Source organism: Streptomyces sp. NPDC051364, assembly GCF_040682115.1.
GTDB lineage: Bacteria > Actinomycetota > Actinomycetes > Streptomycetales > Streptomycetaceae > Streptomyces.
Genome location: NZ_JBFBAH010000046.1, coordinates 1 through 42,675 on the forward strand (window position 1 = coordinate 1; position 42,675 = coordinate 42,675).

The following is a 42,675-nucleotide window of genomic DNA, read 5'->3' on the forward strand; positions in this document are numbered from 1 at the left end:
GGCGTGCAGCCGGACATCCCTTGCGCCGCTGCTGACTCCCTCGCCCACGCACACGCACTGGCCCTCGCCCGACTGGCAGGCTGACCCAATCCAGGCCATCGACAGCACTGCGCGCGGCACCTCCCCCTACCCACGTCAGCGGCTGACTTCGGCGGCGGAGGCCCCGGTCTCCGGCGGCCCCCGCGTGCTCATCCCGCACGACTAGGTTCACGTCATAGATGCCGAAATGGCTTGGTTCGCTGTCAAACGCCTGGATTGGTTGACCAGGGACACCGGTGTCCTTTGCCACTGAAGTCAGCCGTTTTGTCATTCAACCCAGTCGACGGGGGGGCGTGTAATGACCCGAAGGGCGGCCGCTGTCACGGAGACGGGCTTGGCGTCACCAAGACTCCTCCCGTCCACGGCCGTAGTCGGCCACCACGGTGCACAGACGCGTCTCAGGAATCGAGCACCGCAGCAACGGCCTCGATCTCGACGAGCTGGTCCTGGTAGCCGAGCACGGTGACGCCCATCAAGGTGCTGGGGACGTCATGGTCACCGAACGAGTCCCGTACCACCTCCCAGGCAGCCACCAGGTCCTCCCGCCGGGCCGACGCGACAAGGACCCTGGTGCTGATGATGTCCTCGAGGGATGCACCGGAGGCCGTGAGAGCAGCCCGCATGTTCTCGACAGCTTTCGCTGCCTGGCCCGCATAGTCCCCGACTGCTGCCGTGGAGCCGTCATCGTTCAGCGGACACGCCCCGGCGAGAAAGATCAGCCGCGACTCGGCGGGCGCAGTGGCTGCGTAGGCGTACTCGGCGACGTCGGAGAGGGAGGCGGAGCGGATCAAAGTAATGGCACGAGCCACGGTCATCGAGGCCTTTCTCATCGGGTGTGGAGCCCGGACATCCTGCCCATGCCCTGCTGGTTCCCGCCTCCCCTTTTCCTCGTCGGCCCGCCACGCGACGACCGCCGGATGAGACCGACCACGCGTCGACTGAGTTGGATGACATATCGACTGGATTCGCCGACAAAGGACAACCGGCCGAAGACGCCAGCACCCTCAATCTTCAAGGGATGGCAAAGCATCCGTGCACGGTGTCTGAATCGGCCTCGAATTCTTACTTGGTCCGAGTGAAGGGCTTCTTACCACCCGACCTGGAGGACCTGTGCACCACACTTCCCCGTCCCGGCCGAACTCGGTCCGGCCGACATGAGCCTCCCGGACCTCCCGGTCGACGAGCTCCTCAACCAGCTCCAGACCGTCCTGCGCGCGGCCGTGCCGTACCTCGTCGCCCTCGGCGTCCTGGGGGCGGCGGTGTGGGTGTGGTGGACGATCCGCCGCGCGGCGCTCGTCAGGGAAGCGCTCGCCGACCGGGTCCAGGTCGAGGCGATCCCCACGGCAACCTTCGACCCCGGGGAGGGCGAAGTCGGCCGCTGGGCCCGCCAGCTCGGGCGCGTGCACTACGCCGCCGCCGGTGTCCCAGCCCGCGGATCCGCTGTGCGCCTGAAGTACACCGCCGTGGACGGCAAGATGCGCTGCTACATCGAAGGGCCGGCGGCTGCGGCCGCGATCCTGGCCATGCCCGGCTTTGCCGAGGTCGAGGTCCGAACACACCACGGCCCGAGCGAATTCCGCCCAGTCCGATTCACCGGTCCGGGAGGTACGCCGTGACCGCCGTCGTCTCCCTCTCCAAGCCGACGCAGGTGTCCACCGCCGCCCAGGCGAGCGTGCGCCGGTACGTGCAGCGCGCTGAACTGGCCCTGGGCCTGCCCGACTACAAGGCCCTCGCCTCGCTCGGCCTGAGCCCGGATCCTCTTCAGCAGCTTGCCGCGGCCATGGCCTCGGTCCGCACCGAGGACGGGGAGAAGGCGGAGGCCGTCTTCGACCTGGTCCCGGTCTCCGAGCGCCGCCTGGCCCGCCGCCGGCGCCGCCTGATGGCCCGGGCTGCTCGCCGGGGACCGTCCGCGTACGGCGAGCGCCTCACCGGCGGCCTCGGCGGAGGCGGCTTCTGGGGGTCGATGACCTCGGCCTGGTCCGGCGGCGCCGGAGCCTCCAGCCGATCCGAGCGGATTCCGCGGCAGACCGACCTGCGCGACGGCGTCGGAAAGCTCGAACCGGCCGCCGGGGCGGTGTTCGCCGTGCAGATCCTGCTGAGGACCGAGGCCGCTCACCCGCAGCTGGCCCTGGCCCGGATGCATCAGCTGATCGCCGCGCTGTCGATGACCTCGGGGGAGAACTACCTCAAGGCTCACCGGCCCCGCCGCTGGTCCATCGGCAGGTTCGAGCGCCGGTTCGCGAGCGGCGAGTTCGCCCCGATCCGCCGTCAGTGGCTGACCGTGCCCGAGATCGCGGGCTGGCTCAAGCCGCCCACCGTCAAGTGCACCGCCTCCAGCGTGGTGCGCTCCGGCGGCCTGGTCCCGCCGGCCCCGGCCGACCTCCCCGTCTACACCGGACAGCGCGACCTCATCCCGCTCGGCGCCGTCGTCTACCCCGACGGCCGCGAACGGATCGCCGGCGCCCGCGTGCAGGACCTCCTCTTCGGCCTCCAGCTCGGCAAGTCCGGCCACGGCAAGACGGAGGAGGCCCTGGTCCAGTGCATCGCGATGGCCCACTCCGGCTACGGCTGCTGGTTCTTGGACCCGCACGGCGAGGGCTGGGCCAGGGCCAAGCCCTACCTCGCGCACCCGGAGATCGCCGACCGGCTCTGGGAGATCAACCTCGCCAAGGCCGACCCGGACCAGCCCGTCGTCTCCTGGAACCCCCTCTCCATGGAGGGCCGCACGCTCTCCGACGTCCAGGACATCGTCCGCTCCGTCACCGAAGGCATCGCCGCAGCGCAGGACTGGGGCGACAACGCCCCCCGCGCCCGGACGATCCTGGCCCGCGCCTCCCAGGCCCTGGCCCTGCTCAACCTCCAGGCCGTCCAGAACAACCGGCCCGAGGCACAGTGCACCCTCTTCCAGATTCGGACCTGGCTCACCGACGAAGACTGGCGCGAGCAGCTTCTGCCCAAGCTCCCGCCGCGGGTCCGCGCCTACTGGGATACGACGTTCCCCAAGCTCGGCCCGGACGCCGTGCCGACCGTCACGTACGCCATCGACCGCCTCGACACCTCACAGTCCCTTCAAGGGTTCTTCGGCAGCCCCCGCTCCGCGTACGACGTCCGGCACGCGATGGACACGTCGAAGGTGGTGTTCGTCTGCCCGTCCGGCAGCGAGAGCGACGCCCTGGTCAGCTGCCTGCTCATCCACGACCTCCACCGCGCCGGCCTCTCCCGCCAGGACACCCCGCGCGAGCAACGGAACACCTTCTGGGCCTGGGGCGACGAGCTCACCGCCCTCGACTCCTCCAGCAAGGGCTTCCTCGCCGCCATCGCCGAACAGCTCAGGAAGTACGAGGTGCGCTTCATCGGCATGACCCAGATGGCGCTCCGGCTCTCAGCCGTCACCCGTCAGGCTCTCCTGCAGAACCAGAGCTGGCTGTCGACCTGCGCGGCCGACTACGACGAGGCGGCCTTCGTCGCGAAGCGCTGGAACGGCCACGTGGCCCCGGAAACGATCACCGAGCTCCCGAAGTACCACTACGTGATGTCCGTGAACTTGAACGGGGCCCGGACCACGCCTTTCCGGGTCCGCGGCCTGCCCGTGGACGAGGTCTTCGCGAACTACAACAACCCAGCTGGCGTCCCCGCTCTCGACCAGGCGATCGACACCAACCTCAACCGCCGTCCGCTGCGCGACATCCTCGAGGACCTGGAGGTGCTCGACGGCACCGTCCTCGCCCACCACACCGGCCGGCGCCCCGGCGGCCCGAGCGCCGGCGACCCCACCAGCGTCATCGACTAGAAGAGAAGCCCCCCATGCCCTACCCGCAGTCCGCCCCCACCGGGCTGGGCCAGGTCGCCCAGCAGGCCGCCCAGGTCCTCTACCAGCACCGTCTGGTCTCAACGAGGCAGCTCCACCGGCTCGTCACCCCGCACCACACCCGCACCGAGTACCTGCGCCGCCAGCTCCACACCCTCCGCGGAGCAGGATTCGCCGAGGTCGTGGGCCGCCGCAGCACCGGCCAGACCGAGCTGCTGTGGTGGCTGACCGAGAAGGGCGCCCAGGCTGTCGAAGCCGTCGGTCTGCTCCAGCAGCGCCCATACCGGATGAGCCCGGAAGCTGCCCTCGGCCCGCTCCAGGAGCACACCCTCGCCGTCGTGGACACCGGCGCCGCCATCGTCGAGCACGCCCGCCGCCTCGGGCACGAGTGCGGCCCCCTGGACTGGTCGCCCGAGGTCGCCCACTACTACCGCGACGAAGCCCGTCCGGGGGAGGAGCTGTGCCTCGTCCCGGATGCCGTCCTCAACTACGTCCACGCCGAGGGCAAGCAACGCACCCTGCTGACCTTCTTCGTCGAAGTCGACCGCACCCAGATGACGATCGCCCGCCTGGCCCAGAAACTCCACGCCTACGCCGCCTACCACGAGTACGCGCCTCAGCCCCAGTCCGCCAAGGGCCCCCGCGGGCCCCGGCGCCAGGCCACGATGCCTGCCTGGCGCTACCGCTACCCCGTCTTCCCCCGGCTTCTGCTCGTGCTGACCGGGGCCTCCGAGGAGCGTCTCGCCCGCCGGATCGCCGATCTGCGCAGCCTCGCCGCCAGCGACCCGGCACTCGCCGCCACCGCTCTCCGGGCCGGAGTCACCACCCTCGACCAGCTCCGCACCTGCGGCCCCTTCGAGCCGGTCTTCACACCAGTCCTCGGAGCAGCTGAGCCGGTGGACGCCTGGATTCGCAGCTCCGTCGCCGCAGCAGCCTGAGACGCGTGAGAGGGGTGGGAGGCCTACACCTCCCACCCCTCTAGCGCCGCTGACGCGTCCCGTTGTCCGCGGCGTTCCCGAACCGGTGCGCGAGACAGTCACACGACGGGGTGAGTGGACTGGACCCGGCCTGCACGAAGGCGTAGAACTGCGACAACAGGGCCTCCTGGAAAACTCGTTGGCGTAGACACCTACCGAGCTACCAAGAGGCCCTGTTCTCATGCCCGGAACCCACCGTCATCACCCGAACGGGACTCCCGTTCGACCAACACCCCTCAAGATCGGAACGACAACAGCCACTCATGCTGCCCAGCGGAACCGGTGGAACCCTCCAGTTCGTTCAGTGTCGCTACGCGACATGATGCTGTGCGACATCTATCGGCATTCCAGGGTTCGCTCAATGGGCGCATTTACGCAGGTCAGAGAGCTGCGGGGGGTGCGCCCTCTATATGTCTCGGGAAGGACCCCACAGCCTGGAGTGCAACGGCTGTTCCATGGAGGACTCCTCCATCCGCATCAGCCACGCTGCCGTCCAAACTAGGCCTGTCGGCGAAGCGCAGGTGCCAGGTGCGCATTGGACCTGCGGCCCAATATCGGGGGACCAGCCCCCCGAACCCCCCGCCAGCGCCCAGGCCGCGCTGGACCGGCCACCCTGTGGGGGCCAGCCCTCACGCTCCGTGGCAAGGGCTGCGCCCCTGCACCCCGCACCGGGGGCTCCTCGCCCCCGGCCCCCGCCAGCGCCTTTCGGCTGCGCTGGACCAGCCACTGCCGCTTGCCCTGCGCGGGCTCCCTGACGGTCGCCCACGCACCGTTCCGGGCCCCAGGGGCCCTGCACTGGGCAGTTGCCTCTGGAGGAGGGGCTGATGTGTTGCTGGGTGAAGGTGTTGGTGGCTGTCCGTCTGTAAGGCTTCGCCGTCCTGTGGTTGCGCCGATGGGCTGACGAAGGAAGGGGTGCTCAATCGACGAGGCTGCGGCCGGAAACAACGGAGCAGCTCTGTCCGTGCTGGTCAAGGTCGACCGGGTGCGGGTAGTCGGTCAGGCCGGAGGTCAGCGCCGACGTAGACCACCGCAGGGGCGGGGGAGGGGAGATCGGGGGAGGAGGGCTTCTGCCTCCTCGCAGTGCGGGGGACGTTGCTCTATCCACGGTCGTAGATCAGGCGGGGGCCGTCCTCGCAGGTCGGGAGGACGGCCCGAATCGCGTGGGCGGTGTTCCTCTCCGTGCCCGCCGGTTGCGCTCGTTTTCAGCCATTTCGAATACCCATTGAGCCAATCCGCCTTCTGAATCTGAAGTGCAGATGAACCGACATTCTGGATTATCGAGAAGGGGTGGGGCGCAGCGTTCCGGTTGTTGACGTCTCGCCCATCGGACTGAATTCCGAGAAGGTCCCGGGAGGGTGCGGAAAAGCCCGTTTTGTGCCGGTCGTATGGCCGTGAACTGCACTAATGGCTTTCGATGTTGGCCGCCTCTGCGTAACGTATGGGAACAGTCCGGTCGCTTGTGACGGTTGTGGTTCACGCCGCGCGAAAACAGGCCGCAAAGGTCTGCACCGGGCGCGACGGCTTTCTGGTCTACGGGGAGGCAGCGGTACCCATGGCACGACTCGATCAGCGCGGCTGGAACGGCAGCCGGGCAGTCCCTGTATTTCTAGCGTTCTGCGTGGTTCTCACCGCGGCCTGTACCTCGTCGGGCGACTCGGACAGCGAGAAGGGCAAGCCCGCGACGCCGACGGTTTCGGCGGTACCGAGCAAGTCGGCGTCGCTCGATCCGGCCGAGGTAGTGAAGACGGAGGCACTGACCGCGTACAAGGCGTACTGGGCAGAACTGCCCAAGGCCTTCGCGATTCCGGCGATCGAAGGTACAGACCTTAAGCGATACGCGGCCTTCGAGGCACTTACCAAGGCGCAGCAGGGGACCGCGAACCTGAAGGCGAACGGCCGGGTCATGACGGGCCAGCCCGTCGTCTCCAATTCGACCGTAACCGCGGCGGAGCTGGAGAAGACGACCCCGAACGTCACCATCTCCAGTTGCCTGGACGTCTCCAACTGGAAGATCGTAGACAAGAAGTCTGGGGCGCCGGCCCCCGCGGCCACGAGCTCTGTGACCAAGTACGTGGTCACAGGGCACATGGAGCGCTGGGACGGTTCCTGGAAGGTGCTCAAGGAAGATCTGCACGCGGACCAGCCGTGCTAGCCCGTCGATTTGCCGCACTGGCTCTTCCACTTGCCCTTCCCTTCGTGTACCCCGCCACAGCTGCCGCCGACGAAAAGTGCGAGATCTACTACGTCTGCCCGATCGTTGAGACGCCCGGAGACCCGGGCGGAGTCCGTCCGCCCGGCGGGGGCGGTGGAGGCACTGGCGGCGGTGGAGGCGGGGTTACAGGCGGAGGGAACAGCCGCTACACCTGCACCTATACCCTGGCCGACCCACAGCCGTCGGACGACAGCGGCCTGTGGGGATCTGGCGGACGGCAGCCCGGTGTCTCGATGTATATCGAGGACTGTCTCGACAACGAGACCGGCGTGCACGACGTCAAGAACATCTTCACCACGGCGCCGCCCACGGGCGGCGGACCGGTCATCGACCCGGCGGTCGTTGCCCGGCAGGCCGTAGACAAGATGCTGCTGCGCCCGCCTGCGATCGGCATCACTCCGAAGCCCGGTGGCAAGGGTGTGGTCGGCATGCCCGTCTACATGTGGACCGAGACCGGTCCGGAGACGTACGGGCCGAACACGTCCTCTGCGTCGGTCGGTCCGGTGTCGGTGACGGCCACCGCCTGGGTGTCGAAGATCGTGTGGAACATGGGGGACGGCCACACCGTCACCTGCACGGCCGCCGGCACGCCCTACAAGCCGGAGTACGGCAAGAACCCGTCCCCGGACTGCGGTCACCGCTACGACAAACCGTCCTCCACCACCGGCTCCGGTACGTACCACGTCACCGCGACGTCCACCTGGTCGATCGACTGGCAGGTCACCGGTGGCGCCCAGGGCGGCCAGCTGACTGAGATCCGCACCAGCTCTGTGGACATCGCCGTCGCTGAGGTCCAGGTCCTCAACTAGTACGCGCACTGCTTGCACTTCCCCGAGAGGCAGTACCCGAATGGAATCCCCCGCCGCCCCGCCGATGCCGCGTCCAGCCGGCCCGCGCACCGACCTCCCCATCACCACCGGGGCCCCCGTGAAGCGGCAGCGCCGGTACGCTGCGGCTGCCCTGAGCACCGTGCTGGCCGTCGCGGCCGCCCTCGGCGCGGCCGCCGCGGTGTCCGCCGTCGGTGACCGTACGAAGGTGCTGGCCATCGCGAACGACGTCCCGGCCGGGCAGCCGCTGACTGACGCGGACATCGTCGTCGCGGAGGTCTCCGCCGACGCAGCCCTGACCCCGATGCCTGCCACCGACCGCTCGATGGTCGTGGGCAAGCGTCCTGCTGTCGACCTGCGCAAGGGCAGCCTGTTGGTTGCCGCCCAGCTCCAGCCCGGCACCGGCCTGGGAGACGACAAGCAGCAGGTCGGCGTCCAGGTCAAACACGGACAGGCCCCCGCCGGCTCCCTCGTCCCCGGCGACAAGGTCCTCGCCGTCACGGTCCCCGGCCAGGGTGAGCAGCCCACCGGCAAGGACGGCGCCGAGGCCCCGCCGACGTCGGTGAGGGCGGTCGTTGTCTCCGTCAGTCGGCCCGATGCGTCCGGCGCCGTTGTCGTCAACTTGGCCGTCGCGCCTTCGGACGGGCCGCTGCTGGCCACCCGTGCCTCGTCGGGCCGGGTCGCCCTGGTTCGCGACGTGCGGAGCGGGTCGTGACGGTCACCGCGCTGGTGAGCGCGAAGTCATGCGGTGTCACCACCAGCGCTCTCGCGATGGCCCTGTCCTCCACGCGCCCTTCGCTGCTGGCCGAGTGTGACCCGGCCGGAGGCACTCTGCGCGCGGGCTTCTTCCAGGCTCAGATCGCGGCCGGGACCGGCCTCTACCACCTTGCCATCGCCGAGCGCGCCGGTGAGGACGCGCTCGCGCAGGCCTTCGCGAGCCACCTCGTCGGTCTCGACGCCTCCGGCAACCGTCAGGTCCTGCCCGGCCTGACCGACCCCGCCCAGGCCCCTGCCCTGGCACGGACCTGGCCCGCTCTCGCCCAGGTGATGCGGGTGCTGTCGGACGAGGGTGGATACGACGTCATCATCGACGCCGGCCGCCTGGCCCTGGAGTCCGGCCACCTCCACCCCACCCTGACCCCCGCACCGCTCCTTCAGGGAGCCGACCTGGTCCTGCTCGTCGTACGCGCCACCGACCAGTCCCTCACCCTGGCCCGGCACATGACGGAACCGCTGCGCGCCGAGCTCACCGACCGCGGCACCGGCCCGGGCGCTCTGGGCGTCCTCCTCATCGAGGACGGCCCACGTCGCGCCCCCGAAGTCTCCGACGCTCTCGGCCTGCCGGTCATGGCCGCGCTGCCCTGGGAGCCGGACACCGCCGCCTACCTCGCCGGCACCGCTCCCGCCCCGCGGAAGCTGAAGAAGTCCGCGCTGCTGAACTCTGCACGCACCGCCCTCGGCCACCTTCAGGCGGCAGCTTCCCGCCGCTCGCTGCATCAGCAGTACCCGCCTGCCCTTCCGGCACCGGCCGCCCCGCAGCTCGCCGGGGTGCTCCAGCGTCTGGGCCACGGACGGGTGGACCCCCGTGTCTGATACCCAGCAACGCCCCGACGGCCCGACCGCGCACGGCCCCGCGGACATCGCGGGACTGCTCACCGGCCGCATCAGCACGGCCCGGATCCCCCAGCCCGCAGCCGCGCCTGCACCGGTGCCCGCTCTGCCGGCTCCCAGCCGCCCGGCGACGGCCCCCAGTCCGGGTGCGGTCCCGAAGCTGGCCGGGCTGCCGGGGCAGCTGCCGGTGGGCTGGGAGGTCATCGAGGCACTTCAGGCCGAGGTGTCCGCCGAGCTGTCCGCGCACGATCCCAGCCGCCTGCTCGAGGAAGACGACCGCCGGGCCCAGGCCCGCTCCATGGTGACGAAGGCCGTCGCGCGGTGGGCCTCGAAGTACGCGCACGGCAACACCGCTCTCTCGGCGGCCGAAGAACATGCCGTCGGGGCGGCGGTGTTCGACAACATGTTCCGTGGCGGCCGCCTCCAGGGCCTGCTCGACGAGCAGGGCGTCGAGGACGTCATGGTCGACGGGCTCCGCGCGCACATCGAGTACTACGACCGGCCCCGCCGCAGCATCGAGCGGGTCGCCGACTCGCACGAGGAACTGACCACCTGGGTCAACCGCATGGCTGGCTTGTCCGGCCACGGCGAGCGCGCCCTGACCCAGGCCACCCCGAACGTGGGCTTCCGCATGCCAGACGGGTCCCGCGTCACCGCAAGCCTGCTCACCACCCGCCCGTCGGTCGTCATCCGAAAGCACCGCATCCGCCAGCACGGCATCGACGAACTCGTCCGCTGGGGCTCGCTCAACCCGCTGCTGAGAGCCTTTCTCCTGGCCTGTGTCCAGGCGAAACTCAATATCCTCGTCGTCGGCGACATGGGCGCGGGCAAGACCAGCCTCTTGCGCGCCCTGGGACGGGAGATCCCGCCCGGGGAGCGCATCGCCACCGTGGAGTCCGACCGCGAGCTCTACCTCGACGAGCCCGGCCCGGAAGGCAAGCCGGGTCCGCTCACGTTCGCTTTCGAGGCCCGCCAGTCCAACGGCGAGGTCCGCGGCGGCAGTGCCTCGGGCGAGGTCACCATCGGCGACATTTTCCCCACCGCGCTGCGCTACAACGTCAACCGGGTGATCGTCGGCGAGGTCCGCTCCACCGAGGTGCTGCCCATGCTCCAGGCAATGTCCGCGGGTGGCTCCGGCTCGATGTGCACCCTGCACGTTCGGCGCCCGCACGCGATCATCTCCCGCCTCGTGCAGCTGTGCACCGAGGCCGGCATGCAGACGGAGGCCGCGAACCACCTGATCGCCTCCGCGATCGACGTGGTCGTCTACCTCACCTACCTCGACGAGACCGCGATCGGCGGCCGCAAGCACCGCTTCGTCTCCAACATTTACGAGGTCCACGACGTCGTCGGTGAGGGCGGACGCCCCACCACCAGCGAACTCTTCGCCCCCCACGGCGACGAACCGCGCGCGGTGTACCGCAACATGCCGTCGTTCATAGACGTCCTGGAGCGCACCGGCACCTTTGACCGCCGGTGGCTGACCCAGAACCCCGCGGGTGCCTGGGGCCCGGCCCTGCAGGTGGTGAAGCCACGATGACGGACCTGATGAACGGGAGGCAACTTGACCCGCGAAGTGGCCTACAGCGCCGCCGCCATCGCGGGGGTGGCCGTGGTCCTCGAGGGCCTGCTCCTTTGGTGGCTTCACAGCCGATGACCGAACCGACCCGGGAGGCCCGGTGAACTCCTCGCAGCTCGCCCTCGTAGCCGCGCTGTGCGCCCTCGCCATGGTCCTGACCAGTCTCGTCGCCGTACGCGAGTGGCGCGGCCGCGTCGTGGACCTCGCGAAGCCCGCCTCCCGGCGTGCCAGCCGGATCCGCGCGGCGAAGGCCAGTCTTCCTGAGGTCTGGCAGCGCCGCTGGCGCGCCCTGGTGACCACCGCCGGGATCACCGTGCTCGCGGTGTGGGCGTGGACCGGGTGGCCCGTCCACGGGGTCCTCGCAGGCGCCGCCGTCTTGGGTTTCCCTTTCCTCCTCAACCCCGGGATCGCGGCCGAGCAGCGCATCGAGCGCCTGGAGGCGATCGGGCAGTGGCTCAACGGCCTGGCCGGCATCCACACCGCCGGCATCAGCCTCGTGCAGACCATCCGCGCCAGCGCCCGCAACGCCCCCGCCCCCATCGCCGCCAACGTCCGCGCCCTGGACGAGCGGCTGCGCTCCGGTATGGATGCCAAGACCGCCTTCGCCCTCTTCGCCGACGAGCTCGGCGATGGGGTCGTGGACCACGTCGCGCTCCTGTTCCAGTCGCACGCGGCGAACATGGGCCCCGGCCTGTCGACCGCGCTGGAGGCGCTCGCGGTGACGATCCACCAGCAGGCCGCCGACGCCCGCGACATCGAGTCCGACCGCGCCAAGATCCGCAAATCCTCGAGGATCGTCTCGATCGTGATCTGCATCGTCTTCGTCGGCTGCATGCTCAACGAGGCCTGGTCCGCCTGGTACAAGTCCCCGGCCGGACAGCTGGCCCTCGCCATCCTCGGCGGTCTCTTCGCCTGGACGCTGTCCTGGCTGCGCCGGGCCGCCGCGACCAAGCCTGACCCCCGCCTGCTCAACCCCCTGCCGCAGGCCGAGCCGGCCGCCGTGACGGGAGCCGCCCGATGATCCCCATGGAAGCGGTCCTTCCCGCCGCGGCCGCTGGCGCCTTCACTGGCCTGGCCATCCGCGCCCTGTGGCCGGCCCGGCCCGACGTCGTCTCCGTCATGGACCGGCTCGATGCCGACCACATCGCGCGCCAGCCCAGGGTCACTGCCACCGGCACCGGGTCCCTGCCCGAGAAGGTCGGCAGCCGACTCCTCAGCGCCGTCGGCGAGCGGATCACCCTGCCCGTCCGGGATCTCAATCTCCTGCGGATCAGCCCCGCCGAGCACCTGGGCAAGCGCGCCCTGTTCGCGCTGTACGGGCTGGTCCTGCCGCAGCTGGCCAGTGCGCTTCTGTCGATGCTGGGGGTGAGCCTGCCGTTCGTGATGCCCGCCGCAGCCGGTCTCGGCCTGGGCGCCCTGTTCTGGCTGTGGCCCGGCCAGGAGGTCAGGAAGGAGGCCGCGGGCGCCCGTCTCGTCGTCCGGCACGCCGCCGCCAGCTACCTCGACCGCGTCGCCCTGGCCCGCATCGCCAACAGCGGCGCCGCCCAAGCCCTGACCGACACGGCGGACGTCGGTGACGGCTGGATCTTCGAACGGATGCGGCAGGCCTTCTACGAGGCCGACCTCGCCGGCGTCACCGTCTGGGACGCCCTCAGGCAGCTCGGCGAAGAACTCGACATCCCCGAACTCACCCGCCCCGCCGACACCCTCGCCCTCGCGGGCGACGGCGCCGCCGTCTACACCACCCTCCAGGCCCAGGCCCGCCAGTTGCGCGTCGCGATCCTCTCCGACGCCAAAGCCCAGGCCAACGAGGCGTCGACCTCCATGGTGCTGCCGGTGACCTTCGCCGTGCTCCTCATGTTGGTCTTCGTCGTCCTGCCGCCCGTTGTCTCGATGTTCAACGGCTGAACCCCAAGGGAGAGAACCATGCACATCCGCGCCCTGACCACTGTCCTCGCCGCTCGCTGGGAGCGCCTGAAGAAGGGCGGCGATGCCGGCCAGACCTCGGCCGAGCTCGCCGTCATCGCCGGAGTCGTCATCGCTATCGCGATTGCGGTCGTCGCCGCGATCAAGACGTTCACCGACGCCAAGATCCCGCTCATCAGCGGCTGAACCACCCACCAGGAGGAAGGAAGCGGCGTGAAAAACCAGGTCAGCAACCGGTGGCGGCGCCTACGCGCACGCCTGCGGAACGAGGGCGATCGAGGCTCGGGCAGCGTCGAGCTGGCCGTACTCGCCGTCATCGTGCTTTTCCTGGTCTTCGCCGCGATCCAAACCGGCATGTACTTCCACGCCCGCTCCGTCGCCCGCTCCGCAGCCACCCAGGGAGTGGAGGCCGGCCGCCAGCTCGGCGTCGGCCCGGGCGACGGCGTCGCCCAGGCCCAGGCACTCCTGGCGAAGTACGGCAGCGTCCGCGGCGCGAGCGTCTCCGCCGACGGCAGCGGCCCGGAACAGATCCGCATCACCGTCCGCGGCACCGTCGCCACCCTCGTCCCCGGATTCGAACTGGGCGTCGTCCAGAGCGCCGAGGCTCCCGTCGAGCGCTGGGTGGCGGCCCAGTGAGGCGGGCCCGGCGCATCGACTGGCGCGAGGACCGGGGGAGCTACTCGGTTGAGACCGTCATCCTCGCCCCGGCCATCATCGCCCTCATGCTGCTGATGATTGCGTTCGGCCGGATCACCGACGCCTCCGGCGCCGTGGACGGCGCCGCCCGGGCGGCCGCCCGGGCCGCCTCCCTCGAACGCGAAGCCGGCGCCGCGCAGGCCTCCGGGGAGGCGGCCGCGACCCGCAGCCTCACCGGCGAGGGAATCCACTGCGCCTCTTCCAGCGTCTCGGTCGACACCTCCGGGTACGGCCTCGACATCGGCCAGGAGGCCACCGTCCGCGTCACCGTCGCCTGCACCGCTCCACTCGGCGAGATCGGGCTGCCCGGGCTCCCCGGATCCCGCACGCTCCGGTCATCGTGGACCAGCCCGATCGATTCCTACCGAGGCCGCCAGTGATCACCGCCCTCACCCGCCACATCACCCGCCTGCGGGACCGAATCAGCAACGGTGGAGACCGCGGGTCACTGTCACCGTTCTACGCAATCAGCGCCCTCGGCATCATCATGATCATGGGGCTGCTGGTCGACGGCGGCGGAGCCCTCAACGCCACTAACAAGGCGACCGGCCTCGCGCAGGAGGCCGCTCGCGCGGCCGGCCAGCAACTCAACGTCCCCGCCGCCGTCCAGGGCACCGAGATCACGGTGGACCCGGACGCCGCCGTCGCCGCCGCCCAGGACTACCTCGCCGCCCAGAACGTCAGCGGCAACGTGACCATCACCGACGGCGGCCAGCGCCTCGAAGTCACCGTCCACGACACCTACAACACGTTGTTCGCCCAGTTCGTGGGTAGGTCGACGATCAGCGTGTCCGGCACGGCACACGCCCGACTGCACACCCAAGCCGGAGGCTGACACGTCCCATGAGCACCCCCCTACGCCTGCTCCGCGCCCTGCTCGGCCTCGCCGTCCTGGCCGCACTCATCGTCGGCATCCCCCTCGTCCTGCTGGCTGTCGGTCATCAGCCCACCGACCTCGCCGGCGGATGGGACCTGCTGACCGGACAGGACGACGGCCAGCTGTTCTTCACGGTGCTCACGACGATCGGCTGGATCGGCTGGGCGCTGTTCACGTTTTCCGCCCTCGTCGAGATCGTCGCGCTGTTCCGCGGCCGCAAGGCCCGGCGGATCAAGGGCCTCGGTGGGATGCAGGGCTTCGCCGGCCTCCTCATCGGCGGCCTCGTACTCCTCGCCCCCACCGCCGCCTCGGCCGCGACCACCGGTCCGGCCGTCGCCGCGACCGCCGTACAGACTGCGGGCACCAGCAGCACGGCGGCCGCCCCGGCAGCCGCGGCCGCAGCGGAGCAGGACACCTGGCCCACCCACACCGTCACTGGGGACTCCGAGCTCCCCTGGGACTTGGCGGAGCAGTACCTGGGCAGCGGCCCGAGATGGAAGGACATCGCCGCCCTCAACCCCTCCATCCCGCAACTCGCGGCTGGCGACCAGTTCCTCCCCAAGGGCGCCGTCATCCGGCTCCCCGCCGACGCCAACATCGCCAAGCCGGCCACCCTGGCTCCGGCACCCGCCCAGGCCGCGCCCGAGACGGCCCCGCCCACGCAGCAGCCTGCGCAGGCCGGCCCCACGGACGCAGAACCCGCCCCGGCCCAGGCCGAGCACACCGTCCAGCCCGGAGAGAACCTGTGGGGCATCGCCGACAAGCATGGCAACCCCGAGGACTGGCCGAAGATCTTCGAAGCCAACAAGGGAAAGCCGCTGCCCGGCGGCGGAACCTTCGACAACCCCGACCTGATCGTCCCCGGCCAGGAACTCACCCTCCCCACGGCAACCGCCCCGGCCCCCGCTGAAGCTACCCGTCCGGCTCCGGACACCACGACGCCGCCGGCCCCCGCGCCCGCACCCTCGAAGTCCGCCACCCCCGCGCCCACCGCGGCGACGCCCAGCACCACGCCCACGACCCCCGCTCCAGCGCCCGCGCAGGGCGGTCAGAAGGCGGACACGGCCCAGCAGGTGCAGGACGCCGACGAGGCCCTGGCGCCCGCTGCGGTCTGGATGGGAGCCGGCGCCCTGGCCGCCGCCCTCATCGGCACGCTTGCCACCCGCCGCATCCTTCAGCAGCGCCGCCGCCGACCCGGCCGCCGCATCCCCATGCCCACCGGCAGTGCCGCCGCCACCGAGCAGGGCCTGCGCTCGGTGCAGCACCCCTCGGGGTTCGACCTCCTCGACGCGGCCCTGCGCACCCTGGCCCTCAATCTGGCGGCCGCCGACCGCGACTTGCCGGTGGTCACCGCCGTGGTGCTCCACGAGAACAAGGTCGAACTCCACCTCGACCAGGACACCGCGCCGATGAAGCCCTTCTCGGGCACCGCCGGCCGCACCGACCTGTGGACCTGCGGCGCATCCAGTCCCGACCTCGCCGACCCCGATGCCCTCCAGGGCGCCGACGCCCCCTACCCGGCTCTGGTCTCCCTGGGCTGGGACGGCGCCGGCCGTCTGGTCCTGGTCGACCTGGAGTACGTCGGCGTCCTCCACCTGGACGGCGATGCTGACCACGCCCGCCACGTTCTCCAGGCCATCGCGGTCGAGCTCGCCAGCACCCCCCTGCCCGGCCACGTGGAGATCACCGCGCTGGCCGACACTGCTCCGGGGCTCGACGACGCAGCACCCGAACGCGTCGCCCGCACGCAGACCCTCTCCGACGCGGTCGACGAGCTGTTCAGCCACGCGGCCGACCAGCGCCGGGCCCTGGCCGGGCTCGGCGCACCCACCCTCCGTGCGGCCCGCCTCCAGGAAGACGCCGGCGGCTCGTGGACTCCCCACATCCTGCTCGCCGCCGATCTGCCGGACTCGACTGAGATGGCGGAGCTGTTCGACCTGTTGACGATCGAGCCGCGGGTCGCCGGTGCGGTCGTGACGGCGAGCGAGAACGCAACGGTGGCCCCGGCGGACGGCTGGACCCTCCACTGTCCGGGCCCGGACGAGACCGTCCTCCTGCCCGGCTCCGGCCTGGCCATCAAGCTCCAGGGCCTGTCCGACGCCCACTTTGCCGACGCGATCGAGCTGCTCACCCTGTCCGCCAGCACCACCGACGTACCCGCCCGCGACGAGTGGCTGGACGACCTCCTCGACCCCGACGAGGCACAGGAGGAGGAAGACCAGCGGGAGCTGGACCAGGAGGACTTCTCGGACGACCCGGAGGAGACCAGCGACGACGAGGGAACGCCCGACCCGGAACCGGCTGCTGCTGGTGCCGATGAGGACGGCATGCCCGACGAGTACGCCGACATCGAGCGGGGGGAGCTGGAGACCACGCAGACCGGGGACGACGCGCCAGCCCAGGAGACCGGCGAGGCACGCGTCCAGCCCGCAGCCCACACGGCTGAGGCACCTGCCGACCAGGCTGAGCACGGCACCAGCGGTCCCACCCTCGCTGACCTCTTCGATCCCCCCGCCGCGCCCGTGCCTGCGCCTGCCTCGCAGCCGGCCACGCCCGAACCGGCGGCCGCCGCCACCGTGCTGACGAAACAAGAACCGGACCCCGCCGAGGCAGTCCCCACGGCCGACAGCCCGCTCCCGGTTCCCGCCCCGTCCCGCGCAGCTGACGACGCCGACGCCGCTGAGGCGCCGTACGCCACCGCGCCGACGGTGCTCCTGCTCGGGCGCGTGGTCATCGAGGGCGCCGCAGGCCGGATCGACTCCAACCGCCAGAGCGCGGCCGTCGAGCTCGTCTCCTACCTCGCCCTCAACCCCGGCGCCGACCACCACGCCATCGACGACGCACTCTGGCCTGGCCGCCTGGTCAACAAGCAGATGCGCAACGCGGTCATCTCGCGCACCCGGTCCTGGCTCGGAAAGAACGCCGACGGCGACGCCTACTTCCCGCGAGTCCAGGACACCGGCGACAGCCGCTACCGCCTCGCCCAGGCCGTCACCTGCGACTGGCGCAACTTTCAGGACCTCGCCCGCATCGGCCTCGCCCGCCACGACGAAGACGGCGAACTCGCTCTGCGCCGGGCCCTAGCCCTCGTCCGCGGCCGGCCCTTCGCCGCGATCGACCCCCAGCGCTACGCCTGGGCCGAGCCGGTCGTCCAGGAGATGGTCTCTGCCATCGCCGACGTCGCCTACGAGCTGTCCACCCGCCGCCGCGAGGCCGCCGACTACGTCGGCGCGCTCTGGGCCGCGCACCAGGGCCTCCTCGCCGCGGAGGAGAACGAACTCCTCCACCGGCAGGTCTTCCTCGCCCACCACGGGGCCGGAGACGTGGACGCCCTCCGCGAAGCCGCGGCCCGGCTGGCCCGCATCAACGAGGGGCTGGGCGGGGGTGTGGACATGGAGGCGGAGACAGCCCAGCTGCTGAGCACGCTGCTGCCGAAGCCGGTCATCCTGCGCTGACAGCAGGCGACAGGTACGAAGAAAGGCCCGGATATTCCCCCCGCAAGCCAGGGGCGTCAACCTGCCCGGGTGTTGCCCCCTCGTTGTGCGCCCCATCGGTCAGGTTAGCCCGGCCAGTTCCTCGGTGGAGCCGGTGATTCCGGCGCCTGCGTGTAGGACGACTGGTTCTGGGCTCTGCCCCTCATGGCGATCCGCCGATTCCCGCGCCTGCGGGCGGGATCCCACCGTGTGGGTGATCAGCGCGCCCCATTCCCGCTGATTCCCGCGGTCCGTCTCCCTCAGATGGGATGGGGGAGACGGACCTTTGTGCTGTCGGATCAAACAGCGGTGCGGGCGTATCCAATGAGGGCGGAGAACGCGGTCGGCGAGAGGATGAGGGCCGGGCCGTCCTCCACCTTGGAGTCGCGGACGGCGATGCCTTCGTACTGCGTGGCGCGCAGGTCGGCAACCGTCACGCAGTTGCCTTCTCCGCCGCTGTAGGAGGACTTGAACCAGTCGGCTCCGGCGGGGTCGGCGGCGTTCAGGGCGTTGATCACTTGGGTGCCTTTCCTTCCAGGGTGGCGATCAGGGCGGTTGAGTCGTCAACCGGCAGCGCGGCCGCGACTACTTGTTCGAAGGCTTCGCTGAACAATTTGGTGTCCTCGCCACCTTCGACATATGAGGAGCCCTTGAGGTTTTCGGTCTCGACCATCGAGGGCATCGGGTGGGGGAAGTCCACCAGGCTGAACCCGCCGACCTGGCCCGGGTGGGCGGCCGCGGTCAGCGGCATCACCTGGATCGTGACGGTGGGCAGTTTGCCCGCATCGAGGAGCCGCCGGAGCTGCTCTTTCATCAGGCCGGGCCGCGTCGGGAACTCCTGGTGCAGGGCGGCCTCATGGATGATGGCGCGTAGCTTGAGGGGCTTGCCTGGGCGGCTGAGAACCGCCTGACGGGCCATGCGGACTTCGGTCAGCGCGATCACTTCCTCGGTCGTTCGGGTTATGGCCGTGGCTGCGATGATCTCGCGCGCGTAGGCGGCGGTCTGGAGGAGTCCGGGGATCAGCTGTGGGGAGTACGTGCGGATGCTCTGCGCGTCGTCTTCCAGGGAGATGAGATCGACGTACGAGGGCGCGGCCAGGTCCGTATAGGTCTGCCACCAGCCCTTCTTGCCGGCGTCCCGGGCCAGCTCCTCCAGCGGTCTGATCTGCTCGGGGTCGGTGATCCCGTAAGCGGCGAGGAGCAGCGGGACGTCTGCGATTTTGATGGCGCCCTTGGCGGTCTCGATCCTGGACAGCTTGCTGCGGTCCCAGCCCATGGCTGCCGCAGCATCTTCCAGGACATCGAATCCAGCCTCCAGCCGGTACGCGCGCAGGGCGCTACCGAGTCGGCGTCGTCGCACCGTCGGTACCAGCGGAACCGTTGGCATCGGAGGTGTCCCCTCTCTCCGGTTCGATGTGAGTCTGTTTCATCCGGGTGTTGGACAGGGCGTTCAGGGTGTGACGGCTCTGCGTCCGGGTGATGTTGACCCTCCTTCGGGCGCAGTGTGCCGGTGGGCGGGTGTGTTCGTCGATAGGAACGAAAGTTCTCCCGTGCATTTTCGTACCCCACGGTTGCACCCTTGGGCCCCACGGGTGCATTCTTTCGGTGCGAAGAAATACATGACTGCTCGTCAGTTCATGATCACATGCTGACGTAAGGTCACCGCCCCATGGCCGGGTGCCCAGAATTCCCGGCTCCGGCAGCGCCGTTTTTGTCCCCGTCGAGGGCGCCGCCCGCGCACCAACTGCCTTGCTCTTCACCCTCTTCATCTGCCGAGGCCGACATGACGACGAGCCCGAGCACCACCACCGGCACCACGCCGAGCACCACGCCGAGCACCTCGACCGAGCACCAGGCCACCACCGGAGACCACGCGTTCGCCCGCGACCACGGACCCGCCGAAACCTGGGACGCGTGGACGCTCGACCTGTACCTGGAATTCCACTCCGCCCCCAATACCCCCGCCGGGAGCGCCCGGTGATGCTCATCGAAACCCCCGAGGCACCCATGACCGCCACCTCGTCCACCGGGGAGCCCCGCTACAGCGACGGCTACACCGCCAACCACGCTGCCCCCGCCCGCGCCCGTAGGGACGCCGCCCTCTACCTCCGCACCTGGGGCCTGGACGCGCTCGTGGACGACGCCCAGCTCATCGTCTCCGAGCTCGTCACCAACGCCGTCCTCCAGGCCGCTGACCGAAGCCGGGACAAGGGCACAGGCCGGGTGGGCATGTCCGCGACCCGCACCGAGACCGGCGTGCGCCTAGTCGTCACCGACACCGACCGCACCCCGCCGCGTCTGCGTCCGATGAAGGGCGGTCGCGGGCAGTGGGAGGGCGGCCCTGGCCTGGGCTTGGTCGCCGACCTCGCCGCCCGCTGGGGCTGCGACCGGCTGTCGAGCGGTAAGCGGTTGTGGGCCGAGCTCGACATCGCAGAGGAGCCGACGGCCCGATGACCCCCAACCCCGTGCCCAGGTCGGAGCCGGTGACAGCGGACCTCCACGACCAGTGGGCCACCTCCCGCCTGGAAACCGTCCTGGAGGAGCTGTCCGATCTGATCGGCGCCTTCTTCACCGCCACCCCCCACAGCGCCCCGCGGGAGGGTCCGTGAGCGCCGCCTGGGGTGAGTTAGACGGCCCCACCCAGCTCTCCCCGGCGAGCGCGCCCGCGCCAGTACGGCACCGAGTGCACGCCCGCGGGGACGCGATCGGCGGGTTCCTGCTGGCCTCCATGAACCTGGCCGGGCTGGTCCTGACCGCTTGGTCGGCCGCGCTTGCGGCCGATGCCGCCACCGCCACCGCCACCGCCGCCCCGTCAGGTCGGCCCGTCCCGGCCGCCGTCTCGCAGGACATTCCCCTGGCCGAAGAGCAGCCCGCAGCAGTGCGGGCCGATGCCACGGCCGACCACGGATCGCACCACGATCCGCCGGCCCGGGTCTGCCGGTGCGCCGTACGGCCCTCGCAGACCGCCGCCCCCACCCCTCCCCGGGGCGGCTGATCCCGGTGCCGGTGCGGACGCTCCCTTCGTGGCCCGCACCGGCACCGGCACGCTCCACCCAATCCACCCGATGAGAGAGGAAACTGCGTGCATCAGTTAGAGGCGCTGACCAGCGGACGTGGAAAGACGACCCTGGTCACCGGTGCGGCCGGCTTCATCGGATCGAACCTGGTCGACACCCTCCTCGCGGCCGGATGGCGCGTGACCGGCATCGACCGGCGCTCCCCCCACAACGACCCCGTCGCGGCCGCCAACCTGCAACAGGCGCTCAGGTCCCCGGGCTTCCACTTCGAGCAGGCGGACGTCACCGACGCCCGGGTCCACGACCTCCTCAAGGTAGACGTCGTGTTCCACCTCGCCGCGGCCACAGGGGTCCGCCCCTCGTGGGGCGTCAACTTCGCTGGCTACATCCGCGACAACATCGCCGCCACGCACCACCTGGTCCAGGAGTGCGAGCGGGCCGATGTCCGGCGTCTCGTCCTCGCCTCCTCCTCCAGCGTCTACGGGACCGCGCCGCAGCCGTCTACCGAGGACGGCCCGCTCCGGCCGATCTCGCCCTACGGGGTCTCCAAGCTCGCCGCCGAGCAGCTCGCACTTGCCTACGCCGCCCGCTCCACCGCCGTGACGAGCGCCGTCGCGCTGCGGTTCTTCACCGTCTTCGGGCCGCGCCAGCGCCCCGACATGGCGATCTCCCGCATGCTGGACGCCGTACGCACCGGCGAGCCGATGAACCTGTACGGCGACGGGCAGCAGCGGAGGAACTTCACCTACGTCGCGGACGCGGTCCGGGCTCTCCTGCTCGCCGCCGGCACCACCGTGACTGGGCGGGCTGTCAACATCGCCGGGCCTGCGAGCGTGACGGTCAAGACCGTCCTGGACACCGTCGAGCGCGTCACCGGCCAGCCGGTGCCCGTCCTCTACACGGCCAGCCGCAGCGGCGACCCCGCCTCGACCGAGGCCGACACCCGCCGCGCTGCGACCGACCTCGGATACCAGCCGGGCGTCGACCTCCCCGAAGGCATCGCCAGCCAGTGGCAGTGGATGTGCGCTGCCGACTCCGCCACCCTGATCGGAGGACCCGCGTGATCCACCTGACCGCCGGCTCAGCGAACGAGCTGTTCACCGCCGCCTGTGCCGCCGTCCTGGACCAGGGCCGCATCGTCAAGCCCCGCGGCATGGCCACCACCGAGATCATCGGCGCGCACCTCACCCTGACCCAACCGCGCCGCCGCCTGGTGTCCCTTCCGCCGGCCCGGGTCCTGAACGCAGCGTTCGCCGCCGCCGAAGCCACCTGGATCCTCTCCGGCTCGGACGGCACCTGGATCTACACCTACAACCAGCGGATGGCCCAGTACGCCGACAACGGTGTCCTGCGCGGCGCGTACGGGCCGCGGATGCGCGCCTGGAGGCCCGGCCACGACCAGCTCGACCACGTCCGCCGCACCCTGCTGGAAGACCCCGATTCCCGCCGGGCCCTGATCCAGCTGTACGACCCGGACCGCGACATCCCGCACCACAACGACGTGCCGTGCACCCTCGGCTACCGCTTCTACCTGCGCGACGGCCGACTGGAAATGCACACCACCATGCGCAGCCAAGATCTCTGGCTGGGCTTTTGCTACGACATCTTCACCGCCACCGTCCTGCACGAGCTGATGAGCCACTGGATCGGCGCCGAACTCGGCCACTACCACCACCACGTGGACTCGCTCCACCTGTACGACACCAACCTCCCCGCCGCCCGGACCCTGCCCGACCAGCCCACACCCAGCCGGCTGATGGACTTGCTCACCGTCGCATGGGAAGAGTTCGACCCCCTCCTCGACAGCATCACCAGCGGAGACACCCCCGACGGCGCGTGGGGCGACTTCGCGCACGTCATGCGCAGCTACCGCGTCTGGAAGAACGGCGACCGCACCGATGCGCGCCGCATGGTCGCGGACCCTGACGGTGTCCTCAGCGAGGGCCTGGCCGGCTGGTACGCGCAGCTGAGCGGGAGGGCCGCGTGATGGGGCCGGTAGTGATGGGCCTGTGCTCCGGCACGCACGACTCCGCGGCCGCCCTCATCGCGGACGGCCGCCTGATCGGGCTGGTGGAGGAGGAACGCCTCAACGGCATCAAGCACACCAAGGCCTACCCCGAGCTGGCCATCGCCTGGCTTCTCGACGCGGCCGGCCTGACCGCAAGCGACGTGACCGACGTCGCCTACAACTTCGCACCCCGCGGCTACCTCAAGGGCGCCGCCCCGCTGCGGCACCTGCGCCCCGGCACGGCCGGCCGGGCCTGGCCCAGGGCGCGCAGCTTCGCGGTCGTCCACCGCCGCGCGGCCGGCCGCCTGCGGGACTTCGGCCGCCACTTCCCCGGGGCCCGGCTGCACGGCGTCAAGCACCACCGCGCCCACGCCCTCTACGCGTTCGCGGCGTGCCCGTTCGACGAGGCGGCCGTGCTGGTGGTGGACAGCCTCGGCGAGACCACCACCACGTCGATCTGCACGGGAGCCCGGGGGCATCAGGGGGTCGTGCTGGGTGGCCGATGGTCGCTGCCGGACCCGGCGTCCCTCGGCTACGCCTACGGCGCCGTCACCGAGCACCTCGGGTGGCGGCGCGGTGACGAGGAGGGCACCGTCATGGCGCTGGCCGCCCTCGGGGACCCGGGGCGCTTCCGCGCCCTTCTCGCCCAGGCGATCCCCCTCACGGGCGAGGCGTTCGCCCTCGACCCACAGCTGTTCCCCCTGCGGGTGATCTCCAGCCGCTACCCCCGCCTGTCGCCAGCGTTCATCGCCGCGACCTGCCCGCCCCGCCCCCCGGCCGCCCCGCCCACCCAGATTCACGCCGACCTGGCCGCCGCCCTCCAGGAGCGCACCGAGCAAGTGATGATCCACCTCGCGAGGCAGGCCCGCTACCGCACCAGCCAGAAGCACCTGTGCCTGGGCGGCGGCGTCGCCATGAACTGCGTCAGCATCGGCAAGATCACCGAGCACGCGGGCTTCGACGAGGTGTTCGTCCCCCCGGCCCCGGGCGACTCCGGGACTGCCGCAGGCGCCGCCCTCCACGCCCACCAGTACCGCGCCCCGCAGCCGGTGGCCGGTGTGCAGGGCGAGTGCTACCTCGGCCCGTCCTACGACGGCCTCGACCTCACCGAGCAGCCCCGACCGGGCATGACCGCCCACCGCCCGGCCGACCCCGCCCGCCACCTCGCCCACCAGCTCGCCGAAGGCGAGATCGTCGGCGTCTTCCGCGGCCGCCTCGAAGCCGGCCCCCGCGCGCTCGGCAACCGGTCCATCCTCGCCTCGCCACTGCGCCCGGACGTCGTGCACCGTCTGAACGCCAAGGTGAAGTTCCGCGAGCCGTTCCGGCCCTTCGCGCCCGTCGCCCCGGCCGACAAGGCCGCCGACTACTTCACCCTCGGCCAGCCCGCCCCGTACATGTCCTTCGCCAGCGGTGTCACCGACCTGGCCCGCGAGCAGATCCCCGCCATCGTCCACAACAACGGCCTCGCCCGCGTGCAGACCCTCGCCCCCCGGCAGAACCCGTTCCTCGACGCGGTCCTGCGGGCCTTCCACGAAATCACCGGCGTACCTGTGCTGATCAACACCAGCCTCAACATCAAGGGCAAGCCGATCTGCGGCACGTCCGCCCACGCCCTGGACTGCCTGGCCGAGTCCGGCATCGACGCCCTGCTCCTCGAAGACTGGTGGGTGACCCAGCGGTGAAGATCGGCTACAGCTTCTGGGGATTCCTCGGCGACGGCATCACCGACACCCCCGACGGCGGCCGCAGCCACCGCCGCACCCTCACCGACGGGCTGATCGCCGCCGGCCACACCGTGGTCTTCCTCCAACAGGACCGCGACCGCGACGAAGCCCACCAGCCCGTCACCGGACCGTACGCCTGGGACCAGGGTCTGCCGGACATCGACGCCCTCTTCCTGGAATGGCGCTGGCCGATTCCCGGCCGCAACGACACCCCGTGCACGGCCCCCGGGCACACGTGCGACCTGCACCGCCAGCAGCAGCTCCTCGATCACTACACCTACCACCAGGGGGTTCCCACGCTGCTGTGGGACAAGGACCAGCACCTTGCCCCGGCCGACCCCCTGCGCCGCATCAAGCACCTCACCGTCTGCGAGCCTGCCCTCCACCCCCGGCACGGTGCCACCAGCCTGCTCTTCCCCGTCGCCGACCACACCCTCCACACCGCCGACCCCGAGGCCCTCGCCGCTCGGCCCCGGCGCTGGCCCCTGGTCTACGTCGGCAACCAATACGGCCGCGACCCAGCCTTCACCACCTTCTTCGCCCCACCAGCCCGCCACCTCGACCACGTGGTGGCGGGCAAGTGGACCCACACCCGCCGGTGGCCGCACGTCAACTTCACCGGCCGCGTCCCCTTCGCCCAGGGCATCGAGCTGCACAGGCAGGCTCATGCCACCGTCATGCTCGCCCCCACCCGGTACGCCACCAGCGGCCAGTACACCCAGCGGATCTTCGAATCCGTCCTGGCCGGCTGCGCCCCCATCACCCCCGCCCACTACCGGGCCGCCAGCATCGTGATCCCAGGCGAGCTCCACGCCTACGACGGGGCGCACGTGGCCGACATCACCCGCACCCTGATCTCCATGCCAACCGGGGACCGGGCCCGGCTGCTGGAGCGATGTATCGGCAGATTGGACCCCTTCCGGCTGTCCCGACAGCTCCACACCATCGGTCAGGTATTCGATCAACACCAAGGGGCGGACAATGGAAAGCTCACCCACCGCACCACTCGGAATCGGTAGCCTCACTCCACATGCGACTCGCCCTCATCGGCTGTGGCGGCAGCGGCAAGACGTACCTGTCGAAGCAGCTGGCCCAGCACTTCCACGCGCCCCTCACGCACCTCGACGCCGTGTACTACGACGACGACTGGAACACCCTCGACAAGGACAAGTTCGCCGCGATCCAGGAGGAGCTGGTGCAGGCCCCCTCCTGGGTGATCGAGGGGAACTACGCCGGAACGCTCCCGATCCGGCTCCGCGCAGCCGACACGGTGATCTTCCTGGACATCCCGCCGACCGTCTGCCTGTGGGGCATCGCCCAGCGGCGCCTGCGCTACGGCGGCGGCCAGAACGACGCCACCGGCGTGTACGACCGGATCACCTGGAACTTCATCAAGTACGTGTGGGGCTACCGCAAGACCATGGCGCCCCGCGTCCGCGAGCTGATCAAGGAGCACGCCACCGGGGCCACCGTGCACACGGTCACCAGCCGGAGCCAAGCACGCGCCCTGCTCGCGCACCTGAAGGCCACGCAGCCCGCCTGACCCACACCGCGCACACCAGGGGAGCCGGCCGTGGCTGACACCTCCGCCTTCCTCGACCAGCAGCTCGTCAACGGCTCCCTGTACGAGAGCGAGCAGCGCCTCGCCAACCGCACCGGCGCCCTGATGTCTGCGAAGATCACCGGACGTCCCACGGCCGAGGTGATCGCCGTGTACGCGGCCGCGGCCCGCCCCGGCAACGGCAACGGCATCGTCCTCGATATCGGCTGCGGGCGCGGAGCGTCCACGCTGGCCCTGACCCAGGTCCTGCCCCAGGCCACGGTCTGCGCGATCGACGCCTCCGCCGCTCTGTTGGGCGCCACCCGGTCCCGGCTCCGCGCGCACGATCTTGCCGTGCACACTGTCCGCGCCGACTTCCACCACCTGCCGCTGCCCACCGGGCACGCCGCCCTCGCGGTCGCCGCGTTCTGCCTCTACCACTCACCCACCCCGCAGGCCGCCCTCGGGGAAATCGCCCGCTGCCTCGCGCCCGGCGCGACCGTCATCCTGGCGACCAAAGCCGCCGACAGCTACGCCTCCCTCGACCGCCTCGTGGCGAAGGCCGGCCTCGATCCGGACGCCACCTGCCGGCCCGGCCTGTACGGGGCGTTCCACAGCGGCAACCTGCGCTCCGTCACCGAGGGCATCTTCACCGTCACCGCAGTCGAGCACGAGGCGCACCGATTCCGCTTCCGCGACCTCGCGCACGCGGCCGCCTACCTGGCCACGTCCCCGAAGTACCAGATGCCCGACGACCTCGCCGGGAACGCCGACGCGATCACCGACCACCTGAGGCGCACGCTCGCCGAAGGCCCGGTCGAGACTGCCTCCGTCGTCAGCTACCTCACCGCCACCCGATCCCAAGGGCGCCCATGACGTTCACCAAGGACTACCCCGGCCCGGAGCCCGCGGCGCGGGCGGCCGCGCACCACGCCTGGCTCGAACGCACCGGGCTGCCCGTACCGCACCTGATCACCCTGCACGCCCGAGCCCTGGAGTTCGAACACGTCCCCGGCCGGCATGCCACCCCCGGGGACCTGCCGGCCATCGCGCGCCTTCTCGGCCGCGCCCACACCACCGCCCACCACCGCCACCTCTCCCGCGTCCACCTCGACCACGACCTCGTCCTACCCGACGTGGGGGTCCTGCCGTCCTTTACCGCCGCCCGCGCCGCGCGCGTCCGCCAGCTCCTGGAGACAGGGGCAGTCCCCGACCCCGCCTTCACCACCGACCAGGCGGTGGAGCTGATCCACTCAGCGGCCACCGAGCCCGCGGCGTTCTACAAGGACGCGAACCCGCGGAACTTCCTCGTCACCCCTGGCGAGATCACCATCGTCGACTTCGACGACCTCACCCTGGCCCCCTTCGGGTACGACCTGGCCAAGCTCCTCGTCACCACGGCCATGACCCACGGCCCCCTCCCGGCCGGCCTCACGACCGAGGCCCTGTCCGCCTACAACGACACCGCCGCGCACCCGTGCACCCCCGAGCGCCTCGCCGACTGGATGGAGATCCACCACATCCTCACCAGCCCCTACACAGGCCGCAACGGCTACGCCCACAGCTGGCACACCCTCCGCCCCGCAGAGAGGACACCGTGAATCCCCAAACCCTCACCGCCCAGTTGGCCGCGCCCGACCCGGACGGGGCGATCATCGCCCTGTACCGCACCCGCGCCTACCGGTTCAGCGACGACCCCCGCCACTACGCCCTCGCTGAAGCGGTCGAAGAGAAGTACGCGCGCGGACTCACCCCCACCCCGCAGACCATGACCTACCTCCGCGCGACCCTGGACCAGATCCGCAGTACCGGAGCGCTGATCCCCTTCAACCCTGAGGTCGCAGAAACCGAAGGCATCGACATCCGCCACGAGCTCGACGCCCGCCGCCCCTACGCCCCGCGCCCGCACCCCGAACACAACCCCAAGACGATCATCTTCATCCTCGGCGCACCGCGCTCGGGCACCAGCCACCTCTACAACTGCCTCGCCCACACAGGCCGGTACGCCTACTTCACCACCGCGTCCTGCTGGGCCTGGCCCACCCGCAACCTCGACCACCCCGACCGCCGGTCCTTCGAAGACCTCGACGACCAGGTCCTCACCGTCGACAACAAGAACACCCGGCTGATCCCCGGCCTCGTCATGCCCTACGAGTCCGAAGACCTCTATGCACGAGCCATCCCCACCTACCAGCACCTCGGCGGCCACACCTACGACCTCACCACGGCCCACACCACCGACGCGAACCTGCTGACCACCAACATCCAGGCTCACAGCCGACACTTCCGCCGCGACACCTTCCTGACCAAATCCCCCTTCAACTCACTGCGCATCCCGCAGTTGGAAGCCCTCACCGGCCGCACTGCGCTGTACCTGCACATCACACGTGACCGCACCAGCACCGCCGACTCCATACGCCGTAACCGCTTCCGGTTCCACCACCAGGGCACCCCTCTCACCGAAGAGGACGCCACCGACCTCTTCCACGACACCATCGAGCAGCACGCCCCGGCCGACAGGCTCCTCACCGTCCAACACGCCGACCTGCTCACCAGCCAGGAAGCGACCCTGAGCCGGACCACCGAATGGATCACAGCCACCACCTCGCCCGGGGGCAGGGCGCCGTGATCACGCCGACCCCCCGCGGTGAACCTGTCGGCAAGCTGTGTGAACGTCGACCCCCCCGGCGTCGTGTCTACCGCGCTCACCCGCGCCCTGACCATCCACGCACCCGGCCCGCTAGGTGCCCTACCACGCGACCGGCTGGCTCCCCGCGCCCGGCGACCTCGCCGACCTTGCCGCCACCATCGAACAGGCGCTCACCGACCCGGCCGAGCTCACCCGCCGCGGCGCGGCGGCCCGCCGGTTCGCCGTAGAGCACTACTCGTGGCATTCCTGGCCGACCGGCCCTGAACCCCCGGAAGGCCCGGTGCTGGCCGCCGTCTCGCCCCCGCGACACGATTCCGGCCGTCGAAGCACAGCTGAGTAAGGTGGCGCCCGAGACCAGGGCGCCGTCCGGGCAGATCACATCAACCGGCCTGAACCAGCACGAAGAGAATGGACAGACCATGGCGGAGCGACGCATCGCGGTGTTCGGCGCCGGATACATCGGCCTGGTGACCGGCGCGTGCCTCGCCGAGCTGGGCCACGACGTGACCGTCCGGGACATCAACCCCGAACGCGTCCGCATCCTCAACGCCGGCGACGTCCCCATCCACGAACCCGGCCTCGGGGACATGATCGCCCGGAACAAGGAACGGTTGACCTTCACGGAGGATCTCGCCGAGGCTGTCACCGGCGCCGAGATCGCCTACGTATGCGTCGACACGCCGCCCTCCGCCTCCGGCGACGCAGACCTCACCCGCGTCTGGGCCGTCGTCCGCTCCCTAGCCGACGCCTACGACCTGCGCGCCGTCGTCATGAAGTCCACCGTCCCCGTCGGCACCGGCGCCCGTGCCCGCGCCCTGCTCGACGAGATCGGCCTGGCCCACGTCGGCTACGTCTCCAACCCCGAGTTCACCGCCGAAGGCCGAGCCATCACCGACTTCATGGCCCCCGACCGCATCGTGATCGGGCAGGACAACGACACTGCCGGCGCCCTGGTCGCCGCCCTGCACACCGGCATCGACGCCCCCATCGCCACGATGGACGTGAAGTCCGCCGAGATGGTCAAACTCGCCGCCAACGCCCTCCTCGCCACGAAGATCAGCTTCGCCAACGAGATCGCCACCCTGCCGGCGGTACGTGAACCTCGCGCAGCGGGTCGATGAGGTCGGGAAAGTGCTCCTCGCGGCGGGCCTGGGCGAGGCGGGCGGACAGGGTGCGAGAACACCGGCGCCGACGTCACCGAAGTCCTCGGGGCCGTCGGCATGGACCACCGCCTCGGCGCCCACTTCCTGCGCCCGGGCATCGGCTGGGGCGGCTCCTGCTTGGTCGTGCGTGAGCAGGACGCGTTCCACGTGGCTCCAGCAGGCCGTGCGGCGGCACCGACGACGAATGGGTCGTCATCGAACCAGTTCACCGGGCTATCGGTCTCCTGGAACAACTACACGAAAACCCCGCCAACGGAGCCCTGCTACTGGGCCGGTTCGCCTTCAACGTCCGCTACCAGTGGTTCAAGAACTGGGTGAGCTCCGAGGCCGGGCAGCGGCTCGGGCTCGCACCCATTCCCGACGGGCCGGTCAACATGAGGATGCTGCGGCGGACTTTGTCCCTGGAGATGGCCTACCGGCCGGGCGGTCTCCTGGCCTCCAAGATCCACCTGAAGCACATCGCCGTGGCCACAACGGAGGGCTATGCCTCGCGCCCCGGCGGGGCCCAGGCCGAGCTGTTGTCCGAGGTCAACAAGCACGAGAGCGAGCGCAATCTCCAACTGGTCCTGGAGGAGTTCCGCAACTATCAGCAGGGCATTCTGCCCGCCGGGCCGGGAGCTCGCAGCCTGACAGAGTTCTTCGCCAGCATCGATGAGAAACTCGAACCCACGGCAGCATCGGCACCGAAGATCCAGTGCAACGACCGCGACGTGCTCAACCTGCTAACCAAACGCGCCAAGGTCCTCCACCTCGGCCCGGCGAACTACTGCTGGTTCACCGACTCGTCCCGGGCACTCTGCCTCAAACTCGCCGGCACCCCCACCGCCGACCGTCCGCTGATCGGGATGTGTGACTCCGCCCGCTGCCCGCAGGCCACCCACCACCCCTGCCACCGGCCTGTCTGGGCCGAGCACGCCGACAAGACAAAGATCTTCATCGGCCAGCTCGGCACCACCCGCAAGACCGAACGCACCCGGCTCCAGGTCGACTTCGACCGAGCCCTCCGCGTCGTCGCGGAGATCGACGCCGCCAGCACCGGCATGAGTGAGGAGTCCGCATGAGAATTTCCGCAGCCCAGAAGACTGAGAACGAGAACCGCATCCGGGCCGCCATGGACCGGCTCCTTCGAGGCGAGATGCCGCCCGGCGGAAAGTGCGACATCAAGACCCTCGCCAACGAGGCAGCCGTCGACCGCACCGCGTTCTACGGCACTCGCCCATACGCGCACCTCCGCGCCGAGTTCGAGCGACGCCTCCAGACGCTTCAAGACGTCGGTGAGATCCCCGACCCTCGCGAGGCCCAGATCACCCGGCTCAAGGCAGAGATCACGAAGCTCCGGGAACGGTTAGCCCAGTCAGAGCAGACGGTCGAAGAACTCACCGACTTCCGTGGTCAGGCCCTGGCCCGGCTCGCTGCCCAGCACGAGGAGATCGTCCGGCTCCGCGAAGCCACCGACGGGGAGTCCAAGGTCAGGCGCCTTCCAACGCCGCGAACCACCGTCATCGGCTCCTGCAGCTGATGCTTGCCCTGAACCGCGGCGACCCGCATCGCCGATCATCCGGCCGCTGCCTTGCCCGCACCGCTACCGAATCCGGACTCCAGATATCGGCGCAGGGCCTCCCGCCCTCCCGGAACGAAGAGCCATTCATCTGCGACTTCAAGCAGTTCGTCCACTGTCATCCAGGCGCGCCAGGCGATCTCAACCGGGTCCGGCACCAGAGCCTCCGACACGACGGCCTCATGCACCCCGAACCAGATGGGGCTAATCCCTGCCCGGCAAAGGAACTTGAACAGGAACCGCACTGGCACACGAACGCCCAGCTCTTCAGTCAGCTCGCGGACTGCCGCCTGCTCATACGACTCGCCCACGTTCACGGCGCCGCCGACCATCACGTCATAGTGGCCCGGGAACCGGGACATCGTCTCGGCCCGTCGAAGCACCAAGATCCGCCCCTCGCGATCACGACAGATCGTCGTTGCAATGCGATGCGGCCAGTTCTCACGCACCGCCTCATCCCGGTCGACGACTCCCAGCACGCGGTCATGCTCATCGACATGCTCAACCAGTTCACTCACGGAGGCACGATCTCAGCTCCCACTGACAACCCTGCCCGACGAGCACCCGAGGCAAGTGATCCGCACCACAGGACATCCCGCGGAATGCAACACGCTCGAGGGTCGGCGTCGCGAACGGTGCCTCGAAGAGCGACCTGCTCAATCGCCACACGAGGTCATCCGCACACGGTCTCTGCGGACACAAGGCACACGTACATCACGCACCTGATCGAGTTCGGGTATCCGGAGCGGTTCGTCCAGGAGCAGGTCGGGCACGCCTACGCGGCGACGACCGCTCTCTACACGTGGGTGTCGGACGAATATCGCAACAGCCTGATCGAAGCCGCGCTTCGCAAACGCTTGGAACCCGCTGATGGAGGGGTGTTGCCGAGGTGATGAAACGGATGGGGTTCACCTGGAACCTGCGCCGTCTGATGGCGGAACGAGAGATGTATCAGACCACCGACCTGGTTCCGCTTCTGGCCGAGTACGGGGTGCACCTTTCGCGTGAGCAGGTGTTCCGGCTGGTCACGCAGCCCCCGCAGCGGCTGTCGATGGACACGCTCGCCGCGCTCTGCGGGATCCTGGGCGTCACCCCGACAGACCTGATCTCGGTCGAGGAGATCCGCGTTCAGGTGGCGAAGCCGACGGCGACCGGGGAGAACACGACGGCGAAAGCTCCTCCTGCCCGGCGCGTTCGGGTCCTGCGCCCGGGTGATCGGTGATGGGGCCCGTGCCGGTCCCGGCCTCATGGGTGGAAGTCGCCGAGCGGATCACCCGGTTCCTGCCCGACCTCACGCCCGAGGAGGCGGCTCGGATCGTGGCCGGCCTGACCCCGTCCGCCCGGGGACGGATCCGCGCTCACCTCACCACCCATCCCGACGCCCTGATCAGCGGGGCCTCCGCCGCGCCGCGCTCGGTACAGGCCCTCATCGCCACCCTCTCCAAGGCCGATGTCACCGGGGTTCGGCCGCCGGCCTGTCTGCGGTGCGGCCGCATCCGGCCGCTGCGCCGAGCCGTGCCCGGCGGCAGAGTCTGCCTCGGCTGCGAAGGCATCCTGGCCGCGCAGGCCGACGTCGGCCCCTGCACCGCCTGCGGGGAGACCCGCCCCCGCCCGAGCCACAAAACCTGCGGCCCCTGCCGCCGGGATCAGCTGTCGACCGGACGGGCCTGCTCGGTCTGCGGGCACCGTTCGTTCATCGATCCGTGCGCGAACTGCCGGCCACGACCGCAGGTGCCGTGCGCGCTGTGCCGAACCAGCTCACCGGTATGTGCTCGGTGGCCGCTCGGGCCGGTCTGCAAGCCGTGCTACCGCAACGCCCGCCGACGACCCGCCTCGTGCCCGGCCTGCGGGCGGCGGCGCGTGCTGATCGCTCGCGCCGACAGCCGCCGGGTCTGCGGGCCATGCGCCGGACACCCTGACCCGCATGCGTGCCCACGTTGTGCCGAGCCCCGCTCCTACCAGGTCAAGGGGGTGTGCGACCGATGCGCGGTACACGACCGCCTTGACGCGCTGTTTTCCACGGTCCCGGGCCACGGTGGCGGCCCGCACGCTCACATGCGGGTGGCTCTGGCCGACTGTCCCGAGCCCGGCACCGTCCTGAACTGGCTGCGCAACTCCCACTCCGCTCGCCTGCTCGCCCACCTGGTGGCCACGGGCCGGCCCGTCACCCACGCCGACCTCGACGCCACGGCGGGCGAAGGACGGGCCGCCCCGGGAACCGTCGACTACCTGCGCGGCCTCCTCGTCGCCTACCAGGTGTTGCCCGAGCGGGACGAGCTGTCCGCCCGGATCGAACGCCACCTTCACCGGGTCGCCGCCCGACACCCCGAGCACGCCGTCTTGCTCCGCTCCTACGTGCGCTGGTCACTGCTGCCGAGGGCTCGTCGCCACCAGCGGCTCCGCGGCGGAGGGTTCCTCTACCGTGTCCGCGCGGCCTACGCGCGTATCAACCGGGCCATCGAGTTCCTCAACGCGATGGCCGCGCGCGGACTGTCCCTGCGGGAGGTGACCCAGCACGAGGTGGATACCTGGCTCGCGGTGAACCCTGGGACCCGCTTCGCAGTCCGGGACTTCGCGGTCTGGGCGGCCCGCCGCGGCCATGCCCGCACCCTCGACGTCCCGCACTGGCCAAAGGTGGATCCGGTCGGTCTCGACGAGGACTCCCACTGGGAACTGCTCCACCATGCCTGACCGACGCCGACCTGCCGCTCGACGTTCGCGGAGCCGGGGCGATCCTCCTGCTGTTCGGCCAGCACCTGACCCGGATCACCGCCCTGACCACTCAAGCGGTCACCGCCGTCGGCGAGGACACCTTCCTGACCCTCGACCGCACCCCGATCCCCCTACCCTCCTCTCTGGCTGGCTTGTTGACCGACCTCGCCAACATGCCGGCCCCCTCGAACTGGGCGGCGAACTCCTCCCGGGGCTGGCTGTTTCCCGGAGGCCGCCCCGCACAGCACCTCTCCGCCACCGTGCTCGGCCGCCGCCTGGCCACCCACCACATCCCCAACCGGCCGGCCCGCGCCACCGCCCTGGTCGCCCTCGCCCAGGACCTCCCCCCAGCGGTCCTCGGACCGATGCTCGGCCTCCACCCCGTCACCGCAGCCCAATGGCGACAGCGAGCCGCCACCGACTGGACCGCCTACCTCGAAGCCCGTAGCACCAGCCGGGCACCGGGAGACGATACGACCGGGCCTTGATGGCCTGGCCGTTGCCCCACGCCGTTCCTTCTCCAGGTCAGGCGCCGTCTTCAAGGGGTCCGGGATTGTCCGTCGCCTCCCTCACTGGAGCACGACGGTGACGCCGCGCTTGCGCAGGAGGTTCACGGTCACCTCGAAGTAGGACAGGCCGCCGAGGTGGGCCAGGACGTGTCCGGCGAGGGCGTGGCGGGCGATGTCGGCGTGGTGCCAGACGAGGGTGAACGGGGGGACGACGGAGAACCCGCCGCACAGGGAGTCCGCCACCGAGTCCAGACATCTGCCGTAGTTGGCGCCAGGGCCGAGCAGGGCTTCGCCGAGCGCCAGGAGCAAGCCGGTCCTGTCGGTGACGTGCTGTCCGTCCAGGTGGTACGTCCCGCCAGAGAGGCCCTGCAGCCCGTACGGGCCGACGCGGGTGAGGTCCAGCCACTCGGACCGGCCCTCGGCGTCGAACTGTGCCCACTGGTTGGGCCGCGTGGGAACACCGTCGGACCAGATCTCCCAGACTGCGCGGGCGGCCAGGGTGGGGCGGTCGTCACCGGGGTCGGTGACGGTGACGTCGATCAGGGCTCCGCCGAGGACGGATGGGCGTGCCTCGACGGTGTCCAGGTCGAGGCGGTACCCGGTCATCGTCCGGCCGTGGCGATCGAGGGGCCAGAGCGTGATCGAATCGCCCTCCTGCGGAAGGGGACGACACAGCAGGGCCAGAAGCGGTGCGGCGGGTTCGCAGCCGATCAGGTGCACGGGCTGGGTGGGTCGCTGCGGGCGCGGGGTGAACAGGCCGCCAATGGAACGGCAACTGCCCGATGGGCTGTCCCCCCGGATCGAGGGGAACCACAGGTCGAACCGCGGACTCGAAGGCAGCCGCTTGCCGCCCCAGAAGTCGTCCTCCCTGACGCCGGTGCCCACGACGATGTCCACGCGCCCGGGATCGCCCGGCGTGGGCCACTGGGCCAGGACAGTCGTGTCCTCCAGGTCCCAGAAGCGGGCCGGCCCGTCGTTCGAGGGATCCACAGGCTCGATCGAGAGCATTCCGTCCCCCAGCAGCCGCACCGGTTCGGCGCTGTCCGCCACAGCCTGGACCAGCAGACTCTCACGCGGGCAGCCGCGCAGCGTCAGGACCTCTCGCGGCAACGGAGGCGCGTCCATGAACAGGCCCTCGACCTCCGCGCACCGCCCCCACAGCACGCCTTCCTCCTCACCGCCGATGTCCTCCCGCACCAGGAGATACCGGACCGGGAAGTCCCGCTCCCACCCCACAAGTTCCTCAGACCGCACGCTTCTCCCCTGCTACCAGGCCGTCTTGGCGCGCCAACCCTACGGCTCGCTGACGCCGAAGCCCTCCGAATATCGCTTGCTTGGAATGACGCTCCCCGCCAGTCGGGGCTTCAGCGTGGACGGCGGCGCGTCGGGAGGCGTACGCGAACGACCTCGGTCAGGAGGCTTCCCTGGTCGCGGTCACCGCACGCTCGAACCGTCAGAAGGCGGATCAGGATCCGGCGGAGTGGCTGCCGCCGTCGGCGGAGGCGCTGTGTCGGTACGGGGCGGAGTGGACGGCGACGAAGCTGCGATGGGGGCTGGCGGTGGACGAGCTGGAGCAGGACCGGCTGCTGGACATCGCGGCGGGCTGCGGCGGCACCGACGTGGAGTTCACCCCGGCCCCGTAGGCCGGACGCAGCAGGGCCCTGGCGGCAGGCAGGCTGCCGGGTTGTTCACGTCACCAGAGAAGGAAGATCACTGATGCGCCGCGTTACCGCTGTTCTCCTCGGCTCCACCGCGCTCCTCGCGCTGTTCGCGTCCCCTGCGACCGCGGCCCATCCGCACCGGGACGGCCCCCAGACCATGGTCATGGCCCACTCCGTGCTGGTGACCATCGAGATGCTCAACGCGATGAACTCGCTGAGCGAGTCATAGGGCTGACATCGGCGGCGGGTCTACCGGGCGGCCGCCCCTCGCCGCTCGCCGCTCCGGTCGGGCACGGTGCTGGCGGCGGAGGCCGGCCGGGGCGCCGGACCGACCTCGCCAGCGCCCGATGGGTGCTCCCGACCGAGTTGGGAGAAGATTCCGCCGAAATCGGACACCTGCACGGCGGTGTGGTGGCTCCGCGCACGCCCGGCGACCCGGGCACTGTGGTGCGGTACACCGAAGAGAAATGGAATGCGTACGCACTGGGTGCCAGGGACGGCGGGTTCGACATCTGACCCACCGACCCGAGGCGATCTCCACGGAGCGACCGACAGGTCCTTTCGAGGGTCATCGCCAGCCGTGGCCGCCAGCCCCGGCGATCTGGGCGCGACGCGGCACAACTCAGCGGCGGCGCACCCGCCGAGGCCGGCTGGCGAACGGGAACCGGCTTTCTGCCACGGTTTTTCGCTTGTCAGCGCCCCTTTCCCGCCCGCTGTACCGATGCGGGCAGGTCCTTCCCATCCGGAAACGGAGCACTCCATGACGACTACCTCCACCGGCAACGTCAGCTGGACGAGCGTGGGCACCGCCAATGATGACTTCAAGGTCACCGGCGTCTCCTAGGCGCTCGGCGGAGGCCGCCTGATCACGGACACCTTCTACAACGCGAACGGCACCGTCCGCCAGACCGACAACGGCTACCACGCCGACGGCACGCCGGACGAGAAGATCTTCGTTCCGGAGTCGATGACCGGTGTCCCCAACTCCACCCAGATCGCCTATGACGGTCTGGGCCGGCCCCTGCGCAGCACCACACTGCACCAAGGCGAGGCCAAGTACTCCTCCACCACCCAGTACGGAGGCGACTGGACCCTCACCCGCTCCGCCATGGACTCGGCCGGCACGGTCCCGCTCTCGGGCAGCCGCACCGCGCGGACCTGGACCGACGCGCTGGGCCGCACCAAGACCGTCGAGTACGCCACGTCCACCGACATCGGCAGCACCACCTGGAACAAGACCGAGTACGGCTACGACAACCGGAACAAGCTGACCTCGGTCAAGGACGCGGTCGGCAACCAGTGGACCTACGGATACGACGCCCGCGGCCGCACGATCTCGACCACAGACCCCGACACCGGGACGTCGACCTTCGGATTCGACAAGCTCGACCAGCAGATCTGGGCCAAGGACTCCAGCAGCCGCGCCCAGTACACCGTCTACGACGCGCTCGGCCGCGCAACCGAACTCCACGACGACGCCGCCAACGGCCCCCTCGTCGCGACCTGGAGCTTCGACACCCTGACGGGCGCCAAGGGCAAGCCGGTCGCATCCGTCCGCTACGTCGACGGCGTCCAGTTCAAGTCCGAGGTGACCGGCTACGACACCGAGTACCGTCCCACGGGTTCGCGCATCACGATCCCGGACACGTCCGCGGCCTCGCTCCCGACCCGGACCAAGGACATCACGAACGGCTTCGCCGGCAGCTACGCGTACAGCACCACGTACACACCCACGGGCAAGGTCCAGTCGACGACCCTCCCCGCCACCCCGGGCGGCCTGGCGGCCGAGAAGCTGATCACCCGCTACGACCGTGACGGCATGCCCCAGAGCCTGTCGGGCCTGAACTGGTACACCGCGGAAACGGTATACAGCCCCTTCGGGCAGCTCCTGCAGGCGACCACCGGCAGCGCGCCGAACCGCGTGTGGACCACCAACAGGTACAACCCGAGCACCGGGCAGCTCACCCAGTCGACGAGCGACAGGGAGACCGGAGGCCCGAACCGCATCAGCGACGTCTCGTACACGTACGACGTCGCGGGCAACGTCACCGCCGCCGCGGACACCCGTGGCAATGGCACCACCGACCGCGAGTGCTACGCGTACAACCCGATGGGCCAGCTGACCAACGCCTGGACCGGAAAGACCTGCGCCGGCCCCACGCTTGCAGATGTCTCCGCCGGACCGGACGGTGACGGCTTCTGGCAGGAGTACGGGTTCGACTCGATCGGCAACCGCACCAAGCTCATCGACCACGACCTGTCCGACAAGGCCAACGACGACGAGACCACGTACCGGTACGAGGGCTCCCAGCCGCACGCCCTGACCAAGGTCGAGAAGACCACCCGGAAGCCCGGCTCCGTGGTCAACTCGCTGTCCACCTACACCTACGACAAGTCCGGCAACACCACGAAGCGGATCATCGGCGGCGACACCCAGACCCTGAACTGGGACCGCCGCAACAAGCTCACCTCCGCTGGCAGCCCCGGCATCGGTGCGGTGGCCGTGACCGGCCTGTCCGGCAAGTGCCTCGACGTCGAGAACGGCAACCCCGCGGACGGCACCCCGGTCCAGCTGATGTCCTGCAAGGAGACCAAGGCCCAGCAGTGGCGCCTGACCGAGGGCACCGTACGGGCCATGGGCAAGTGCCTGACCACCGAAGGCGACAAGGCAGTCCTGCGGGCGTGCGACAACGCGAACGAGTACCAGAAGTTCACTTCCGGCACCAACAAGTCTCTGTCCAGCACGAAGACAGGCAAGTGCCTCGACGTCCCGGGCCTCAACGACGCTGACGGCACGGACCTGATCCTCTACACATGCAGCACCAACGCGGCGAACCAGCAGTGGAATTTCGCCGACAACGGGACCAAGTGCGTCTACGACGCCGCCGGAAACCGGCTGATCGAGGAGAACGGCACCTCTCGGACCCTCCACCTCGGTGAAGCCGAGATCACGGTCAACAAGGACGGCCAGGCCCTGGACGCCGTCCGCTACTACAGCAGCCCCGGCGCACCGACCTCGGTCCGCCGCACCAATGGCAAGACCACCGGCCACAGCCTGTCGTCCCTGCTCGCCGACCAGCACAACACCGCCACCATCTCGGTGGACATGGCCGCCGGCCAGGCGGTGACCCGCCGCAAGTCCGACCCGTACGGCAACCCCCGAGGTGCCGAGCCCGGCAACTGGCCCGGCAACCGGACCTTCCTCGGCACGGGCATAGACGACACCAACACGTCCCTGACCCACATCGGAGCCCGCGAGTACGAATCCACGACCGGCCGCTTCATCAGCGTCGACCCGATCATCGACATCACCGACCCGATGCAGATGAACGGCTACACCTACGCCAGCGGCAACCCGGTCATGAGATCTGACCCAACGGGCCTCAAGGACGACAACTGCGCCCACTACTCAAACTGCACCGCCAACGGCGGCACGATCGACGAGTCGGACCACGAGGTACTCAAGCAACTCGGCGCCTCACCTCCGACAAGCAGCAGTAGCAGCTCCAACAAGACCAAGAGCTGCGGCTTCTTCTCGAAGTGCAACTGGAACAAGACGGTCAAAAACACCAAGAAGTTCTGGAACGAGAACAAGGTGATGATCGTCTCGGTCACGACCGAGATCGTGGTCGGGACCGCCTGCCTGGCAGCCGCAGGTGCAGCAGGCGTGGCGACTGGCGGCATCGGATTCGCAGCGGCTGCAGGCTGCGGAGCCCTGGCAGGAGCCGCCGGCGCAGCTGTGGCAAACGCGATGAACCCCAACGCTGACCACAGCACCCTGGGCGTGCTCGGGGACATGGCCAATGGCGCCCTCTGGGGTGCAGCAGGCGGTGCAGCAGGCGCGGCCGCTGGTCCCGCTCTCGCGGCCCTGGGCAAGGCGATCGGTGAGGGAGTCGGCGCCGCCATCTCCAAGATCGGGGGCAAGGGAGGCTCGTGCCCCATCGGCAACAGCTTCGCCTCCGGAACCCTCGTACTCATGGCCGACGGGTCCAGCAAGCCGATCGAGGAACTCGAACCGGGGGACAAGGTCCTCGCCACCGACCCCGAAACCGGTGAAACGGTCACCAAGGACGTAACTGCAACGATCCTCGGCGACGGTTCAAAGAACCTCGTCGAGATCACCGTGGCAACGGACGGTGACACCGATGTCATCGCTGCAACCGACAAGCACCCCTTCTGGGTGGTGGACCTAGCAGAGTGGGTCGACGCCACAGAACTCCAGCCGGGCCAGTGGCTCCAGACGAGCACCGGCACCCACGTCCAGATCACAGCTGTCAACCGCCACACCGTTCACGCAACAGTCCACAACCTCACAGTCGCTGACCTCCACACGTACTATGTGCTGGCAGGTACTACCTCGATCCTTGTTCACAACTGCGGCGCGAACCCAGTTTCAGCGCTCGGTGTTCCAGCTAGGGCGAGTTTCTCGAGACTGCAAGCTGCGGTAAGTCGAGCCGCTAGCCGAAGTGCCTCTGAGGTCCGAGCCTCCCTCAGTCCAGAGCAAATCGCCGCCGGCCAGCAAAAGCCGTTCCTTCAGCGCATGTTTTATGGAAGTTCAGTAGAGTCTGCGATAGCGGAAGACGCTGCAATCATTGGCGATGGCAACATATCCCATCTCGGATCGTCGATGCCCGGACAGGCCGTTCCTGATTTTCACATCGAAGTCGGAGGAAAAACATTCGGCGTTGATATCACCGGGCCCAGCCAAACGGCAATATCGGAGCACATGAGAAGATCGTATATATCGAGCCGTCACCAAGTGATGACCTACGATAGCCCGTCATCTGCTTTCCTTGCGGAAGTGTTTCAATAAGACAACGGAACGCCTGAAGGTGGAATAATGCGAGTAAATCTCGAGGGTGAAGAATTTAAGGGAGTTAGGCTCCTCGGCTCGAACAGGGTGTATGAGGAAGTCCGGGCGGTTCGGTCTACCTTCTCAGGTTGCTACTTGGCTCAGCTCGATGATCCCGAGTACGGCCTCGTCGTCAAGAATTCATCGATCGAGCAGTGTCGGCTTGACCGGTGCTCCATTCAAGGGGTTGTCTTCGATACCGTAACCATCGACGGGCTCGCCACGAAGCAGCTCCATCGACTCCATGGATGTGTATTTAACAGAGTTACGCTACGCGGAAAAATCGGGCCCATTATGGCTATGGGGCCACACACAAGCCTTCCTGGTCGCGATAATTTCATTGCTTCGATCGTCGACAAGTATCAGGAAATTGAATGGGCCCTCGATATCTCAGAAGCCACCTTCTCTGACGCGGATTTCTACTACGTTCCGGGCCACCTCGTCCGCCGCGACCCTGAGACTCAACCCCTGCTTGAGCGTGAAAGATTCTCAAACGTATCAGCCTCAGATCTTCCAACGTATGCGAAAATTTGGGTGAGTAGATTCAATGAAAGTCCATTTTCTTCGCTGGTTGGAATCGCACCAAAGGCCTCGAAGTATTTCAATGACTATATGAGAGAGATTGAATGGCTGCGCGCTAATAACCTCGTGGATTGAAGCCCAGATTCACTACGCTGTCACGGCGCCCGGGGTGGGCATTCGCAGCGGCGGCCCGGGTGGGGCGAGCGGAAGGCGCGTTCCGCAGGTCGGGGCGCTTGGACGGGGGTGAGAGGCGGGGTGCCGGAAGGGGGGGAGGAGCGCGCGGCCCGTGCCGCCGAACGCGAGGCATGCACACCGCTGCCGGAGCCTGCGAGCATCCGGCAGCGGGTCCATGGCCCCTGACGGGTCACCACCTTCGCCACGCACCCCGCTGAATCTGGTGCGCACCGCACCGCACCGCGGCGGTGCCGACGTCAGGCGCCAGGGCCGCCCGCAGACCGTCGGAACGCCTCTCCCCGCCCCAGCCGAGCCCGGAGGCCAGCATCTCTGGAGCCCGCTGCGCCCGTACGGGCTTCCATGGCCCGCCAGCGTGCCTGAGCCGGGCCCATCTGCCTTCGCCGGGCCCGCTGCCCGGCGTTGAGTCGGTCCCAGTGCTGCCGTCGGTGGGCTCCGCACGGTGCGACTCGGAGGTCGGGCGGCCCCGGCCGACACCGGCCTCGTTGTCCCAGACCAGCGTCTTGGGCACCGCACCCCACTCGGTCAGCAGTCGCCAGTGC

At 69.7% G+C, this 42,675-nt stretch carries 43 protein-coding genes and 3 pseudogenes; 40 read left to right on the forward strand and 6 right to left on the reverse strand.

Features of this window, described 5'->3' with window-relative positions:
- Positions 1–205 (forward strand): annotated as a pseudogene (locus tag AB0M76_RS40345) (hypothetical protein); the annotation flags it as partial.
- A gap of 232 nt (positions 206–437) precedes the next feature.
- Here AB0M76_RS40345 and AB0M76_RS40350 read toward each other — a convergent pair.
- Positions 438–848, reverse strand: a complete 411-nt coding sequence (locus tag AB0M76_RS40350; protein WP_365957775.1) for a Rid family hydrolase — start codon at positions 846–848, stop codon at positions 438–440.
- Between the two features lie 345 nt (positions 849–1,193).
- On the opposite strand from AB0M76_RS40350, the gene AB0M76_RS40355 reads away from it, so the two are divergent.
- From AB0M76_RS40355 to AB0M76_RS40425, 15 genes are all read left to right on the forward strand, one after another.
- A complete protein-coding gene (locus tag AB0M76_RS40355) occupies positions 1,194–1,655 on the forward strand; it encodes a hypothetical protein (protein WP_365957731.1) in 462 nt (153 codons plus the stop codon).
- Positions 1,652–3,829: an ATP/GTP-binding protein gene (locus AB0M76_RS40360; protein WP_365957732.1), complete on the forward strand. Its 2,178-nt coding sequence runs from the start codon at positions 1,652–1,654 to the stop codon at positions 3,827–3,829. Before AB0M76_RS40355 ends, AB0M76_RS40360 begins: the two co-directional genes overlap by 4 nt.
- A gap of 14 nt (positions 3,830–3,843) precedes the next feature.
- Positions 3,844–4,785: a replication-relaxation family protein gene (locus tag AB0M76_RS40365; protein ID WP_365957733.1), complete on the forward strand. Its 942-nt coding sequence runs from the start codon at positions 3,844–3,846 to the stop codon at positions 4,783–4,785.
- Positions 4,786–6,376: 1,591 nt separating this feature from the next.
- On the forward strand, positions 6,377–6,976 hold the full coding sequence (locus AB0M76_RS40370) for a hypothetical protein (protein WP_365957734.1): 600 nt from the start codon (positions 6,377–6,379) through the stop codon (positions 6,974–6,976).
- Positions 6,977–7,269: 293 nt separating this feature from the next.
- A complete protein-coding gene (locus AB0M76_RS40375) occupies positions 7,270–7,845 on the forward strand; it encodes an ATP/GTP-binding protein (RefSeq protein WP_365957735.1) in 576 nt (191 codons plus the stop codon).
- 40 nt (positions 7,846–7,885) lie between these two features.
- Positions 7,886–8,578, forward strand: coding sequence for an SAF domain-containing protein (locus AB0M76_RS40380; RefSeq protein WP_365957736.1), 693 nt, complete (start codon positions 7,886–7,888; stop codon positions 8,576–8,578).
- Positions 8,575–9,456, forward strand: coding sequence for a hypothetical protein (locus AB0M76_RS40385; protein WP_365957737.1), 882 nt, complete (start codon positions 8,575–8,577; stop codon positions 9,454–9,456). Before AB0M76_RS40380 ends, AB0M76_RS40385 begins: the two co-directional genes overlap by 4 nt.
- Entirely contained in the window at positions 9,449–11,014 is a 1,566-nt protein-coding gene (locus AB0M76_RS40390; protein ID WP_365957738.1) for a CpaF/VirB11 family protein, read from the forward strand. Before AB0M76_RS40385 ends, AB0M76_RS40390 begins: the two co-directional genes overlap by 8 nt.
- 139 nt (positions 11,015–11,153) lie before the next feature.
- Positions 11,154–12,074: a type II secretion system F family protein gene (locus AB0M76_RS40395; RefSeq protein ID WP_365957739.1), complete on the forward strand. Its 921-nt coding sequence runs from the start codon at positions 11,154–11,156 to the stop codon at positions 12,072–12,074.
- Positions 12,071–12,961 carry a type II secretion system F family protein gene (locus tag AB0M76_RS40400; RefSeq protein ID WP_365957740.1) on the forward strand — a complete coding sequence of 297 codons (891 nt, stop codon included), beginning with the start codon at positions 12,071–12,073 and terminating at the stop codon, positions 12,959–12,961. Before AB0M76_RS40395 ends, AB0M76_RS40400 begins: the two co-directional genes overlap by 4 nt.
- Before the next feature lie 18 nt (positions 12,962–12,979).
- Positions 12,980–13,165 carry a hypothetical protein gene (locus AB0M76_RS40405; RefSeq protein WP_073819428.1) on the forward strand — a complete coding sequence of 62 codons (186 nt, stop codon included), beginning with the start codon at positions 12,980–12,982 and terminating at the stop codon, positions 13,163–13,165.
- A gap of 27 nt (positions 13,166–13,192) precedes the next feature.
- A complete protein-coding gene (locus AB0M76_RS40410) occupies positions 13,193–13,615 on the forward strand; it encodes a TadE/TadG family type IV pilus assembly protein (RefSeq protein ID WP_365957741.1) in 423 nt (140 codons plus the stop codon).
- The gene (locus AB0M76_RS40415) at positions 13,612–14,055 is read left to right on the forward strand and encodes a TadE family protein (RefSeq protein ID WP_365957742.1); all 444 of its coding nucleotides are present in this window, start codon (positions 13,612–13,614) and stop codon (positions 14,053–14,055) included. Before AB0M76_RS40410 ends, AB0M76_RS40415 begins: the two co-directional genes overlap by 4 nt.
- The gene (locus AB0M76_RS40420; protein ID WP_365957743.1) at positions 14,052–14,510 is read left to right on the forward strand and encodes a pilus assembly protein TadG-related protein; all 459 of its coding nucleotides are present in this window, start codon (positions 14,052–14,054) and stop codon (positions 14,508–14,510) included. The genes AB0M76_RS40415 and AB0M76_RS40420 overlap by 4 nt, the downstream gene beginning before the upstream one ends.
- 8 nt (positions 14,511–14,518) lie before the next feature.
- On the forward strand, positions 14,519–18,007 hold the full coding sequence (locus tag AB0M76_RS40425) for a LysM peptidoglycan-binding domain-containing protein (RefSeq protein ID WP_365957744.1): 3,489 nt from the start codon (positions 14,519–14,521) through the stop codon (positions 18,005–18,007).
- Between the two features lie 317 nt (positions 18,008–18,324).
- Here AB0M76_RS40425 and AB0M76_RS40430 read toward each other — a convergent pair whose 3' ends face one another.
- A complete protein-coding gene (locus AB0M76_RS40430) occupies positions 18,325–18,543 on the reverse strand; it encodes a DUF397 domain-containing protein (RefSeq protein ID WP_365957745.1) in 219 nt (72 codons plus the stop codon).
- The gene (locus tag AB0M76_RS40435) at positions 18,540–19,412 is read right to left on the reverse strand and encodes a helix-turn-helix transcriptional regulator (RefSeq protein ID WP_365957746.1); all 873 of its coding nucleotides are present in this window, start codon (positions 19,410–19,412) and stop codon (positions 18,540–18,542) included. Before AB0M76_RS40435 ends, AB0M76_RS40430 begins: the two co-directional genes overlap by 4 nt.
- Positions 19,413–19,808: 396 nt before the next feature.
- Here AB0M76_RS40435 and AB0M76_RS40440 point away from each other — a divergent pair, with 396 nt between their 5' ends.
- The 16 genes and pseudogenes from AB0M76_RS40440 (at position 19,809) to AB0M76_RS40515 (ending at position 31,646) form a co-directional block, all read left to right on the forward strand.
- Positions 19,809–20,006, forward strand: coding sequence for a hypothetical protein (locus AB0M76_RS40440; protein ID WP_365957747.1), 198 nt, complete (start codon positions 19,809–19,811; stop codon positions 20,004–20,006).
- Positions 20,006–20,479 (forward strand): ATP-binding protein, encoded by a 474-nt coding sequence (locus tag AB0M76_RS40445; RefSeq protein WP_365957748.1) that lies wholly within the window; start codon positions 20,006–20,008, stop codon positions 20,477–20,479. Before AB0M76_RS40440 ends, AB0M76_RS40445 begins: the two co-directional genes overlap by 1 nt.
- Positions 20,476–20,634, forward strand: coding sequence for a hypothetical protein (locus tag AB0M76_RS40450; RefSeq protein ID WP_365957749.1), 159 nt, complete (start codon positions 20,476–20,478; stop codon positions 20,632–20,634). Before AB0M76_RS40445 ends, AB0M76_RS40450 begins: the two co-directional genes overlap by 4 nt.
- Before the next feature lie 74 nt (positions 20,635–20,708).
- Positions 20,709–21,020 (forward strand): hypothetical protein, encoded by a 312-nt coding sequence (locus tag AB0M76_RS40455; RefSeq protein WP_365957750.1) that lies wholly within the window; start codon positions 20,709–20,711, stop codon positions 21,018–21,020.
- Positions 21,021–21,107: 87 nt separating this feature from the next.
- The gene (locus AB0M76_RS40460; RefSeq protein ID WP_365957751.1) at positions 21,108–22,106 is read left to right on the forward strand and encodes an NAD-dependent epimerase/dehydratase family protein; all 999 of its coding nucleotides are present in this window, start codon (positions 21,108–21,110) and stop codon (positions 22,104–22,106) included.
- Entirely contained in the window at positions 22,103–23,029 is a 927-nt protein-coding gene (locus AB0M76_RS40465; RefSeq protein ID WP_365957753.1) for a thymidylate synthase, read from the forward strand. Before AB0M76_RS40460 ends, AB0M76_RS40465 begins: the two co-directional genes overlap by 4 nt.
- Positions 23,029–24,732 (forward strand): carbamoyltransferase C-terminal domain-containing protein, encoded by a 1,704-nt coding sequence (locus tag AB0M76_RS40470; protein WP_365957754.1) that lies wholly within the window; start codon positions 23,029–23,031, stop codon positions 24,730–24,732. Before AB0M76_RS40465 ends, AB0M76_RS40470 begins: the two co-directional genes overlap by 1 nt.
- The gene (locus tag AB0M76_RS40475; protein ID WP_365957755.1) at positions 24,729–25,793 is read left to right on the forward strand and encodes a hypothetical protein; all 1,065 of its coding nucleotides are present in this window, start codon (positions 24,729–24,731) and stop codon (positions 25,791–25,793) included. The genes AB0M76_RS40470 and AB0M76_RS40475 overlap by 4 nt, the downstream gene beginning before the upstream one ends.
- 11 nt (positions 25,794–25,804) lie before the next feature.
- The gene (locus AB0M76_RS40480) at positions 25,805–26,317 is read left to right on the forward strand and encodes a topology modulation protein (protein ID WP_365957757.1); all 513 of its coding nucleotides are present in this window, start codon (positions 25,805–25,807) and stop codon (positions 26,315–26,317) included.
- A 30-nt stretch (positions 26,318–26,347) separates the two neighbouring features.
- Positions 26,348–27,190: a class I SAM-dependent methyltransferase gene (locus AB0M76_RS40485; protein ID WP_365957758.1), complete on the forward strand. Its 843-nt coding sequence runs from the start codon at positions 26,348–26,350 to the stop codon at positions 27,188–27,190.
- Positions 27,187–27,915: a phosphotransferase gene (locus AB0M76_RS40490; protein WP_365957759.1), complete on the forward strand. Its 729-nt coding sequence runs from the start codon at positions 27,187–27,189 to the stop codon at positions 27,913–27,915. The genes AB0M76_RS40485 and AB0M76_RS40490 overlap by 4 nt, the downstream gene beginning before the upstream one ends.
- Complete coding sequence (locus tag AB0M76_RS40495) at positions 27,912–28,943, forward strand: sulfotransferase (protein ID WP_365957760.1); 1,032 nt, start codon at positions 27,912–27,914, stop codon at positions 28,941–28,943. The genes AB0M76_RS40490 and AB0M76_RS40495 overlap by 4 nt, the downstream gene beginning before the upstream one ends.
- A 115-nt stretch (positions 28,944–29,058) precedes the next feature.
- On the forward strand, positions 29,059–29,304 hold the full coding sequence (locus AB0M76_RS40500; protein WP_365957761.1) for a hypothetical protein: 246 nt from the start codon (positions 29,059–29,061) through the stop codon (positions 29,302–29,304).
- Positions 29,305–29,383: 79 nt separating this feature from the next.
- Positions 29,384–30,445, forward strand: a pseudogene (locus AB0M76_RS40505) (nucleotide sugar dehydrogenase).
- Positions 30,442–31,188 (forward strand): hypothetical protein, encoded by a 747-nt coding sequence (locus AB0M76_RS40510; protein ID WP_365957762.1) that lies wholly within the window; start codon positions 30,442–30,444, stop codon positions 31,186–31,188. The pseudogene AB0M76_RS40505 and the gene AB0M76_RS40510 overlap by 4 nt, the downstream one beginning before the upstream one ends.
- Complete coding sequence (locus AB0M76_RS40515) at positions 31,185–31,646, forward strand: hypothetical protein (protein ID WP_365957763.1); 462 nt, start codon at positions 31,185–31,187, stop codon at positions 31,644–31,646. Before AB0M76_RS40510 ends, AB0M76_RS40515 begins: the two co-directional genes overlap by 4 nt.
- Before the next feature lie 35 nt (positions 31,647–31,681).
- Here the strand turns inward: AB0M76_RS40515 and AB0M76_RS40520 are convergent, their stop codons facing one another.
- Complete coding sequence (locus tag AB0M76_RS40520) at positions 31,682–32,203, reverse strand: NUDIX domain-containing protein (RefSeq protein WP_365957764.1); 522 nt, start codon at positions 32,201–32,203, stop codon at positions 31,682–31,684.
- Between the two features lie 84 nt (positions 32,204–32,287).
- Here AB0M76_RS40520 and AB0M76_RS40525 point away from each other — a divergent pair, with 84 nt between their 5' ends.
- The 4 genes from AB0M76_RS40525 (at position 32,288) to AB0M76_RS40540 (ending at position 34,885) form a co-directional block, all read left to right on the forward strand.
- The gene (locus AB0M76_RS40525) at positions 32,288–32,578 is read left to right on the forward strand and encodes a tyrosine-type recombinase/integrase (protein WP_365957765.1); all 291 of its coding nucleotides are present in this window, start codon (positions 32,288–32,290) and stop codon (positions 32,576–32,578) included.
- Complete coding sequence (locus AB0M76_RS40530; RefSeq protein WP_365957766.1) at positions 32,575–32,907, forward strand: helix-turn-helix transcriptional regulator; 333 nt, start codon at positions 32,575–32,577, stop codon at positions 32,905–32,907. Before AB0M76_RS40525 ends, AB0M76_RS40530 begins: the two co-directional genes overlap by 4 nt.
- Before the next feature lie 839 nt (positions 32,908–33,746).
- Positions 33,747–34,376 (forward strand): hypothetical protein, encoded by a 630-nt coding sequence (locus AB0M76_RS40535; protein ID WP_365957767.1) that lies wholly within the window; start codon positions 33,747–33,749, stop codon positions 34,374–34,376.
- Between the two features lie 173 nt (positions 34,377–34,549).
- Positions 34,550–34,885 carry a hypothetical protein gene (locus AB0M76_RS40540; protein WP_365957768.1) on the forward strand — a complete coding sequence of 112 codons (336 nt, stop codon included), beginning with the start codon at positions 34,550–34,552 and terminating at the stop codon, positions 34,883–34,885.
- Positions 34,886–34,966: 81 nt separating this feature from the next.
- Here the strand turns inward: AB0M76_RS40540 and AB0M76_RS40545 are convergent, their stop codons facing one another.
- Entirely contained in the window at positions 34,967–36,160 is a 1,194-nt protein-coding gene (locus tag AB0M76_RS40545) for a barstar family protein (RefSeq protein WP_365957769.1), read from the reverse strand.
- A gap of 104 nt (positions 36,161–36,264) precedes the next feature.
- On the opposite strand from AB0M76_RS40545, the pseudogene AB0M76_RS40550 reads away from it, so the two are divergent.
- The 4 genes and pseudogenes from AB0M76_RS40550 to AB0M76_RS40565 form a co-directional block, all read left to right on the forward strand.
- A pseudogene (locus AB0M76_RS40550) lies at positions 36,265–36,549 on the forward strand (HNH endonuclease); the annotation flags it as partial.
- Between the two features lie 73 nt (positions 36,550–36,622).
- A complete protein-coding gene (locus AB0M76_RS40555) occupies positions 36,623–36,796 on the forward strand; it encodes a hypothetical protein (protein WP_365957770.1) in 174 nt (57 codons plus the stop codon).
- Positions 36,797–37,534: 738 nt separating this feature from the next.
- The gene (locus AB0M76_RS40560) at positions 37,535–41,380 is read left to right on the forward strand and encodes a ricin-type beta-trefoil lectin domain protein (protein ID WP_365957771.1); all 3,846 of its coding nucleotides are present in this window, start codon (positions 37,535–37,537) and stop codon (positions 41,378–41,380) included.
- A gap of 27 nt (positions 41,381–41,407) precedes the next feature.
- Entirely contained in the window at positions 41,408–42,076 is a 669-nt protein-coding gene (locus AB0M76_RS40565; RefSeq protein ID WP_365957772.1) for a hypothetical protein, read from the forward strand.
- Positions 42,077–42,305: 229 nt separating this feature from the next.
- Here the strand turns inward: AB0M76_RS40565 and AB0M76_RS40570 are convergent.
- The coding region (locus tag AB0M76_RS40570; RefSeq protein ID WP_365957773.1) for a hypothetical protein at positions 42,306–42,675 on the reverse strand (370 nt) is incomplete at its 5' end.

What these genes read in the sequence shown, in the direction of transcription:
- AB0M76_RS40355 (WP_365957731.1), top strand. Translation starts at nt 1,194, where the DNA reads ATGAGCCTCCCGGACCTCCCGGTCGACGAGCTCCTCAACCAGCTCCAG.
- AB0M76_RS40365 (WP_365957733.1), top strand. Translation starts at nt 3,844, where the DNA reads ATGCCCTACCCGCAGTCCGCCCCCACCGGGCTGGGCCAGGTCGCCCAG.
- AB0M76_RS40370 (WP_365957734.1), top strand. Translation starts at nt 6,377, where the DNA reads ATGGCACGACTCGATCAGCGCGGCTGGAACGGCAGCCGGGCAGTCCCT.
- AB0M76_RS40375 (WP_365957735.1), top strand. Translation starts at nt 7,270, where the DNA reads ATGTATATCGAGGACTGTCTCGACAACGAGACCGGCGTGCACGACGTC.
- AB0M76_RS40380 (WP_365957736.1), top strand. Translation starts at nt 7,886, where the DNA reads ATGGAATCCCCCGCCGCCCCGCCGATGCCGCGTCCAGCCGGCCCGCGC.
- AB0M76_RS40400 (WP_365957740.1), top strand. Translation starts at nt 12,071, where the DNA reads ATGATCCCCATGGAAGCGGTCCTTCCCGCCGCGGCCGCTGGCGCCTTC.
- AB0M76_RS40405 (WP_073819428.1), top strand. Translation starts at nt 12,980, where the DNA reads ATGCACATCCGCGCCCTGACCACTGTCCTCGCCGCTCGCTGGGAGCGC.
- AB0M76_RS40425 (WP_365957744.1), top strand. Translation starts at nt 14,519, where the DNA reads ATGAGCACCCCCCTACGCCTGCTCCGCGCCCTGCTCGGCCTCGCCGTC.
- AB0M76_RS40435 (WP_365957746.1), bottom strand. Translation starts at nt 19,412, where the DNA reads ATGCCAACGGTTCCGCTGGTACCGACGGTGCGACGACGCCGACTCGGT.
- AB0M76_RS40440 (WP_365957747.1), top strand. Translation starts at nt 19,809, where the DNA reads ATGACGACGAGCCCGAGCACCACCACCGGCACCACGCCGAGCACCACG.
- AB0M76_RS40445 (WP_365957748.1), top strand. Translation starts at nt 20,006, where the DNA reads ATGCTCATCGAAACCCCCGAGGCACCCATGACCGCCACCTCGTCCACC.
- AB0M76_RS40450 (WP_365957749.1), top strand. Translation starts at nt 20,476, where the DNA reads ATGACCCCCAACCCCGTGCCCAGGTCGGAGCCGGTGACAGCGGACCTC.
- AB0M76_RS40470 (WP_365957754.1), top strand. Translation starts at nt 23,029, where the DNA reads ATGGGGCCGGTAGTGATGGGCCTGTGCTCCGGCACGCACGACTCCGCG.
- AB0M76_RS40480 (WP_365957757.1), top strand. Translation starts at nt 25,805, where the DNA reads ATGCGACTCGCCCTCATCGGCTGTGGCGGCAGCGGCAAGACGTACCTG.
- AB0M76_RS40490 (WP_365957759.1), top strand. Translation starts at nt 27,187, where the DNA reads ATGACGTTCACCAAGGACTACCCCGGCCCGGAGCCCGCGGCGCGGGCG.
- AB0M76_RS40515 (WP_365957763.1), top strand. Translation starts at nt 31,185, where the DNA reads ATGAGAATTTCCGCAGCCCAGAAGACTGAGAACGAGAACCGCATCCGG.
- AB0M76_RS40525 (WP_365957765.1), top strand. Translation starts at nt 32,288, where the DNA reads ATGCAACACGCTCGAGGGTCGGCGTCGCGAACGGTGCCTCGAAGAGCG.
- AB0M76_RS40555 (WP_365957770.1), top strand. Translation starts at nt 36,623, where the DNA reads ATGCGCCGCGTTACCGCTGTTCTCCTCGGCTCCACCGCGCTCCTCGCG.
- AB0M76_RS40560 (WP_365957771.1), top strand. Translation starts at nt 37,535, where the DNA reads ATGACCGGTGTCCCCAACTCCACCCAGATCGCCTATGACGGTCTGGGC.
- AB0M76_RS40565 (WP_365957772.1), top strand. Translation starts at nt 41,408, where the DNA reads ATGCGAGTAAATCTCGAGGGTGAAGAATTTAAGGGAGTTAGGCTCCTC.